The sequence below is a fragment of the Kribbella sp. NPDC026596 genome, from assembly GCF_040638415.1.
Lineage (GTDB): Bacteria > Actinomycetota > Actinomycetes > Propionibacteriales > Kribbellaceae > Kribbella.
In genome coordinates, this window is the sequence record NZ_JBEZYF010000011.1 from 112492 (window position 1) to 169776 (window position 57285).

At 68.2% G+C, this 57285-nt stretch carries 51 protein-coding genes (2 of these 51 cut by a window edge); 28 read left to right on the forward strand and 23 right to left on the reverse strand.

Annotation, left to right across the window (positions count from 1 at the left end):
- The 6 genes from AB0E63_RS11925 to pseB all read right to left on the reverse strand — a co-directional run.
- On the reverse strand, positions 1-253 hold the start of the coding sequence (locus tag AB0E63_RS11925) for a class I SAM-dependent methyltransferase (protein WP_360364478.1). It extends 563 nt beyond the left edge of the window; the window shows 253 of its 816 coding nt (coding positions 1-253); its start codon is at positions 251-253; its stop codon lies beyond the left edge, outside the window.
- A 50-nt stretch (positions 254-303) separates the two neighbouring features.
- The gene (locus AB0E63_RS11930) at positions 304-1041 is read right to left on the reverse strand and encodes a glycosyltransferase family protein (RefSeq protein ID WP_360364480.1); all 738 of its coding nucleotides are present in this window, start codon (positions 1039-1041) and stop codon (positions 304-306) included.
- Positions 1029-1844 (reverse strand): hypothetical protein, encoded by an 816-nt coding sequence (locus AB0E63_RS11935; RefSeq protein ID WP_360364482.1) that lies wholly within the window; start codon positions 1842-1844, stop codon positions 1029-1031. The genes AB0E63_RS11930 and AB0E63_RS11935 overlap by 13 nt, the downstream gene beginning before the upstream one ends.
- Positions 1844-3229: a hypothetical protein gene (locus AB0E63_RS11940; protein WP_360364484.1), complete on the reverse strand. Its 1386-nt coding sequence runs from the start codon at positions 3227-3229 to the stop codon at positions 1844-1846. The genes AB0E63_RS11935 and AB0E63_RS11940 overlap by 1 nt, the downstream gene beginning before the upstream one ends.
- 10 nt (positions 3230-3239) lie before the next feature.
- On the reverse strand, positions 3240-4364 hold the full coding sequence (gene pseC / locus AB0E63_RS11945) for a UDP-4-amino-4,6-dideoxy-N-acetyl-beta-L-altrosamine transaminase (protein ID WP_360364486.1): 1125 nt from the start codon (positions 4362-4364) through the stop codon (positions 3240-3242).
- Positions 4365-4527: 163 nt separating this feature from the next.
- Positions 4528-5511, reverse strand: coding sequence for a UDP-N-acetylglucosamine 4,6-dehydratase (inverting) (pseB, locus tag AB0E63_RS11950; protein ID WP_360364488.1), 984 nt, complete (start codon positions 5509-5511; stop codon positions 4528-4530).
- A 177-nt stretch (positions 5512-5688) separates the two neighbouring features.
- On the opposite strand from pseB, the gene AB0E63_RS11955 reads away from it, so the two are divergent.
- The gene (locus AB0E63_RS11955) at positions 5689-6711 is read left to right on the forward strand and encodes a spore coat protein (protein WP_360364489.1); all 1023 of its coding nucleotides are present in this window, start codon (positions 5689-5691) and stop codon (positions 6709-6711) included.
- Here AB0E63_RS11955 and AB0E63_RS11960 read toward each other — a convergent pair.
- Positions 6704-8869, reverse strand: coding sequence for a hypothetical protein (locus tag AB0E63_RS11960; RefSeq protein ID WP_360364491.1), 2166 nt, complete (start codon positions 8867-8869; stop codon positions 6704-6706). The genes AB0E63_RS11955 and AB0E63_RS11960 overlap by 8 nt on opposite strands.
- A 129-nt stretch (positions 8870-8998) precedes the next feature.
- Between AB0E63_RS11960 and AB0E63_RS11965 the strand changes: the two genes are divergently transcribed.
- Genes AB0E63_RS11965 through AB0E63_RS11990 form a run of 6 tightly spaced genes read left to right on the forward strand, consistent with a single transcriptional unit; the run spans position 8999 to position 17772 of the window.
- Positions 8999-9982: a glycosyltransferase family 2 protein gene (locus tag AB0E63_RS11965; RefSeq protein ID WP_360364493.1), complete on the forward strand. Its 984-nt coding sequence runs from the start codon at positions 8999-9001 to the stop codon at positions 9980-9982.
- 12 nt (positions 9983-9994) lie between these two features.
- Positions 9995-10747 (forward strand): N-acetyltransferase, encoded by a 753-nt coding sequence (locus AB0E63_RS11970; protein ID WP_360364495.1) that lies wholly within the window; start codon positions 9995-9997, stop codon positions 10745-10747.
- 57 nt (positions 10748-10804) lie between these two features.
- The gene (locus AB0E63_RS11975; protein WP_360364497.1) at positions 10805-13087 is read left to right on the forward strand and encodes a glycosyltransferase; all 2283 of its coding nucleotides are present in this window, start codon (positions 10805-10807) and stop codon (positions 13085-13087) included.
- Positions 13087-13911, forward strand: a complete 825-nt coding sequence (locus AB0E63_RS11980; RefSeq protein ID WP_360364499.1) for a hypothetical protein — start codon at positions 13087-13089, stop codon at positions 13909-13911. The genes AB0E63_RS11975 and AB0E63_RS11980 overlap by 1 nt, the downstream gene beginning before the upstream one ends.
- Positions 13904-15622, forward strand: a complete 1719-nt coding sequence (locus AB0E63_RS11985; protein WP_360364501.1) for a hypothetical protein — start codon at positions 13904-13906, stop codon at positions 15620-15622. The genes AB0E63_RS11980 and AB0E63_RS11985 overlap by 8 nt, the downstream gene beginning before the upstream one ends.
- On the forward strand, positions 15622-17772 hold the full coding sequence (locus tag AB0E63_RS11990) for a glycosyltransferase (RefSeq protein WP_360364502.1): 2151 nt from the start codon (positions 15622-15624) through the stop codon (positions 17770-17772). Before AB0E63_RS11985 ends, AB0E63_RS11990 begins: the two co-directional genes overlap by 1 nt.
- 193 nt (positions 17773-17965) lie before the next feature.
- Here AB0E63_RS11990 and pseI read toward each other — a convergent pair whose 3' ends face one another.
- Together pseI and AB0E63_RS12000 are read right to left on the reverse strand one after the other, a co-directional pair.
- Positions 17966-19015 (reverse strand): pseudaminic acid synthase, encoded by a 1050-nt coding sequence (pseI, locus tag AB0E63_RS11995; protein ID WP_360364504.1) that lies wholly within the window; start codon positions 19013-19015, stop codon positions 17966-17968.
- Entirely contained in the window at positions 19015-19521 is a 507-nt protein-coding gene (locus tag AB0E63_RS12000) for a GNAT family N-acetyltransferase (RefSeq protein WP_360364506.1), read from the reverse strand. Before AB0E63_RS12000 ends, pseI begins: the two co-directional genes overlap by 1 nt.
- A gap of 84 nt (positions 19522-19605) precedes the next feature.
- Between AB0E63_RS12000 and AB0E63_RS12005 the strand changes: the two genes are divergently transcribed.
- Positions 19606-21183 carry a family 10 glycosylhydrolase gene (locus AB0E63_RS12005; RefSeq protein ID WP_360364507.1) on the forward strand — a complete coding sequence of 526 codons (1578 nt, stop codon included), beginning with the start codon at positions 19606-19608 and terminating at the stop codon, positions 21181-21183.
- Between the two features lie 3 nt (positions 21184-21186).
- On the opposite strand, the gene AB0E63_RS12010 is transcribed toward AB0E63_RS12005, so the two are convergent.
- A complete protein-coding gene (locus AB0E63_RS12010; protein ID WP_360364580.1) occupies positions 21187-23589 on the reverse strand; it encodes a hypothetical protein in 2403 nt (800 codons plus the stop codon).
- Positions 23590-24081: 492 nt separating this feature from the next.
- Between AB0E63_RS12010 and AB0E63_RS12015 the strand changes: the two genes are divergently transcribed.
- Genes AB0E63_RS12015 through AB0E63_RS12030 form a run of 4 tightly spaced genes read left to right on the forward strand, consistent with a single transcriptional unit; the run spans position 24082 to position 26528 of the window.
- Positions 24082-24258 carry a hypothetical protein gene (locus AB0E63_RS12015; protein ID WP_360364509.1) on the forward strand — a complete coding sequence of 59 codons (177 nt, stop codon included), beginning with the start codon at positions 24082-24084 and terminating at the stop codon, positions 24256-24258.
- Between the two features lie 41 nt (positions 24259-24299).
- On the forward strand, positions 24300-24551 hold the full coding sequence (locus AB0E63_RS12020) for an acyl carrier protein (RefSeq protein ID WP_360364511.1): 252 nt from the start codon (positions 24300-24302) through the stop codon (positions 24549-24551).
- Positions 24548-25789, forward strand: a complete 1242-nt coding sequence (locus AB0E63_RS12025; RefSeq protein ID WP_360364512.1) for an AMP-binding protein — start codon at positions 24548-24550, stop codon at positions 25787-25789. The genes AB0E63_RS12020 and AB0E63_RS12025 overlap by 4 nt, the downstream gene beginning before the upstream one ends.
- Positions 25782-26528 (forward strand): SDR family NAD(P)-dependent oxidoreductase, encoded by a 747-nt coding sequence (locus AB0E63_RS12030; RefSeq protein ID WP_360364514.1) that lies wholly within the window; start codon positions 25782-25784, stop codon positions 26526-26528. The genes AB0E63_RS12025 and AB0E63_RS12030 overlap by 8 nt, the downstream gene beginning before the upstream one ends.
- Here AB0E63_RS12030 and AB0E63_RS12035 read toward each other — a convergent pair.
- Both AB0E63_RS12035 and AB0E63_RS12040 read right to left on the reverse strand, forming a co-directional pair.
- Positions 26525-27919 carry an FAD-binding oxidoreductase gene (locus AB0E63_RS12035; protein ID WP_360364516.1) on the reverse strand — a complete coding sequence of 465 codons (1395 nt, stop codon included), beginning with the start codon at positions 27917-27919 and terminating at the stop codon, positions 26525-26527. The two genes, AB0E63_RS12030 and AB0E63_RS12035, sit on opposite strands and share 4 nt — an antisense overlap.
- A 66-nt stretch (positions 27920-27985) precedes the next feature.
- The gene (locus AB0E63_RS12040; RefSeq protein WP_360364581.1) at positions 27986-28087 is read right to left on the reverse strand and encodes a BBE domain-containing protein; all 102 of its coding nucleotides are present in this window, start codon (positions 28085-28087) and stop codon (positions 27986-27988) included.
- Positions 28088-28187: 100 nt separating this feature from the next.
- Between AB0E63_RS12040 and AB0E63_RS12045 the strand changes: the two genes are divergently transcribed.
- Complete coding sequence (locus tag AB0E63_RS12045; RefSeq protein ID WP_360364518.1) at positions 28188-29393, forward strand: DUF2786 domain-containing protein; 1206 nt, start codon at positions 28188-28190, stop codon at positions 29391-29393.
- A complete protein-coding gene (locus AB0E63_RS12050) occupies positions 29390-29923 on the forward strand; it encodes a dTDP-4-dehydrorhamnose 3,5-epimerase family protein (protein WP_360364519.1) in 534 nt (177 codons plus the stop codon). The genes AB0E63_RS12045 and AB0E63_RS12050 overlap by 4 nt, the downstream gene beginning before the upstream one ends.
- On the opposite strand, the gene AB0E63_RS12055 is transcribed toward AB0E63_RS12050, so the two are convergent.
- Entirely contained in the window at positions 29904-30482 is a 579-nt protein-coding gene (locus AB0E63_RS12055; RefSeq protein ID WP_360364521.1) for a helix-turn-helix domain-containing protein, read from the reverse strand. The genes AB0E63_RS12050 and AB0E63_RS12055 overlap by 20 nt on opposite strands.
- 145 nt (positions 30483-30627) lie before the next feature.
- On the opposite strand from AB0E63_RS12055, the gene AB0E63_RS12060 reads away from it, so the two are divergent.
- Positions 30628-32115 carry an MFS transporter gene (locus tag AB0E63_RS12060; protein WP_360364523.1) on the forward strand — a complete coding sequence of 496 codons (1488 nt, stop codon included), beginning with the start codon at positions 30628-30630 and terminating at the stop codon, positions 32113-32115.
- On the opposite strand, the gene AB0E63_RS12065 is transcribed toward AB0E63_RS12060, so the two are convergent.
- The 4 genes from AB0E63_RS12065 to AB0E63_RS12080 all read right to left on the reverse strand — a co-directional run bounded on the left by AB0E63_RS12065 (position 32116) and on the right by AB0E63_RS12080 (position 38204).
- Entirely contained in the window at positions 32116-33084 is a 969-nt protein-coding gene (locus AB0E63_RS12065) for a GNAT family N-acetyltransferase (protein ID WP_360364525.1), read from the reverse strand.
- 40 nt (positions 33085-33124) lie between these two features.
- Positions 33125-34156: an alpha/beta hydrolase-fold protein gene (locus AB0E63_RS12070; protein WP_360364527.1), complete on the reverse strand. Its 1032-nt coding sequence runs from the start codon at positions 34154-34156 to the stop codon at positions 33125-33127.
- Between the two features lie 12 nt (positions 34157-34168).
- Positions 34169-35863 carry an arginine--tRNA ligase gene (argS, locus tag AB0E63_RS12075; protein WP_360364529.1) on the reverse strand — a complete coding sequence of 565 codons (1695 nt, stop codon included), beginning with the start codon at positions 35861-35863 and terminating at the stop codon, positions 34169-34171.
- 118 nt (positions 35864-35981) lie between these two features.
- Entirely contained in the window at positions 35982-38204 is a 2223-nt protein-coding gene (locus tag AB0E63_RS12080) for a CDP-glycerol glycerophosphotransferase family protein (protein ID WP_360364531.1), read from the reverse strand.
- Between the two features lie 24 nt (positions 38205-38228).
- On the opposite strand from AB0E63_RS12080, the gene AB0E63_RS12085 reads away from it, so the two are divergent.
- A complete protein-coding gene (locus AB0E63_RS12085) occupies positions 38229-39008 on the forward strand; it encodes a cell filamentation protein Fic (RefSeq protein ID WP_360364533.1) in 780 nt (259 codons plus the stop codon).
- A 305-nt stretch (positions 39009-39313) separates the two neighbouring features.
- Here AB0E63_RS12085 and AB0E63_RS12090 read toward each other — a convergent pair whose 3' ends face one another.
- Positions 39314-40126 carry an HAD-IB family hydrolase gene (locus AB0E63_RS12090; RefSeq protein WP_360364535.1) on the reverse strand — a complete coding sequence of 271 codons (813 nt, stop codon included), beginning with the start codon at positions 40124-40126 and terminating at the stop codon, positions 39314-39316.
- Between the two features lie 425 nt (positions 40127-40551).
- On the opposite strand from AB0E63_RS12090, the gene AB0E63_RS12095 reads away from it, so the two are divergent.
- On the forward strand, positions 40552-42234 hold the full coding sequence (locus tag AB0E63_RS12095; RefSeq protein WP_360364537.1) for a glycoside hydrolase family 18 protein: 1683 nt from the start codon (positions 40552-40554) through the stop codon (positions 42232-42234).
- Position 42235: 1 nt separating this feature from the next.
- Positions 42236-43156 carry a helix-turn-helix domain-containing protein gene (locus AB0E63_RS12100; RefSeq protein WP_360364539.1) on the forward strand — a complete coding sequence of 307 codons (921 nt, stop codon included), beginning with the start codon at positions 42236-42238 and terminating at the stop codon, positions 43154-43156.
- Here AB0E63_RS12100 and AB0E63_RS12105 read toward each other — a convergent pair.
- Positions 43153-43602: a YbaK/EbsC family protein gene (locus tag AB0E63_RS12105; RefSeq protein WP_360364541.1), complete on the reverse strand. Its 450-nt coding sequence runs from the start codon at positions 43600-43602 to the stop codon at positions 43153-43155. The two genes, AB0E63_RS12100 and AB0E63_RS12105, sit on opposite strands and share 4 nt — an antisense overlap.
- 4 nt (positions 43603-43606) lie before the next feature.
- Positions 43607-44815, reverse strand: a complete 1209-nt coding sequence (locus tag AB0E63_RS12110) for an MFS transporter (protein ID WP_360364543.1) — start codon at positions 44813-44815, stop codon at positions 43607-43609.
- Positions 44816-44886: 71 nt separating this feature from the next.
- Here AB0E63_RS12110 and AB0E63_RS12115 point away from each other — a divergent pair, with 71 nt between their 5' ends.
- Both AB0E63_RS12115 and AB0E63_RS12120 read left to right on the forward strand, forming a co-directional pair.
- The gene (locus AB0E63_RS12115) at positions 44887-45774 is read left to right on the forward strand and encodes a LysR family transcriptional regulator (RefSeq protein WP_360364545.1); all 888 of its coding nucleotides are present in this window, start codon (positions 44887-44889) and stop codon (positions 45772-45774) included.
- 88 nt (positions 45775-45862) lie between these two features.
- Positions 45863-46621 (forward strand): hypothetical protein, encoded by a 759-nt coding sequence (locus AB0E63_RS12120; protein ID WP_360364547.1) that lies wholly within the window; start codon positions 45863-45865, stop codon positions 46619-46621.
- A gap of 49 nt (positions 46622-46670) precedes the next feature.
- On the opposite strand, the gene AB0E63_RS12125 is transcribed toward AB0E63_RS12120, so the two are convergent.
- On the reverse strand, positions 46671-48212 hold the full coding sequence (locus tag AB0E63_RS12125) for a cellulose binding domain-containing protein (protein ID WP_360364549.1): 1542 nt from the start codon (positions 48210-48212) through the stop codon (positions 46671-46673).
- 28 nt (positions 48213-48240) lie between these two features.
- Positions 48241-49959: a glycosyl hydrolase family 18 protein gene (locus tag AB0E63_RS12130; protein WP_360364551.1), complete on the reverse strand. Its 1719-nt coding sequence runs from the start codon at positions 49957-49959 to the stop codon at positions 48241-48243.
- Positions 49960-50164: 205 nt separating this feature from the next.
- Between AB0E63_RS12130 and ssd the strand changes: the two genes are divergently transcribed.
- The 8 genes from ssd (at position 50165) to AB0E63_RS12170 (ending at position 57011) form a co-directional block, all read left to right on the forward strand.
- On the forward strand, positions 50165-51244 hold the full coding sequence (gene ssd, locus AB0E63_RS12135) for a septum site-determining protein Ssd (RefSeq protein WP_360364552.1): 1080 nt from the start codon (positions 50165-50167) through the stop codon (positions 51242-51244).
- 152 nt (positions 51245-51396) lie between these two features.
- Positions 51397-52605, forward strand: a complete 1209-nt coding sequence (locus AB0E63_RS12140) for a TadA family conjugal transfer-associated ATPase (RefSeq protein WP_360364554.1) — start codon at positions 51397-51399, stop codon at positions 52603-52605.
- Positions 52602-53486 carry a type II secretion system F family protein gene (locus tag AB0E63_RS12145; protein WP_360364556.1) on the forward strand — a complete coding sequence of 295 codons (885 nt, stop codon included), beginning with the start codon at positions 52602-52604 and terminating at the stop codon, positions 53484-53486. Before AB0E63_RS12140 ends, AB0E63_RS12145 begins: the two co-directional genes overlap by 4 nt.
- Before the next feature lie 119 nt (positions 53487-53605).
- Positions 53606-54322 (forward strand): type II secretion system F family protein, encoded by a 717-nt coding sequence (locus AB0E63_RS12150; protein ID WP_360364558.1) that lies wholly within the window; start codon positions 53606-53608, stop codon positions 54320-54322.
- A 106-nt stretch (positions 54323-54428) separates the two neighbouring features.
- Entirely contained in the window at positions 54429-54650 is a 222-nt protein-coding gene (locus AB0E63_RS12155; protein ID WP_360364560.1) for a DUF4244 domain-containing protein, read from the forward strand.
- Between the two features lie 244 nt (positions 54651-54894).
- Positions 54895-55458, forward strand: a complete 564-nt coding sequence (locus AB0E63_RS12160) for a TadE family type IV pilus minor pilin (protein ID WP_360364562.1) — start codon at positions 54895-54897, stop codon at positions 55456-55458.
- On the forward strand, positions 55455-56111 hold the full coding sequence (locus tag AB0E63_RS12165; protein WP_360364564.1) for a pilus assembly protein TadG-related protein: 657 nt from the start codon (positions 55455-55457) through the stop codon (positions 56109-56111). The genes AB0E63_RS12160 and AB0E63_RS12165 overlap by 4 nt, the downstream gene beginning before the upstream one ends.
- A 279-nt stretch (positions 56112-56390) precedes the next feature.
- Positions 56391-57011, forward strand: a complete 621-nt coding sequence (locus AB0E63_RS12170; RefSeq protein ID WP_360364566.1) for a response regulator transcription factor — start codon at positions 56391-56393, stop codon at positions 57009-57011.
- A 204-nt stretch (positions 57012-57215) separates the two neighbouring features.
- On the opposite strand, the gene AB0E63_RS12175 is transcribed toward AB0E63_RS12170, so the two are convergent.
- Positions 57216-57285, reverse strand: the 3' portion of a protein-coding gene (locus AB0E63_RS12175) for a hypothetical protein (protein WP_360364568.1). The gene runs 344 nt beyond the window's last position; 70 of the gene's 414 nt are visible here — the last part of the coding sequence; the start codon falls outside the window, past its right edge — the gene reads right to left on this strand; the stop codon is at positions 57216-57218.

Sequence of the window (57285 nt, forward strand, 5' to 3'; positions counted from 1 at the left end):
GGCAGACCTCGAGCATCTCCTGGGACGGGTCGACCGCGACCACGTCGTGCCCGAGCTCAGCGGCGACGGCGGAGAGTTTGCCGGTGCCGGCCCCCAGATCGAGGACCTGCAGCCCCCGCCCCGGGCCCAGGATCCAGGTCAACGCCTCGGCGGGAAACGTCGGCCGGCCGGCGTCGTACGCGGCCGCGACGGCGCCGAACGCCTTCGCGCGGGCCGCGTCCGGTACGTCGGATCCTGGATCATCGGTGGTCATCACCGTAAATCATGCCGTAGCCGCACCCTGCCGCGCTGAAAGGTCGCGTCCTAATCGCCGAGCTTCTTCTGTTCGATGTGCGCGTTGAGCGTGGCCAGGTGCGGATGTGTGTCCAGAATCGCAACCAGTTCGGCGCAGTTCAGGTCGGCCGCGCCGAAGTCCTCGATGAGGGCATCGAGCAACTTCCAGTCGTCCGGGGTGTCCAGCGTCAGCCGGTACTGCGCACCGCCGCCCGACCAACCCAGGTTCAGCAACCGCATGTCGCCGGACCGGTTCTGGTGCAGGTAGGGCGTGACGTGCTCGCGATCGGACCGCAGGGTCGCCTTGGCCTCGGCATCGTACAGCCGGGCCGCGGAGAAGATCTCGTAGTCCATGCCGCGCGGATAGGTCCGCTCGAGGCAGTTCGACAGGTAGAGATCGAGGTCGTTCTCGGCCCGCCAGCGATCGACGCCGGTAGCAACGACTTCGGGATCGATCAGCGGGCAGTCCGACGTCACCCGGACGATCCCGTCCAGTTCGTGCTCACGGGCGGCGCCGGCGAAGCGGCTCAGGACGTCGTCCTCACTGCCGCGGAAGACCGGGATCCCGGACTGCCCGGCCACCTCCATCACGATGTCGTCGTTGAAGTTCGTGGTGGTCGCGACGATCACCGGGAGACCGGTGCCGTTCAGTCGATCGAGGTGGTGCTCGAGATAGGTCCGGCCGCGGACGCTCAGCAGGACCTTGGCCGGCAGCCGGGTACTGGTCACCCTGACCTGCGTGACAATGCCGATCTTCAGGTGGTCCATTTGAATATCTCCCGGATCTCGGCCGGACCGGCGACATGGTCGACGCCCAGCTCGGTGTCGGTGAACTCACGGGCGATCGCCGGCGGGACGAACGGCTGGTCCAGCTCCGGCCAGAGTCGCTTGATCCGCGCCTGCCCGCCGAACGACGGATGCTCGTGCTCGAGCACCATCGGATCACCGTAGACCCCCGGTTGCAGGCCGATCGAACCGCCGTACAGGACGGCGGAACTGAGCCGGTTGGAGGCGACCCGCGTGTGTTTGCGGAGCTCGCGCAACTGTTTGACCAGGAACTTCGCGTCGGTGCGGCGCCAGTGCAGTCCCCGGTAGCCGTGGGTGATGACGCGGAATCCCGCGTCCTGGTAGAGATTGCGGATCTCGGGTTTGTCGTACTCGTTCCAGTACAGGCAGACGGTCACCGGACCGGTCTCGTGCTCGTTGATCGAGGCAACGAGGCGGCCGTGGTCTCCGAGCACGTGCTGGCCTTCCCAGCCGTGGAACGGGTAGAAGATGGTGCCCTTGGCCCCTTTCGCGGGAGTGGCGAGCTCGGGGTGCACCTTCAGCAGGTAGAGCCAGACCGAACCGATCACCTCGTAGTTGCGCATCCCCATCGAGTGGCCGCGCCGGCGGACGCTGTCGGACCAGACGAACTTCGGCATCCCGGGCGCGAAGTTCGTGCCGTGAGCGAAGCCGTCCAGGATGTTCCAGCCGTGCTGGAGGTAGCCCCAGATCCGCGGTGGCTTCGCGAGTCCGGCGTACGACGCCATGATGTTCGCGTGGCCGTAGAAGTGGTTCGCGTGGTGCATCAGCGACGAACCTTCCGGAGCAGGCGCTTCGCGCGGCGGCGGATCACTCGGGCCGGATTCAGTACCGCGTGACCGACGCGATAGGGCAGCGATCGCCGGATCCCGCTGACCGTGCCTTCGAACAGGATCGCGCGTGCGCTCGCGTGTGCGAGCTCGTCCGCGAGGCGCGCTACGGTCGCGAGTTGCTCGGCGCTTCCCAGCGGACGGATCACCTCGGCCGGCGTCGAATCGTCTTCTGGCACAGTGATTCCGGCCATCGACGCGAGCCGCGCGGTCAAGACGTGCGGGTCGCCACCCGCGGGCCATGGTTGCCGCGAGCCACTTTCCAGCACGCGCCGCGCAAACCGCTGGAGATGCCCGACAACATCAAGCTCCTGCCGTTCCCCGAACACCCGGTACGACGCCCCGTCCAGGATCACGTTGTCCGGCGACCCGCCGCCTCCGGTCCCCAGCCAAGTAACGTAGCCGGGAATGATCCGCCGCAAAGTCGCCTGGTCGTCGACTCGCAAGGCGGCGAGGAGGTACTCCTCAAGCAACACGCCGGACCCGGCGGGAACGACTCCGTCCGGGAGGATGCTAGGGGCAGTTCCGCCGGCGAAGTACCAGGCGGGTGCGAGCTCCTTTGCCAGGCCTGCGTCAGCTGCGTCCAACAGGAGGCGGTAGGGGTCCATCAGGACCGGGCCTGCGTTGCGTGCGGCAACAGCTCGGGCCGCGGCGACTGCTGCCAAGCCGTCCACTGAGGTGAGCGCGAGTTCTGCCTCGATCAGGGACGGGAAGACTGCGTAGGTTTGCGAGACCTCGACTCCGGCATCCCTCAAAGCGGCTTGAAGTGGCTTGAGGCCGGCAGGGGCGGTGTCGGCGACGGAGCGGGACCAGTCTTCGTCGCGGGGGAGGGCCGCGGTGATCGCGGGCCGGATCAGGCGTTCGAGGCCGAAGGAGTTCGTCGCACCTAGGAGGAGCCGGCCGGGGGGAGCGAGCCGGGCTTGCAGGCGGGTGAGGGCTTCGGTCCAGGTCAGCGACGGGGTGTCCGGGCCGACGAGCCGCTCGAGCCCGTCCAGCGCCACGATCACGTCGTACGTCTCGTCCTCGACGAAGCGGTCGAGGGCTCCGCAGAAGACCTGGCCTTTGGTGTCGGCGAGGAGTTCGGCGATCTCCTCCGCGTCCGGGGCCGAGCGCAGCAGCAGATCCACCGACGTCACCTGCGAGGCGACCGCGGTGATCAGGTCGACGGCGTGTGGCCCGGCGATCAGGACGGAGTCCGCGGGCTGGAGGGTGGCGGCCAGGAGTGCTGCGGCGGCGGGTCCGGCGGCCGCGGGGCGGGCGTCGACCGGGTGCAGATCCGACCAGTTGAGCATCTCTCCGCCGATCAAGTTCGACCGGGTCACATCAGTCACGTTAGCCAACCAGTTTGAGAAGCGTGTCGATCACCCGGTCGACGTCACTGTCGGTCAGGTCCGGGAAGAGGGGGAGGGAGAGCTCCTGGGCGTAGAAACGCTCGGCGTTCGGGCACTGCCCGCGCTGGTACCCCTGGCGCGCGAACACCGGGTGCCAGTACACCGGGATGTAGTTCACCTGTACGCCGATGCCCGCGGCCCGCATGCCCTCGAAGATCTCGCGCCGGCGGTCGCCGAGGATCCGGATCGGGTAGAGGTGCCAGGCCGGATCCACGCCCGCCCGCTGCACCGGCGTACGGAGATCGTCTAGGTCAGCGAACGCCGAGTTGTAACGCGCGGTGATCTCGGCCCGGCGGCGCTTGAAGTCCGCGAGTCGAGCCAGCTGCGACAGTCCGAGAGCCGCTCCGAGGTCGGTGAGCCGGTAGTTCACGCCGTACTCGTGCACCTCTTGATGCCACGGGCCTTCATCGGTGATCTCGAAGCGGTCCGGATCGCGGACGAGACCGATGAAGTGGAACTCGTGCGCGCGCCGGCCGATCGCCGGGTCCTTGCAGACCACCGCGCCGCCTTCGCCGGTGGTGAGGTTCTTGGTCGGGAAGAACGACATCGTGGTCACGTCGGCGAGGTCCCCGACCGGGCGACCGTCGGCGAAGCCGCCGATCGAGTGGGCCGCGTCGGCGAGCGTCCGTGCACCGACCCGATCCGCCAGCGGCTGCAGGGCGGCGTAGTCCGCGGCCTGACCGGCGTAGTCGACGGCCGCGATCACCTTCGTACGCTCGGTCAGTGCAGCCTCGACGGCTGATGGAGCGATCAAGGCGGTGTCCTCGTCGACATCCGCGAAGACCACCTTCGCTCCCAGGATCGCCGCGCAGGACGCCGTGGCGACAAAGGTCATCGGGGTGGTGACGACCTCGTCACCCGGTCCCACGCCGAGTGCGGCGTACGCGATGTGCAGGGCCGCGGTACCCGACGTGCAGCTGACCGCGCGATGTCCACCGGACAGCTCGGACACGGCGTTCTCGAACGCGGTGACGGCAGGTCCGGTGGTGAGCCAATCGCCCCGCAGCACGGCGGTGACCGCTTCGATATCCGCGTCAGAAATCGACTGACGCCCGTACGGCAGCATCAATGCCTCAGCAAGGGACGTTCGGCACGTCCAGCGGTGGTCCAGACGCCCGCTGGCCGCGTTGTCGTCGTCGCACGATGCTTCGCATCGCTCTCCTCCTCCGCCTTGCCAGCGAACGACTGGACCACCGCTGGCCGCACCAACGTCCCTTGCTGAGGCATCCCTAAACGTCGCTCTCCAGGATCTTGCGGATTTCCTCGATCGAGTACCACAGGTCGTTGGTGTCCGACGCGTAGTGGAATCCGTCCACGACGGGGATGCCGTCCGACGGCGGGAGGTAGCCCCAGGTGGCCAGGTCGGGCTGGAGCACGAACCGGTTGCCGACCGCGAGCGCGCGGCGGCCTTCCTCCGGGCTGATCATCTCCTCGTGCAGCTTCTCGCCCGGGCGCAGGCCCACGTCGTGCATCTTCGCGCCGGGCGCGATCGCCTCGGCCAGGTCGGTCACCTGCATCGACGGGATCCGCGGCACGTACAGCTCGCCGCCGGTCATCAGCTCGAACGAGTCGACCACGAACTCGACTGCCTGCGGCAGCGTGATCAGGAACCGGGTGCAGCGCAGATCGGTGATCGGCAGCGACTGGCCGGCCGCGTGCAGCGCACGGAACTTCGGGATGATCGAGCCCCGGCTGCCCATCACGTTGCCGTACCGGACCACCGCGAACCGGGTGTCGTACGCCGCCGCGTAGTGGTTGCCGTTGATGAACAGCTTGTCCGCGGTCAGCTTGGTCGCGCCGTACAGGTTGATCGGGCTGGAGGCCTTGTCGGTCGACAGGGCGACGACGCGCTTGACGCCGGAGTCGATCGCGGCCTCGATGACGTTCTGCGAGCCGATCACGTTGGTCTGGACGAACTCCCACGGGTTGTACTCGCCGCTGTCCACCTGCTTCAGCGCGGCAGCGTGGACGACGTAGTCGACCCGGTGCATGGCCCGCAGCAGTCGTGACCGATCCCGGACGTCACCGAGGAAGAACCGCAGTCGCGGGTCGTCGCCGAACAGCTGGCGGACCTCCCACTGCTTGAGTTCGTCGCGGCTGAAGACGATGAGCCGGCGTGGGTTCAGCTGGTCCAGCGCATGCCGGACGAACGCCCGGCCGAAGGATCCGGTGCCTCCGGTGACGAGGATGTCGGAGCCGGTGAGGATGGACACTCGAGCAGGACCCTTCTGACGGACAGTTCCGAACACCGTACGCGCAGTGCAGACTCGAACAATAGCTGCCCGCTCCGAAGCCGCTTCAATCCCGCAGCCCGGTCAGATGTGATCAAACGTACGCTCGAAGTCGTTCTGGAAGCGGGAAATCGCAGGTGCAGCCGCTACGGTCGGGGCGTGAAACGCGTCGGGGTGCGGTGTGATGTGGGACCGGGGCGGGGCATCGGGCACGTGATGCGGTGCCTGGCGCTGGCGGAGGAGGTACGGCGACGCGGGATCGAGCTCGTGTTCGTCTGCGACGCGCACACCGTGCCGTGGGCCGCCGAGCAGATCGCGGCCCGGGGGATCGAGGTGGAGCCGGCGGTGTGGACGGCCGCCGAGCACGTCGAGCTGCTCAAGCGCCTCCAGTTGGACGCGGTGGTCTTCGACTCCTATGACCTGGATGCGTCGGTCTACTCGGCTGTACGTGCGACCGGGATCCCCACGCTGGCCATCGTCGATGGTGACTTTCGCGGCGCCGAGGCGGACGTGCTGGTCGATCAGAACCTCGCCGCCGAGCTCGACCACCCCGAGCTGCCACCCGACTCGACCAGGCTGGCCGGTCTCGAGCACGTGATGATTCGCGACGAGATCCTCGCCCTCCGCCCGTCCGAACCACCCGCGCCGCGGCAGGTCGCCGTACCCAAGGTGTTCGCGTTCTTCGGGGGAACGGATGCGTTCGGCGCCGGTCCTCATGTGATGCGAGCTCTCGCGGCCACCGGCGTACCGTTCGACGCCACCGTGGTCGCGCCGACGGTCGACTTGGCTGCGCGTATTGCCGCGGTCAACCTGCAGGCGGGGCAACGAGTCGATGTGATCGGGCCGACGGATCAGCTTGCGGCGGCCGTGCGCGAGGCCGATCTGACCATCAGCGCCTCGGGTACGTCGACCTGGGAGCTGCTGTGCCTCGGAGCCACGGCCGGACTCGTCTGTGTGGTCGACAACCAGGTGATGGGCTACGAGCGAGCCATAGCGACTGGTACGGCGGCCGGAGTCGGTGTGCTGTCCGACCTGAAGACGGATCCGGCTGCGGCGGCGGCAGCGCTGAAACGCCTGCTGACCGACCCGACTGAGCGCGCTCGCCTGGCAGCGGCTGGCTGGAAGCTTGTCGATGGCAACGGTCGCGTCCGGGTCGCAGATGCCCTGACGGCCCTTATCTGAGCTCGTAGACAGTGGCGTCCAGCGTGGCGTGCCGGAGCCGGACGTAGTTGCGGAGTGCCGGTGACACCTCGCCCGCGCGATGGTCGGCGTACAGCCAGCGCACTCCGGCCTTGCGGAGGCGCTCGATCGATGTCGGCGTCGGGGCCTTGAAGGCGGCGTCGTTGGCGGCGAGCTCCTCGCGGTTCCAGTACGGGATCAGGCTGGGGTTCCCGCCCGTGGTGACGGCGATCCGGTTGGCCTGGTTGGAGTACGACCAGCCTTCGATCAGCACCGGCCGTTCGGACAGGGCGGCGAGCCAGAAGTGCCGGCTGTCGCAGATGCCGTCGCGCTGGATGATGCAGTGCGCGTTGGTGGCGACCAGATCGCCCGGTGTGCTGTTCCGGCGCAGCCACTGCGCCGCACCGGCCTCGGCCGCGGTCGCACCGCCGCGGAAGGGATGAGCGAAGACCAGATTGGACGCCTTGTCCGACACGAACGCCTGCAGCGGAAGCAGCATGGCTCCGATCATGCTCGCTGCCACCGCACCGACGAGCAGAGCGACAAAGACATTGCCGGGTCGCCGGAACGCCTTCCACGCAAGGGCAACGACGACAGCAACCGCTACAAGCGCCGCAGCCGTCCACAGCCACGGGCCCTTGATCCCCTTGAGGTCTGCCGACTCGGATCGCGCGACGGCCAGTCCCACCAGCGCGAGCAATCCGGCCGCACCCACGAGCACCACAGCCCGCCGGTCCGCGAGCCGCCCGGCCAGGTTCGCCAGCCCATCCGACGCGAGTACGGCGACCGCTGGGAAGGCAGTCCGCAGGAAGTACAACTGGCTGACGCCGGACTGCGTCGTCAGCATCGCCCCTAGCAGCCCCGCCACGGCGAAGCCGAGCAGAAACACAGTGCCGGGGTCCCGCCACTTCCGTCCGATGAAGAACAGCCCCGAGGCGGCCAGGCCCCAGCTCAGCAAGGTCGTTGCTGCCGACAACAACTGCGCGTGCGGGTTGTCGATCACGATCGGGTACGGCTCGAGCTGGATGAACGTCTGGAACGGTTTGATCTCCGTCCCCCACGTGCTGCCGCCGAAGATCGTGATCAGCCCGCCCACGAACACCACGAACGACAGCGCCCCACCGATCGTCGCCGGTCGCGTGGGCTTCCGGGCCACCGTCAGCTGCAGGAACGCGAACGCGAACCCGACGCCCAGCAACGGCAGGATCGTCGACTTCGCCCCGGCCGCGACCAGCGCGAGCAAGATCAGCAACACCCAGCGACTGCGGGGTGCGCTCGCCCGCAGCAGATCGACCGCCACGATGCAGAGCGCCAGTGCGATCAGTACGCCGAGGTTCTGCGTCGGACTCAGGTACGCCGCGACCGCAGTGGAGATCCCGCCGAGCCCCTGGTCGGGTAGTGGCTGCACCGCCCCGCCGAGCCCAGCGACCAGGACTGCGAGCGGCCCGGCCCAGGTCGCGCCCGACTCCGAGGTCCGGGCGAAGCGCGTGGTCAGTGCGAAGACCAGTCCGCAGCCGGCGAGGAACAACGGCAGCCAGCTCAGCGAGTGGATCAGGTCGGTCAGGTCGATCCGCGTCCCCCACGCCGTCGCGGCTGTCGCCTGGTGGAAGAACGTGTGGTACTTCATCGGCACGCCACCGAGCCACAGTGTCGAGATCGGTACGTCGTACTTCGCGCTGGCGGCCAGTGCCTGCTGGAAGGCCAGGTCAGGGTACGAGCGCAGCGGGTCGGTGTACGCCGGCAGGAACTGCCCCGGACCGCGCCGGTAGACGACCAGTACGACGACTGCCGTCGCCGCAGCGAGCAGCCAGGCCTGCAGTGGTCGCAGCGGCTGGTCCACCCGCCGCCAGACCCGCGCCCGGACATCACTGTCCACGAAGGTGATCAACAGCACCACCGGCGCCCACACCCACGACCACGCCTGCAATCCGATCGACGCACTAGCCAGATACACGACGATCTGGGCGGCCGTACCCACCGCGAGCCCGGCGGCGAGGTCCTCGACCAGATTGCGTCCGTAGCTGCCGATTAGTCGCCACAGGGCGAAGCCAGGCAGTGCGATCGCGAGCCCGGTGAACAGCACGAACCGGGCGAGCTCGAAGAAGGTCGAGTGCAGGGCTAGCAGCACGATCGCGAGGATCACGACCGCCAGCCCGGCCATGAGACCGGAAAGGGAAGGCCCCGCTGTCCGCGGCCCCCGCCGCCTCGCCTTCGCGCGCATGTCGTAACAGTAATGTGAAATCTGTTAGGTCACGAATGCGGAGTGTCACCACTAGTAAGGTCCCGATCTATGCATGCCGATCACCCGGCGCTCTCCGTCGTCGTACCGATGTACGACGAAGAGGAGGTGCTGCCGATGTTCTTCGCACGGATGCGCCCGCTGCTGGACGGACTCGGGATCTCTTACGAGGTCATCGTGGTGGACGACGGCAGCCGGGACGGGACCGCGACGCTGCTGCTCGAGGCCGCCGAGGACTGGGCGCAGCTGCGCGTCATCCGGCTGCTGCGGAACAGAGGTCACCAGGCCGCCCAGTCGGCCGGCTTCCGCCGCGCCCGGGGTGAGTACCTGGTCACGATCGACGCCGACCTGCAGGACCCGCCCGAGGTCATCGCCGAGTTCCTGACCGCGGCGCGCGACCAGGACGTCGACGTCGTGCACGGCGTTCGCTCGGACCGCTCGAGCGATACCTGGCTGAAGCGGACGACCGCGCGGATGTACTACCGGCTGATGTGCCGGCTGGTCGGCAAGGAGATCCCGTTCGACGCCGGCGACTTCCGGCTGGTGTCGCGCCGGGTGGTCGACGCGGTGAACGCGCTGCCCGAGGACGGTCGCGTCTTCCGGCTGGTGATCCCGTGGCTCGGCTTCCCGAGCGCGGAAGTGAGGTACGTCCGCGCCGAGCGGGCCGCCGGGACGACGAAGTACAACTTCACCAAGATGCTCCGGCTGGCCTTCGACAGCGTGACCGCGTTCTCGGCGGCCCCGCTGCGGCTGGCGACGTGGCTGGGGCTGCTCGGTGGGATGTTGTCGGGAGTGTTCGTGATCGGAGCATTGGTCATCAAGTTGGCCGGTCGCAGCATCCCGGGCTGGACGTCGACCGTGCTCGCGGTGAGTGTGATCGGCGCGATCCAGCTGCTCTGCCTCGGCCTGCTCGGTGAGTACGTCGCCCGGCTGTTCCAATCCAGTCAGCGGCGACCTCAGTTCCTCGTCGGCTACGACAGCCTCGAGGACCACGGACACCACACCTTCGCCGAAACGGTCGAGAAGAACGACTAAGCTCATCGCCCTATGAGTTGGTACGACGCGCTCGAGGCCGGTGAGTTGACCGTGCGGCCGTCCGTGGACGCTGCGAAGCGGTTCGGCGTCTCGATCGACCGGATGAGCGTGTCCGCCTCCGCCGGTACGCCGCTGTCCGAGGTGCTGACCGCCGTCGAGCGGTCGACGGCCGACGTGGTAGTGCTGCGGTACCCGGCCCGCGAGACCACCTGGTTCGCCGCGCTGGCGAGCGGGCCGCGGCAGGCGCTGCTGGCCGACACCGTCGTCTACTGGTCGCTCCCGACCGGCAAGGGCCGCCGGCCGGCGCCACTGGCCGGGTTCACCGCTCAGGTCGAGCCCGAGGCGGATGACGTCCTGGTGGACGACCTGGTTGCGGACGTGTTCGGCGACTCGGGGAACCACTACTGCGCCAATCCGGTGTTCGACCGCGCTGTCGCGCTGGCCGGCCGGCAGGACTGGGCCCGACGCCGGATCGCCGCCGCCGGTGCGGTCGTCCTGCGCGGCCCCGATCGGCGGGTGCTCGCGCTGGCCGCGATCGACCAGCAGCGCTCGTGGACCGAGATCCAGCTGGCCGGCGTCGTACCGGCCGAACAGGGCCGCGGCCGGTACGGTCACCTGCTCGCGGCGGTCGAGGACGCCTGCACCACCCGGCGCCTGGTCGTGTCGACCCAGGCCCATCACACCGGCATCCAGCGGGTCTGGGCCCGGTACGGATTCGAGCCCGTGCATAACCTTCTGACGCTCCACCTCGTTGCCGCTACGTAGAAAGTGCTTTGGGGGGCACCCCTAGCTACCTAGCTGCAGCGAGGGGAGTTTGCCGGAGTGACGCCGCGGCTCAGTGTGGTCGTGCCCTTCTACAACGTCGGCGAGTACCTCGGGCCTTGTCTCGAGTCGATCGCCCGGCAGGCCTGGGGCGACTTCGAGGCGATCCTGGTCGACGACGGTTCGCCCGACGACAGCGCCGTCATCGCCAAGGACTTCTGTGCCCGCGACTCCCGCTTCCGGCTCGTCCAGCAGGCGAACGCCGGTCCCGGGCCGGCCCGGGACACGGGGATCCGCGAGGCGACCGGCGAGTACCTGGCGTTCGTCGACGGCGACGACCTGGTCTCGCGGTACGGATTCGCCGCGCTGGTCCGGACCCTGGACCGGACCGGATCGGACTTCGCCGGCGGCAACGCGCGGCGGTTCAACAACAGCTTCGGGGTCCGGCCGTCGTGGCTGCACCGGCAGCCGTTCGCCCGCGTCCGGCACGCCACCCACGTGTCGGAGTTTCCCGACCTCATGCTGGACCGGATGCTCTGGAACAAGGTTTACCGGCTGTCCTTCTGGACCGAGTACGGCTACAGCTTCCCGCCGATCCGCTACGAGGACTATCCCGTCGCACTGAAGGCGCACCTGGACGCGGTGACCGTGGACACGATCACGCAGGCCGTCTACTACTGGCGCGAGCGGGAGTCGGGTGAGTCGATCACCCAGCAGAAGTTCGAGCTCGGCAACATCCGCGACCGGGTCGTCTCGGCCGGAATGGTGCTGGACCTGGTCGAGGACGCCGTACCGGTCGTCCGCCGGCGGGTGCACGCGCACCTGGCCCAGATCGACGTACTCACCCTGATGTCCGCGTTCGGTTCGGTGCCCGCTGAGGAGGAGCAGCACCTCGTCGAGTTGTCCGGTGAGCTGCTCGATCGGCTCGACGACGAGGTCCTGGCGGCCACCCACCGGTACGACCGGATTCAGCATGCCGCGCTCCGGGCCGGTGACGTCGAGCTGCTCCGCCGGCTGGCGCACTTCCGCAACGACGGCGGTCTCCGCGGCGGTGCACGGGCGGTTCCGCGGCCGCGGCGGACGCGGCAGCTCGACTACAACTACCCCGGCCTGCGGGAGGACGTCGTACCGCAGGAGCTGTACCGGGTCTCGGAGCGGAGCCTCACTCTGGCGACGAATGTGCGCGAGGTGGCCTGGGTCGGCGACTCGCTGTCGGTCAAGGGCACGGCCGAGATCCGCCACCTGGCGACCGAGCGCTCCTCGAGCCTGCAGATCTCCCTGGTCATCGCGGACACCCCGCACCCGCTCGAAGTACGCCGGTACGACGCGCTGGACCTGCACGGGGACACGACGATGGTCGGGTTCGAGGTGGTGCTGGATCGCGAGCTGCTCGGTCGATGCACGGGCGCTCCGGCGCACTTCGACGTACAGATGAAGTCCGGGCGCCGGGATCGCCGGGGCACGCTCGGCGGGCAGGGGCCGGGGAGTCCCGGCTGGCCGCCCGGTGCGTGGATCGACGAGACGAACTGGATTCAGCCGGGTCCGGGCAAGAACGGATGCTTCTCCGTCCGCCGGCTGACGGATCCGTGCCGGTTGACCTCGGTAGAGCGGACACCGGATGCGCTGGTGTTGCACGGCCGGTCGTCGTTCGACGAGCCGTCGTTGTTCGTCAGCCGGCCGGTGCTCGGCGGCGAGGAAGAGATTCCGCTGGAGCTCGACGGTCGTGACTTCACCGCGCGGTTGCCGATCGCGGACCTCCTGGCGCAGGCGAATCCCGACGACCCCTTCGGCCAGCGGACGACGCGATCGTTCCGGCTCCGCGATCCCGAAGGACAGCAGCGGGTGCTGCTGTGGACCGCCGGTGACTCCGCGGTCTCCCGGACCGAGGCCGGCCGGGTGGTGACGCTGACGCGATCCACCGGTGGGTACGTGAACCTGCACGAGTCCCCGATCCGGACGACGGCCACCACTGCTGTTGCTACAGGCAGCATGTTGGTGGTCAGCGGGGCCGACGGAGGTGAGGTCTCGTTCAGCTGGCGGCGGTACCTGGCCGACTCCGACGATCACCTGGACGTGGTCTGCCGTCGTACGTCGTCCGCCGACGGCTGGTGTGCAGCCGCCGAGGTGGACGCGCTGATCCCCGCGGCTGCGGTGCGGGTCTCGGCGGACCCGTTGGCGTCGCTGGCGGACTGGATCCTGTTCGCGACCAAGGCCGACGGGTCGTCGCACGCCGTGCAGTGCGAGCCCTTCCTGTGCAGCCGGTTGCCGTTGACGATCTCGCGGGGTGCACACGTTCTCGCCGTACGACCGCATGCCGGCACGCTGCACGTGGAGGTCCGCTGATGCATCACCACAACCACTACTACGGCCAGACGCACATCCTGTCGCGGTACGCCGGTCTGGACTTCGACCACCCGCCACGGCTGCGCGGCTATCTGCAGCACGGCTGGAACATCGGCTGCGGGTGGAACCCGGTGCACGAGTTCTACGACGGCGCCTGGCGGTTCACCTGGAGCGACGCGCCGCGGCGCCGCGGGCATTCGCTGGGCCGGCGGAACTACCACAGCATCGGCGCGCCGTTCCTCTATCTGCTCGAGCTCGAGCAGCAAGAAGAGGAGCCGGTCGAGCGCGAGGGCACGCTGTGGTTCCTCTTCCACGGGTGGGAGGGCGGCAAGATCCACGGCGACCACCAGCGGCTGATCGACGAGATCCGCGAGACCGAGCCCGGCCCGGTCACCTTCAGCCTCTACTACACCGAGTACGACCGTCCCGAGGTCCGCGGGTACTACGAGGACGCCGGCTTCCGCGTGGTGTCGTTCGGGCGCCGCGGGTTCTCCTACGAGGGAACGGATCGGCGCTTCCTGTTCAAGCAGCTGGCCGAGCTGCGGCGGCACAAGCGGGTCGCCGCCAACCGGTTGTCGACGGCAATCTTCTACGGCGTCGCGGCCGGCTGCGAACCCGCGGTCTACGGCGACCCGATGGAGATGGACGGCGAGAACCCCTTGTTCGGCGGGCAGAGCCGGATCGAGCGGCTGTGGCCGGAGATGCTCGGCAAGTCCATCGACCTGGAGACCGCACGGGCGACGACCGACCTGGAACTCGGCAAGCCCTGGATGATGCCGCCCGCGGAGCTGCGAATGCTGTTCGATTGGAGAGAGCGTGTCTGACCTGCAGGTGGTTCTCGGTGAGATGCAACCGTGGACGGATCGCACCGACCACCACCCGGCCCTGGCCGCGTTGCTGGCCGACGTCCTTCCCGGCAACCGCCGTACCCTGATCGTCGGGCCGCACTCCCGTGCGCTGATCTCGGCCGTCTCCGAGCGGACCTCCGACGCGACCGTCCTGCTCCGCTCGGTGTCGGACGCCGAGGAGCTGGCCGCGGAGTTCGGCGACCGTCTCCAGGTCGTCGCCGGTGCTCTGGACGGACTGAGGTCCGAACCGTTCGAGGTGGTCCTCGCCGCTGACGGTCTCGACCGGGTCCTGGGCTACGACAGTGAGAGCCTGAGCTGGTCCGAGCGCCTGGCGGCGGTGTCGGCGCTCGCGACCCCGGATGCGGTCGTCGTCCTGGGCCTTGAGAACGAGTTCTCCCTGCTGAACTTGCTCGACCGTCGTCCGCCCCACGAGCGCCACGGCGACGACGACTGGCGTCCGCTGCACGACGACCCGACGCGACCGGTGTCCGCCGATCAGTTCATCTCCGCTCTGCCGTGGACTGCGCAGGTGTACGCCGACTTCGGCTCGCGGACGTTCGTAGCCGCCGAGGTCGCCGCGGCCGCGCGCCCGGGGGAGCTGCCCACCCGCCTGGCCACGGACGCCCTGGAAGCAGTCGACGTCCCGCTGCTCTCGCCGATCGCCGACGGCGTCGACTCCGCCGCCCGCGCCGGCCTTCTGGCCGCCATCCCCACCGGCTGGCTCGCCATCACCGGCACCCACGCCGAACACGACCTGTACGTCGAAACCGGCCCGGCGATCTTGACCGCCAACCAAGGCACGTCCGGCTGGCAGACAACGATCGGTACGCCCACCACCGGCCCCGCGCCGACCACCGGCGCCGCCGACGCTCCGGTGGCCGGGAACGATCTCCCTTCCCCGACCACGCTGGATTTTGATGCCGGCGTTGTGCCGGCGGTGGTGCCTGGTGGCGTGTCGGTCGAGTCGGTCCTGCTTCGGCTTGCTGCCGCCGAGGACGTTCCCGGCTTCCGCAAGCTGGCCGCTCGCCTCGGCGAGTGGGCCACCGAGTCGCGGGTAGTGCTTCGGTGGGACGACGTCGTGGTCGACGGAGATACCTTTGCCTACGGGGTTTCGCCGTGGGCAACCGCGGAGCGCACGGACCGAGCGGACCTGCTCGCAGCCGCGTGGTATCGGTTCCACGATCGGATGATCGGCCAGCACCGGCGGCATCCGTGGCCGCCGTGGATGCTCGGCGACGACCTGGTCTCCACCTGGCTGGGCATGTCCGGGGTCGAGCTGCCGGAGCCGGTCCAGGCGACCTCACCCGACACCCCGCCCGCGTCCGAGGAACACGTTGCTCGCGGCAAGGAGTTGGCCGCCGCGCTGGCCGGCGTGCTGCAGCTGCCTGACAGTGTCGACGTACGCACCGAGCTCGCGGACGCTCAGCGGGCGCGGCAGGAGTTGTTCGAGCTGAAGGGGCATGTCTACGGCCTCGAGCGCACGCTCGGGTTCCGCAACAAGGCGATGAAGACGCGGGAGAACCGGATCCGCGAGCTTCGCATCCAGCTGCAGAAGGTGACCGCGGCCCACGATCGCATCCGCGGATCACGCACGTACGCGCTGTCTCGCGTGGTCTTCCATGCCGCTCAGGTCCGCAAGCCGCGGGTCGTCGCCCGCAAGCTGTCGCGCCGGCTGCGTAGGCGCTGATGCCGCCGCGGCTGAGCGTGGTGGTGCCGTTCTACAACGTCGGCGAGTACCTCGGTCCCTGTCTGGACTCGATCGCGCGGCAGACCTGGGCCGACTTCGAGGCGATTCTGGTCGACGACGGCTCGATGGACGACAGCGCGGTCATCGCCAAGGACTTCTGTACGCGCGACTCCCGCTTCCGGATGGTCCAGCAGGAGAACGCCGGGCTCGGGCCGGCGCGCAACACCGGCACCGATCACGCCACGGGCGAGTACATCGCATTCGTCGACAGCGACGATCTGGTCACGCGGCACGGGTTCGGGATGCTGGTCCGGACGCTCGACCGGACCGGGTCCGACTTCGCCGGTGGTAACGCCCGGCGATTCAACAACAGTTATGGCGTCCGGCCGTCGTACCTGCAACGGCAGTGCTTCACCCAGGACCGGTTCGCCACGCACGTGTCGGAGACGCCGGAGCTCGTGCTGGACCGGATGGTCTGGAACAAGGTCTACCGGCGGTCGTTCTGGGACGAGTATGCGTACCGCTTCCCGGCGATCCGGTACGAGGACTACCCGGTCACGCTCAAGGCGCACCTCGACGCGGTCACGGTCGACACCCTCGCCGCACCGGTCTACTACTGGCGCGAGCGGGAGTCGGGTGACTCGATCACCCAGCAGAAGTTCCAGCTCGGGAACCTCCGCGACCGGGTCCTGTCGGCCGGGATGGTGCTGGACCTGGTCGACGACGCCCTGCCCTCGGTTCGCCGTGGGGTGCACGAGCATTTCCGCCAGATCGACCTGCACGCGGTGCTGACAGCCTTCGGCACGGTTCCCGCGGAAGAGGAGCAACACCTCGTCGAGCTCGCGCACGAACTCGGTGACCGACTGGACGCAGCGGTGCTCGAGGAGGCATCTCGCTTCGACCGGATGCAGTACGCGGCGCTCGCCGGCGGTGATGTCGAGTTGCTCCGGAGGCTGGCGCTCGACGGTGCCGAGGCGCAGGAACACTTCCAGGTTTCGGCCGCGGATCTCACGCTGGCGACGAGCGTTCGTGAAGTGACGTGGGTCGATGGCGGCCTGTCGGTGAAGGGGACCGCTGAGATCCGGCATCTGCAGGCGAGTGCTGCGAGCGTTCGGATCTCGCTGGTGATCGCAGGGAGGTCCTATCCGTTGAAGGTACGGCGGTCTGCCGCGACGGACCTGCGTGGCGACGAGTCGCTGGTCGGGTTCGAAGTACTGCTGGATCGCGAGCTGCTCGGCCGGTGCACGGCCGGTCCGGCGCATTTCGACATACGGATGCGGTCAGGGCGCGTACGGCGGCGGGACAGGTTGCGCGGGCAGCGGGCAGGCAGCCCGGGATGGCCGCCGGGAGCGTGGATCGACGAGAGCAACTGGATTCAGCCGGGGCCGGGCAAGGACGGCTGCTTCGCGCTTCGGCGGCTGACCGATCCGTGTCGCTTGACCTCAGTCGAGCAGACTCCCGACGCATTGGTGTTGCACGGGCGGTCGTCGCTCGACGATCCGGCGTTGTTTGTCACCCGGCCGGTGGCCGGCGGCGAGGAAGAGGTTCCGCTCGAGCTCGACGGCCGCGACTTCACCGCGAGGCTGCCGATCCGGCCGATCCTCGAGGAGACGAATCCGGACGACCCGTTCAGTCAGCGGACGACGCGGGCGTTCCGGGTGCGCGATCCCGAGGGTCGTGAGCAGGTGCTGTTGTGGACGGCCGGTGATCGGCTGGTCTCGCATGCCGAAGATGGCCGCGTGGTGATGCTGACGCGGTCGACCGGTGGGTACGTGAACCTGCACGAGTCGCCGATCCGGATGACGGCTACCGCCGCTATTGCTGCGGGCAACAAGTTGGTGGTGCGCGGGCCTGATTGGGGTGAGGTCTCGTTCAGCTGGCGGCGGTATCTAGCCGGCTCCGACGACCACGTGGATGTGGTGTGCCGGCGTACCGTCTCGGACGACGGCTGGGCGGCGGTGGTGGACTTGGACGAGCTGATTCAGCCGTCGGAGGACTGGATTCTGTTTGCGACGGTGCCCGACGGGTCGTCGCATGCGGTGCAGTGTGAGCCTTTTCTGTCCAGCCGGTTGCCGTTGACGGTCCCGCGTGGTGAGCACGTCCTCGCCGTACGACCACTGGCGGGGACGCTGCACGTCGACGTGAGGTGAGCGAGGCGACCGGTGCGATCGTGAGTGGTTGTCCTTCGCGTGAGGTGTGAGGCTGCGGTTTGGGCAGCTTGGATCTTCGGAAACTATTCTGCGCCAGGTGACCGGAATGTTCCGGAAAGCGCAGGTTAGGGCCGTCGCGGCCGGCGGCTCTGCTCAGATCGCGTCTGCTGCCAATCGCCTCGCCGGGTACGCCTTACAGGAGATCCCAGGTGAGGGGGGTGCCGGCTTTGGTGTCGGTGCGGAAGGGGCGGCCTTCTACTTGGGGGTAGAGGTCGGGGGCGAGGCCGCCGGCGGGGCGGATGGAGCGGACGTTGTCGGGGGTGATGGGGTCGCCGGCGCGGACGTCCTGGGTGACGTAGAGGGAGCGGCGGAAGCGGAGGACGTTCTGCTCGGCTTGTTTGGGACCGATGATGGGCTGACCGAGAGCCAGTTGGGCGACGCGGGTGTTCTCGACGAGGGACTCCAGCTCCCACGGCTCGAGGGAGAACGCGGAGTCGACGCCGCCGTCGTTGCGTTTGAGGGTGACGTGCTTCTCGATCACGGTCGCGCCCAACGCCACCGCCGCAATGGCGGCGCCGATGCCCATGGTGTGGTCGGACAGACCGACCTGTACGCCGAGTGCGTCACGAAGGACCGGGATGGCCCGGAGGTTGGACTGCTCGGGCGGCGCCGGATAACTCGCGGTGCAGGAGAGCACGATGATCTGCTCGTTGCCGGTCGAACGCGCCGCGCGGACGGCGGCGTCGATGTCGGTCAGCGTCGCCGAGCCGGTCGAGATGATGATCGGCTTCCCGGTCTCCGCCATCCCGCGGACGAGCGGGAGGTCGCCGATCTCGTTCGACGCTACCTTGTATGCCGGGACGTTCAGCTTCTCCAGGAAGTCGATCGCGGTCTGGTCGAACGCCGACGAGAACGCCACCAGCCCGAGTGAGGTCGCCAGCTCGAAGATCGGCTCATGCCAGGCCCACGGTGTGTGCGCCTCCGCGTAGAGGTCATACAGCCGCGCCTCACTCCAGAGCTCGTGCTCCACCGGCAGCCGGAACGCCGGCAGGTCGAGGTCGAGGGTCATCGTGTCCGCCGTGTACGTCTGCAGCTTCAACGCCTGCGCACCGGACTCGGCCACCGCCCGGACGATGTCCTTCGCCCGTTCGAGATCGCCGTTGTGGTTGCCCGACATCTCCGCGATGACGAACGGCTGGTGATCCGGCCCGACGGGCACGCCGCCGATCTCGATGGTGCTCATCAATTCCCCTGAGTTCTACGGTCCTGCTTGCGCAGGCTGATCGGAATCACGGTGAGCTCGCGGCCGTCGGCGTACCGTCGCTCGGGCGTTCCCTCGGTGAAGCGGAACCGCCGGTTCATCTGCCGGACCACGGTGTTGTGCTCGAGCACCTCGCCGGTGAGTACGTCGAGACCGAGGTCGCCGAACGCGTACGCCGTCGCCTCGCGCATCACCTCGATCCACGCGGGCAGCGTCTCACCACGCTCAGCCAGCCCGTCCGCGTCGAGGAAGAATCCCCACGAGCCGGTCGATCCTTCGAGGTCGAAGAAGTTCACGACTCCGGCGGTCACATCGTCCCGCTCGTAGATCAGGACCCGGCGGGTGGGATCGACCGAGGCCTTCGCCCACCACGCAGCGTGCTCGTCCGCGCCGATCTCGTGCGACGTGACGCTGACCTCGCGATTGGCCTGTTGATTACGCAGTCGCCGGATCGTGTCGACATCGGCTTCGGTGGCGGCGCGCAACATGTTCCTAACCTAGCGTCTTCTCTTCAAGCGCCTGGTTGTGTAAACATCTTTCGACTTCACCTTGAACGACGGTCGGAGAGTGACATGAGAGTCTGGCGAGCTATGGGCATCCTCGGCGTGACGGCAGGGCTGTTACTGAGCGGTCTGCCCGGTACGGCAACGGCCGCGCAAGCGCCCGCGGATCAGCAGAGCTGTGCCCCGAGTCCGACGACACCGCTCCGGCAGTTCCGTGCGACCTGGGTGTCGTCGGTGGTGAACATCGACTGGCCGTCCAAGACCGGTCTGAGCGCGGCGCAGCAGCAGGCCGAGCTGATCTCGTGGTTCGACGACGCGGTCCGGCAGCACCACAACGCCGTCATCCTGCAGGTCCGCCCGACCGCCGACGCCTTCTGGCCGTCCAAGGTCGAGCCCTGGTCGCGGTACCTGACCGGCACCCAGGGCGGCGACCCCGGCTACGACCCGCTCGCCTTCGCCGTCGCCGAGGCGCACAAGCGCAACCTCGAGCTGCACGCCTGGTTCAACCCGTACCGGCTCTCGATGGGCACCGACATCAACGCCCTCGTCCCCACCCACCCGGCCCGGCAGCACCCGGACTGGGTCGTCACGTACGGCGGGAAGCTGTACTACAACCCCGGGATCCCGGCGGCCCGCAAGCTGGTCGAGGACGCGATCATGGACGCGGTCTCGCGCTACGACCTCGACGGCGTGCACTTCGACGACTACTTCTACCCGTACCCGGTGGCCGGACAGGTCTTCGACGACGCCGCGACGTACGCCCAGTACGGCGCCGGCTTCCCGACGCTGGCCGACTGGCGGCGGAACAACATCGATCTGCTGATCCAGGAGATCCAGTCACGGATCAAGGCGATCAAGCCGTGGGTGAAGTTCGGCATCTCGCCGTTCGCAGTGTGGCGGAACAAGGCCACCGACCCGGAGGGCTCCGACACCACGGCCGGCGTCCAGACGTACGACGACCTGGCCGCGGACACCCGCAAGTGGGTCCGCGAGGACTGGATCGACTACATCGTCCCGCAGGTCTACTGGGCCGGCGGGTTCGCGCCGGCCGACTACAACAAGATCGTCCCGTGGTGGGCCGACCAGGTGCGCGGTACGCACGTGCACCTCTACATCGGCGAGGCGACGTACAAGGTCGGTACGTCGACGCAGTCGCCGGACTGGGCGGATCCGCAGGAGCTCAGCGACCACCTGGCGTTCGACAGCACGATCCCCGAGGTCAAGGGCAACATCTACTTCTCGGCCAAGGACGTCCGAGCGGACCGCCTCGGTGCGACCACACTGCTGAACAACAACTGGTACACGCGGCCGGCGCTGATCCCCGCGATGCCGTCGCTGGACTCCCGCCCGCCGCTGCCCGCCCACGCCGTCCAGGCGACGCGGACCGCTGACGGTGTCCAGGTGAAGTGGCGTCGTACGTCCGGCGACACGACGTCGTACGCCGTCTATCGTCGCGAGCTGCTGGGTGGCGACCACTGCCCGGACAACGACGCCCGGAACCTCATCGCGACGGTCCGCTCGACCGGCGCCGCGCAGTCCTACCTGGACACCACGGCGACGCCTGGCAAGGCCTACCTCTACACGGTCGCCGCTCTGGATCGTCTGGCGAACCAGAGCGTGTCGATCCCGGCAGTGTCCCTGCGCTGACGGTCAGGGACTTGGGACTCCCGGCGTAGTGGTGAGCTGCGTCGGGAGGGGGCCGGTGGGGAAGGTCGGCGGAGGCAGGCTTCCCGTCGGCAGGCTGCCGGTCGGGAAGGGCTGGCTCGGCAGCGTCTGGCCAGGTGTCAGGGTCTGGACCGGTACTCCAGGGGTCTGCGTCGGGAAGCTCGGAGTCTGCGTCGGTGAACCGGTCGGGAACGAGGGAGACGGCGTCGGCGACTGTGTGCCGGTCTGAGACGGCGTCTGGGACGGGAACGGGTTCTCCGGCGGCGGCGGATAGAGCTGGTAGACGCGGACGGTGCCGTACTGGAACCGCAGTTCGGTCAGCCGGTCCAGGTTCTTCGGCGGCGCACTGACGCGTTCGTCGAGCAGCAGCCACTGCACGTCGTACTTGGTCCGTAGCGTCTCGAGCACCTCGCGAGTGGGGCTGGCGAAGGCCTCGTCGTTCAGACGGAGCATCTCCTCGTCCCAGTAGCTGCTCTGGACACCGTCGGGGTAGGTGTCGTCGACACGGGTCTGGTAGGCCCAGCCCTCCACGAGTACGCGGCGTTCGGCGTACCCGGCGATCCAGTATGAGCCGGTGAGGCAGTGCGACGCGCGAGCCTGGTGGCAATGCAGGTTGGTGGCGATCTTGTCGTCGGATCCGGAGTTCCGCCGGATGAACCGTGCGGCCTCGATGCCACCTGGTGCGATCGACTCGTACTCCGTCAACGGCGGTGTGGCGAACTTCCGCAACGACACCACCGTCGACGACGCCGTCATCCCCAGGAGGACCGCCACGGCGATGAGGGCCCAGGTACGCCGGGAGCCGCGCAGGACGAGCCCGAACACCCCGATGCCGAGGGCTGCGATCGCCAAAGCGACCGCGAGGCTCTGTCCGAAGCAACTGGCCGACGTACACGAGTCGTCCGACCGGTACCGACCCCAATAGATCGCAGCAACCCCGATGAGCAAGGCCACCGCGGCAATCCAGTACTGCCGACGCTGCAGTGAGCCGAGACCCCAGGTGGCGATCAGTACGCCGTAGATGAAGCCGGTGCGGACGAAGAACAGTTGGGTCTCGCCCTCGTCGTACAGCAGCGACGCACCCACGATCGCCGCGACGAAGCCGAAGACCAGGAACACCGGCATCGGATCGCGCGGGATCCGTCGCTTGATCAGCAGGGCGCCGACCAGAGGCATGACCCAGCCGACCACCACCACTGCGGCGATCACCGCCACTGCGGAGCCACCGCCCATCTGGTCCGCCAGACCTTCGAAGGTCGCCGCCGGGTCGAAGATCACACTGGATCGGGCGCCACGCAGGACGACGAAGAAGGCCACCGCGTACGCCGCCGCGACACCAACACCGAGCACCAGCGCGCGCAGGTTCAGCCGTCCGGCCCGAACAGTCAGGTAGATCCACGCACTGGCCAGCCCGGTGGCGTAGACCGGCAGTGTGGTGGCCTTCGTCAAAGCCAAGGCCGCAATGAGCACTCCGGCGGTCACGAAGAGCCGGAACAACTGTCCGCGCGTCTGACCGGGCTTGCGACGCAGCAGCAACGCAGTGACCGCGATGAGTGGCAGCAACAGCACAGTCGAGAAGGCTTGCGGCGGATTGGTCAGCTGACCGAGTGAGAACGGTCCGTCCGCGAACACCCGGTTCGACACCGCCCACGGCCACGCCACCAGGTCGCCCGCAGCCACAGTGAGCCCGGCAGCGATCGGAGCGGCAACGGCCCGACCGGTGAGCACCATGCCGACTGCCGCAGCGCCCAACACGGTCAGCAGGATCCAGGCGAACGGCACCATCCGGTACGTCAGTACGTCGAGCGGAATGCTGGTGATCCAGTGTGTCGACGCAATGTGGTCGTACGCCGCCCAGTGGCTGGTCATCCACTTGCCATCGGCGTATGGGACCCGCGGTGGGAAGTGATGCGTCAGTTCGCCGGCCACTGCGAGGTTGTGCGGGGCGTCCGAGTTCGGCCTGAGTGCACTGGGTCCGGTCAGCGGGATGAGTTGCGATCCGACCCGTACGAACCACGCGGCCGCGACACCGACCGCCACCATCACACCGGCCGTCGCCCACCACGGCGTCGGCCGCTCGGACAGCCTCCGTCGTGGCAGAGTCCGCCATACCCCGAACGCCAGCGCCGGCATCAGCAACGCCGCCAACGGCATCGCGAACAGCATCCCGATCGGATAGAGGAGCGCCTCGACGGCCAGGCCGAAGGCCGTACCCAGAACCACGTCCGCCGTGAACCAGCCCGAGCCGCCGGTGAGCCGGCGCCAGAAGATCGTGCCCGGTACGGCGACGACGATCACGAGGTACCCGAGATACGCGCCGGTCATCCAGGGCGGCTGCTCCTGCAACGCGACGAACCAGGCCAGGGGCAGCACCGGCAGGCTCACCATCGCCGCCACGCGCGTCCCACGCCCCAAAGCCACGCGTTTCCCCCGGCCGGCTCTGATCATCGATGTGATGGCGTGGAAACCCCGTAGTTCACGGCGGGGAGGAGCGCCATCTCCCTCCTTCAGGTTTGTCGGTTGGGCTGGGTAGTGTCTTCGTCAGTTGCGATAGCCAAGCAACTAACACTTGTAGGACCAGCAACAACCGCGGCCGGGCGGGCCGTGGCAGCGCGGGGAGCCCTCTTGCGCAGTCAGGCATGGCTGTGAACCGCGAACCTCAACCCGTGAGGGTTGGAATCCTCTGCCTTCGGGCGGTGGAGGACGTCAACGGCAAAGTGTATGAGCCCGGAGAGTCGGGTCTGACGGGGGCGTCTGGGGAGTCCGTGCAGCAGAGCAGGTGCGGACTCACCAGAAACCCCGCCAGGAATCCGTTTGCCGGTAGGTATCTCTCACGTACACTCAGTAATCTCCTAGAACCCGCAGCGCTCGGGAGGTTCGATGGTCGTCCTCCACATCGCGGGACTGCCGGTCGAGGAGGTCCTGCTCGCCGCCGTCGCCGCCGCGAGTCCCTTGATCGCCCTGGTCGGCTGGGAGATCAGTGCGCGAATCAAACGCCTGAAAGCCCGGGTACGCCGTCAGTCGCCAGTGGGAGCACCGCCGCCGGAACCCCCCTGAGCCCGGCCCGCGGAAAATCGGGGACGCTAGGCTTTGGGCTTATGAGTTCGGTGGACCGGGGTCGGGTCAGGGAATTGATGGGTGAGGTGATGACGGCGCAGGGACGGACATTGCCGGCTGATGACGCGGCGGATCTGAGGCAGATCGGGTTCCGATCGCTGGACTTCTCCGAGCTGGCCCTCCGGGTGGAGGACGAGCTGGAGGACGAGCTGAACTTCGATGCCCCCGGGCTGCGCCGGATCGCCACTGTCGGCGACGTGCTGGATTTCATCGAGCAGCTCCAGTCGGCGTGAGCACGCGGCGCCGGAGCACCGCCCTGATCGGTGACGACAACACAGTGGTCGTCGCCGGCAAGAGCCTGACCTGGCGGACCCTGCACAAGCTCCCGCAGATTCCTTCGCCCGCGGCCGTCCTGGTCGACAACGGCGCCGACGCGCTCGCCGCCCTCCGCCACCACGCGGTGCACGGCACCGAGCTCCTGGTCTCCACCGCGACCCGCGTCGACGAGCGGATGCGCGAAGAACTGGGCGAGTCCGGATTCGCGGTCGTTCTGCCCGATGGGGAAGTGACCCCGGCCAAACTCAAGCGCGTCGAGGAGTCGGGCCGCGCCTGGTTGCTCACGTCCGGTTCGACCGGCCGCCCGAAGCGGATCGGCCACACCCTCGAGTCGCTGACCACCGTGACCGGCGACCAGCCCGCGCGTACGTGGCTGCTGCCGTACTCGCCGGGCACCTACGCGTGGTGGCAGGTCGTCACCCTCTCGCTGACCCATGCCGATCAGGGTCTGGTCGTGATCGAGCCCAGCGAGCTCGACGACTGGCCGGCGATCGCCGCCGAGCACGGCGTCACTGCCGCCTCCGGTACGCCGACCTTCTGGCGGCAGGCGATCTACCGTGACGCCGACGGGCTGAGCGACGTACCGCTGGAGCAGATCACGCTCGGCGGTGAGCCCGTCGACCAGGCGATCCTCGATCAGCTCCGGGAGATCTTCCCGAAGACCCGGATCTCCTGGATCTACGCGTCCTCCGAGGTCGGCGCGTCGATCGTGGTCCACGACGGCAAGGCCGGGTTCCCGAAAACCTGGCTCGACCGCAAGCCCGACCTGGACCGCCCGATCCTCTCGATCGACGGCGACGAACTGGTCATCCGCTCACCGCATCACGGGGCCGGTCTGGTCGGTGCGGTCCATACCGGAGACCGGGTCGAGTACGACGGGGACCGGGTGATGATCACCGGGCGGCTGGACACCGACGAGATCAACGTCGGCGGATCGAAGGTGTCCGCCGGTGTCGTCCGCAGCGTGCTGATGGGTCACCCGGGTGTCTCGTGGGCACGGGTGTTCGCGCGCAAGGCTCCTCTGGTCGGCCGGATGGTCGCCGCCGAGGTGGTGCCGAACCGGGCGCTCGGTCCGATCAGCAACGCCGACCTGGTCCAGTGGTGCTCGAGCCGCCTGCCCGATTACGGCGTACCGCGGCGCATCACGTTCCTCGACGCGATCCCGCAGAAGGAAACCCTGAAGAGTGATGTCTGAAGTCAGCGTGGTCCCGCCCGCGTCGGTCGTACTGGTGTCGGGAGGATCCCGCGGCCTCGGCCTGGCGATCGTTACCGACCTGCTCGCAGCCGGCCTGAAGGTCGCCGCCTTCGCCCGGACCGTGACTCCTGAGCTGACCGCGCTCGGTGAGAAGTACCCGGACCACCTGTACTACGGCTCGGTCGACATCAACGACTCCGCGGCCGGGCAGGACTTCGTCAAGGCCGTGGAGACAGCACTCGGACCGATCGACGCCCTGGTCAACAATGCGGCGATCGGCCAGGACTCGCTGCACGTGCACACCTCGGCCGAGCGTCTCGACGACATCATCCGGACCAACCTGACCTCGCCGCTGATCCTGACCCGGTTCGTGCTCCGTCGCATGCTCGCGAAGGGCCTGAAGGGCCGGATCGTCAACGTCACCTCGATCTGCGCACAGCGCGGCTACCCGGGGCTGGTCGCCTACTCCGCCACCAAGGGCGGCATGGACGCGGCCACCCGTTCACTCGCCCGTGAACTCGGTGGCCGCGTCCTCGCCAACGCGGTCGCGCCGGGCTTCTTCGCCTCGGACATGTCCGCGGTCCTCGGCCAGACCCAACTCGACCAGATCGTCCGCCGCACCCCGACCGGTCACCTGACCGAACCCGACGACGTCGTCCCGGTCGTCCGGATGCTGCTCCTCGACAACACCAACATCAACGGCCAGGTCCTGGTCGTGGACGGCGCCGCGTCGATCTAGGCCGGCTTGATGTTCGCGTTCCGGTGGAACAGATTCTCCGGGTCGTACTTCGCCTTGATCGCCGCCAGTCGCTCGTACTTCGGCCCGTACGACGCCCGCACCCGATCGTCGGCGCCCGCGTCGCTGATCGCGTTGACGTAGCTCCCGATGCCCCGGCTGACCGGAACCATCGCGTCCCAGAACGATCGGACCCAAACCCGTTCCTGCTCCAGCAGTTCGGGCGTCGGGCAGATCGCGATGACGAAGCCCGCGTAGCCGGGCGCCCGGCTGCCGCTGAACGCGGTGGCGTCGTCAGGCACCTTCGAATAGGCGCCGTCGAGCCGGTAGACCAGCATCGCCGAACCCGGTGACTGCTTGAGCGGTACGTGCTCGGTGATCACTTGGATCGCCTCGTCGGTGAAGTCGTCGAGGTAGAAACCCTTGTCGTAGGCGTGGAATCCCCACGCGTTCGCCTCGTCCAGCATCTGCTGCAGGGCTAGGTACGGCATCGGGCTCGCGAACTCGAACAGCGGCGGCAAGGCAGAGCGGATCTCGTCCATCACCCGCGCGTGAACCTCGGCCGTACCGAAGCCGGTGACGATCAGTGCGTATCCGGGCCGGAAGTGGTACTCGGCCGGTACGAACGGAGCCGGCGGCGCATTCACCGCTCCGACCAAGATGTTCAGCTCGTCCGGAAGTCTCGCGATGACCTCACGGGCCGTCCGCAGCACGTCGGTGCCCTGGTCGAGGCCCCAGAACGCCAGCCCGAAGTCGATCATCGGATCGACGTCGTGCAGGCGGAACTCGAACTCCGTCACGACGCCGAAGTTGCCGCCGCCACCGCGAACCGCCCAGAACAGATCCGGGTTCTCGTCGTCGGAGGCGTGGCGGATCTGTCCGTCCGCGGTGACGATCTCGACCGAGACGAGATTGTCGATGCTGAGCCCGTACTTGCGGGTCAGCCACCCCATGCCACCACCGAGCGTCAGTCCTCCGACTCCGGTGTGACTGATCATGCCGGCGGGCGTCGCGAGGCCGTACTCCTGAGCCGCCGCGTCGAGTTGCCCGAGTTCGGCGCCACCGCCGACCCGGGCCTGCTTCGCGCCCGGATCGACCGTGACCTCGTTCAGCGGGCTGAGATCGATCATCAGCCCGTCGTCGACCGAAGCCGAACCGCCCGGATTGTGCGCACCACCACGGACCGCGATCTCGAGCCCGTGGTCGCGCGCGAACCGAACCGCGCGGCTCACGTCCGCTGCGCTCTGGCAGCGGGCGATCACCGCCGGCCGTCGGTCGATCGCCGCATTCCAGAGCCGCCGGGCGTCGTCGTACCCGGCATCGTCCGGACCGAGCACCGGTCCGCTCATCGCCGTGCGGAGTTCACCGATGCCGCTGTCGGCAAGTTGAGTCATGAGACTGCCTCCCCCTGAGATGTCCCCTTTCGGCAGGATCGTCCCAGAGCGGGCTTAAGGCAACCTTCAGACGGCCGTGCTGATGTTCTGATTGCGGTGGAAGACGTTGTCCGGGTCGTACTTCGCCTCGTGTGCGGTCGCAGCGCGTCCCAGAACGATCGCACCCAGACACGTTCCGCATCCCGCAGTTCACGCACCGGGCAGACCGCGACCATGAACATCGCGTACCGATCGGTGCGGCTCGCGCGTGTCTGTCAGACTTGTCCGAGTGAGTGACGAGGAGATCCTGCGATTGTTACCGGTCGCGGCGACGATCGTTGCGGGGCGCGACGACCGGGCCGACGGTCAGCTGGCTCGCCTCGGTGCGTACGACGAACGCGATCAAGCGCAGGTGGATCGTTGCCTGCAGGTGTTTCTGGCCGGCCTGCTCCGCATCACCTGGGAACGCGGCTGGGCGCCGGCCGACGTGGTCCAGCACGGCCGGCGCGAGCTGGACCCCCGCGTTGAGCCGCTCCTCTTGGCCGCGATCTCCGCGGAGCACCAGCGCTACAAGGCCGCCACCATCGACCCCCGCTGGCTCGATCAACTGACCGACGTCGGTGTCCCGCAGCCGTTCACCGAGTTGACGCTCACCGCCTGGGCGGCCGCAGCGCGTGTCGGTCGGTATCTCACGCTGCACCACGCCCTCTCCCTGGCCGGCTTCCTCCAGTCCTTGCCGGTCCTGGCCCGGCTCTATCCACTGCCGGGGACGACGGTGCTCGGTGAGCACCACGTCGTACCGGTGAACGGGAAGATGCTGGCGCGCATCCGGCGTTTGCTCGCGAAGGCGGAGGCGACCGAGTTCCCGGACGAGGCGGAAGCCCTGTCCGGCAAGGCGCAGGAGCTGATGGCCAAGTTCTCCCTCGACAGCGCCCTGGTGGACGCTGAGGTGGAGATCCCGGACGACTCCGCCGGCCGCCGGCTCTGGGTCGATACGCCGTACGTGTCCGCGAAGGCGCAGCTCGTCGGCGCCGTGGCGTCGGCCAACCGCTGCCGTACGGTCGTGATCGACAACCTGGCCGTCGTCACCATCGTGGGTGCCGAGCTGGATCTCCAGCTCACGGAGATCCTCAGCACCTCCCTCCTGGTCCAGGCGAACCGCGCGATGCTTGCTGCAGGCAAACACATTGGCCACCGCGGCGAGTCCCGAACCCGCTCGTTCCGGCAGTCGTTCCTGATGGCTTACGCCCAACGGATCGGCGAGCGGCTGGAGGCGTCCACGGCCGCGACGCAGGCCGCCGTACCCGAGCCCGATGCGGGACGGCTGCTGCCGGTGCTGGCCAAGCGGGAGGAGCAGGTGGACGCCTTGTTCACCAAGCTGTTCCCGAACACGACGACGCGGCGGACACGCATCACGAACGGCGCCGGGTGGAACGCGGGCCTGACCGCGGCTGACCAGGCGCAGCTCGACGCCCGCCGGCAGGTCCGCCGGTGAAGGTTCACCAGACCGGGATTCCCGGGGTGCTGCGGATCGAGCTGGAGGTTCAGCCCAATGACGACGGATGGTTCAAGGAGAGTTTCCACGCGGGCAAGCTCGCGGCCGCCGGGATGCCGCGCTTCGACGTCGTCCAGCACAACGTCCTGTCGCTGGCCGAGGCCGGGATCATTCGGGGGATCCACGCCGAGCCGTGGGACAAGTACCTGTCGCCGTCAGCCGGGCGGGTGTTCGTCGCGCTCGTCGATCTGCGCGACATCGAGACGTTCGGCCAGGTCGCGACGTTCGAGCTCGGCCCGTCGCAGGCGCTGTATGTCCCCCGTGGCGTCGGGAACTCGTTCTGCACGCTCGTGCCGCACACGACGTACAACTTCCTGGTGAACGAGCACTGGTCGCCGGAGCGGATCACTGTGGACCTCTTGGATCCCGAGCTGGGAATCGATTGGCCGTTCCCGCGTGAGCAGCTCAGCTACACCGAGCGCGATGCCGCCAACCCGTCGCTGGCCGACGTCAGGAAGCAGCGGGCCTGAGTCCGCACAAGACGATGTCGAGCAGGCGATGCGCCTGCTCAGGCTCCATGTCGCGGCCCATGTTGATGCCGCCGACCAGCCGCATGATGTCCATCAGCTCGAGCTCGGGCCGGACCTCGCCGGCCGCCTTCGCCTTGTCCAGCAGCAGCTGGCCGGCTTCCTGCACGTTGACCTTGCAGGACTGGAAGAACTGCGAGTCCTTGCCTAGGGCAACCGTGAGCTCGCTGGCCAGGCTCTTCTTGGACAGCCCGTACCCGACGAAGCTGCGCAGCCAGGCGGCCAGCGCCTCGAACGGCTCCAGCTCCCGGTCGAAGTCGTACGCGCGATCGCACACGGACTGGATCTCGTCCACGTAGACCGCCTCGAGCAGCGCGGTCCGGCTCGGGAACCGGCGGTAGAGCGTACCGATGCCGACGCCGGCCCGGCGGGCGATCTCCTCCAGCGAGGTGTCCGTGCCGTGCTCGGAGAACGCCTCCCGGGCGGCCGTCACCAGCAGGTCGTAGTTCCGCGCCGCGTCGGCCCGGGTCGGCCGCAGGGACGGCAACGGTGTGGGCGCCATCCGGCCTCCTCACTGTCCGTGGCGGGCGTGCCGCTGAAAGTCCGCACACAATATCGCTTGCAAAGCGGAGGGTGCCTCCGTATTGTATCCGGAGGAGCGCTCCGCTTTCCCTCCCAACTGTAGCCCCTCCGGGGTAAGGAGCAATATGTCGGCAACAGCCGCGGCGCCGGCCGGCGCCGCCTCAGGCACGCCAGCCCGGCGGGCCGGGGTAGTCCTCGCAGTCATCCTGGTCACCCAGTTGATGGTGATCCTCGACGGCACCGTGGTGAACATCGCGATGCCTCATATCCAGCAAGCCCTGCACTTCAGCCCGTCCAGCCTGTCCTGGGTGCAGAACGCCTACGCGCTCGCGTTCGGCGGTCTGCTCCTGCTCGGCGCCCGCGCCGGCGACCTGCTCGGTCGGCGCCGGGTGTTCATCACCGGTATCAGCATCTTCACCCTCGCCTCGCTGCTCGGCGGACTCGCGCCGAACGCCGAGCTGCTGCTCGCCGCCCGTGTCCTGCAAGGCATCGGCGGTGCGATCGCCGCACCGGCGGCGCTCACCCTGCTCATGCTCACCTACCGCGAAGGTCCCGAGCGGATGAAGGCACTCGGCTACTACAGCCTGGTGTCGTCCGGTGGAGGCAGCGTCGGCCTGGTGCTCGGGGGCATGCTGACGGATTGGGTGTCCTGGCGTTGGGGTCTGTTCATCAACGTCCCGATCGGTATCGCGCTGGTGATCACGGCCAGCCGGGTGCTGACCGAGACCGCGCCGGAGACCGGCCGGTTCGACGTGGCCGGCGCGCTCACCTCGACGCTCGGCATCACTTCGCTCGTCTACGGCTTCATCCGGGTCGCCGACGCCGGCTGGACGTCGACCGAGGTGCTGGTCGCGTTCGCGGCCGGTGTGGTCCTGCTGGTCTCGTTCGTGCTGATCGAGCGCCGGGTCAGCCACCCGATCGTGCCGCTGCGCCTGTTCCGGTCCGCTGACCGGTCGGCGGCGTACGTGACGATGTTGCTGGTGGTCGGGACGATGTTCGGGATGTTCTTCTTCCTCACGCAGTACCTGCAGGGTGTGCTCGAGCTCAGCCCGCTGGCCGCCGGTCTGGCCTTCCTGCCGCTGACCGGTCTGCTGTTCACCGCGTCGAGAGTCGTACCGAAGCTGGTCGCCCGGATCGACGGCGCGAAGCTGATGCTGACCGGATCGACCCTGGTCGCGCTGGGCACCGTCTGGCTGACCCAGTTGGACGCGCACAGCACGTATCTGGCCGATGTGGTCGGACCGCTGCTGCTGTTCGGAGCGGGTGCCGGGATGATCTTCATCCCGCTCGTCGGCCGAGCCATCTCCGGTGTCGCGCCGGAGGACTCGGGCGCCGCGTCCGGCATGCTGAACGTCGTCCAGCAGGTCGGTGGCGCACTCGGCCTGGGCATCCTGGTCACCATCTTCGGTACGGCGAGCCGCAACTCGAGCTCGACGATCCCGCGGGAGGTCCTGGTCGACGGGGTGCACGCGGCGTTCATCGGATCCCTCGTGTACGCCGTACTGAGCCTGACGATGATCGTGATCAGCGTCCGCCCGTGGAACTGGTTCCGCACCCGTCCGGAGCCGATCGAAACGTCCGCCGAGCCGGTGGTGGTCGATTCACACGTCTGATCAGAGCGGCAAGCGGTAGGTGACCCACTTGCCGTGAACCGAGTAGCCGAGGCTTTCGTACAGGCCGAGTGCGCCAGTGGGGTTGTCGGCGTCGACGCCGAGGCCCGACCGCTGGTAGCCGGCCTGTACCGCCTCGGCGAGCACCTTCGCCAACGCGGCCCGGGCCAGCCCGCGACCCCGGTACGCCCGGCGGGTCCCGACCTGGCCGATGTACAGCTCCCGGATCCCGGTCACCTCGGTGTCGGCGTCCCATTCGTAGCCGAGCACATACGCCGCGATCGTCTCGCCGTCCAGGACGACGTACGACGATCCGCCGCGGAACGACCGCGCTCCGGTGTTCCAGACCTTCCAGCTCTCCGCATCGCGCGGGGTCGAGCCCCAGTGGTCGCGGAACACCTCGTTGTGCGTCAGCCGGAGCGCCTCGTCGATCGACGGATCGAAGGCCTCGAGCCGGAAGCCGTCCGCGAGGGCCACCTCGGGGACCGGCTGATCCAGCGGGCGCTTCATGTCGAAGAAGTACCGCGTCTCCTCGAAGCCGAAGTTCCGCAGCAGCCGGTCCGCGCCGGCGTTCGTGCTGATGGTGCCGCTGGTGACCTCGCCGGCCGCGTCGGGGTGCTTGGCCGTGTGCACCTCACCGGCCCGCCGGATCAGCCACCGCATCAGCGTCGTACCGAGGCCGCGCCGGCGCCACTCCGGGTGGACCGTGCCTTCGGTCCGGACCCGGTCCACGTCCACCACGGTCACGGTCGCCTGCACCTTCCCGTAGGCGACCATCCGCCCGTCGGCCCACAGACCGATTGTGTCGTGGGCCGCGTCCAGATGCGGGTCGTCCAGCTCCTCGATCAGATCGTCGGCGCCGTAGTTCTCGCCTTCCTGGTCGACCTTCTCCCGGGCAGCCAGCAGTTCCGCCCACGCCTCGGCGTCCGCCTTGTCGATCGGACGCGCCTCGATCCCCTCCGGCCAGCTCATGGCTCGAAGGTACGACGTGCGATCGGCCGCAGCACCCCAATTACTGCGTGAGTTGCTCGCAGAGCCAGCGGACTGCCATCGGATAGCGGTACTCGATGCCGCCGTGCGTGCCCTCGAAGAGTTCGAAGTGCACCCGCTCGTCCGCCAGACCTGCCTCTTTGGCGGCCCGATGGAACGCGGTGGCGCCCAGATCGAGGTAGTACTCGTCCTGCCGGCCCGCGTCGATCCAAACGGCGCGCAGTGAGCGGAGTGCATCGGCGTACTGCGGTTCGCGGACCATCTCGACCGGGTCGCGGGACAGCCAGCGCTCCCAGATCTCCGGAATGACCGCGCCCAGATCGTCGAAGGGCAGCAGCACGGTGCCGTCCGGCTCGGCGGAGTACGCCGAGGCGTAGCCGTACATCTCGAGCAGGTGCAGGTCCTCGTTCGTGGTCCGGCCCGTCCGGCCGGCCAGGTCCTCGAAGTACTTCTCGTAGCTGCCGTCGAACTTGTCCCGCAGTGTCCGGGCGCGCACCGGGAACTCCGGCCGGTAGCAGAGGTCGAAGGCCGCGTCACCGGCGTGCGTCGCGAGTGCGCCGAACACATCCGGCCGCAGCAGCGGCGTCACCATGGCCGTGTAGCCGCCGCTGGACTTACCGGTGACGGCTCGGTGATCGCGATCGGCGATGGTCCGGTACGTCGCGTCGACCCAGGGGACGATCTCCTCACACAGGTAAGAGTGGTACTGCCCGGTGCCCGGAGAGTCGAGGCACTGGCTGCCGCCGTACTTGGTCCACGAGTCGACGAACACCACGATCCCCGGCGGCACGTCGTCGGCGGCGAACATCGCGTCCAGCAACTCGGGGTAGGGCTGCCGGAACGGCACCCGGTTGGACCACATCCCGACGTGGCCGGTGTACCCCATCGTCACGTAGATCGTCGGATAGCGGTGGTCCGAGTCGTCGTACCCCGGCGGCAGGTAGACCAGCACCGGCCGCTCATGCGGATCACCCAGCGGGTTCCCGCGGAGCAACTCGCTCTCGTACGTCTTCCGCTCGAGCCGGCCGGCGAGATCTGCGGACCACGGCAACATGGGCATCCTCCGTCACATGGCGTCTGGGGCCTCGATACCGAGCAGGCCGAGTCCATCCTGCAACACCGCCCGGGTCGCTGTGCAGAGGGCTATCCGGCTCGACTTCGTCTGACCCTCGCTGGTCAGGACCGGGCACTGTTCGTAAAAGGTGGACAGTGCGGAGGCGACTTCGTACAGGTGAGTGCAGAGCCGGTGGGGCTGGAGGGTCTCGGCGACCTGCGCGACCGTGGCGGCGAAACCGGTCAGTAAGAGGGCCAGCCGCTCTTCGGCCGGGTCCTTGAGCTCGGTGACCTCGCCGCCGTCCGAGCCCGCCTTGGCGAGCAGCCGGGTCAGCCGGGCGTGAGCGTACTGCAGGTACGGCCCGGTGTTGCCGGTCATCGCGACCATCCGGTCCAGGTCGAACACGTAGTCGTTGCCCCGGTCGCTGGACAGGTCGGCGTACTTGACCGCTCCGAGGCCGACCGCCCGCGCCGTCGCCTCCCGGTCGATGCCTTCCCGGTCTTCGAGCAACTCGCCGGCCCGCGCGACAGCTTCGTTCAGCAGCACGGTCAGCTTGACCGTGCCGCCGGCCCTGGTTTTGAAGGGCTTTCCGTTCGGTCCGAGGACGGTGCCGAAGGACACGTGCTCGGCCGGAGTTGCCAATGGCAACCAACCTGCCGTCCGTGCGAGCGTGAAGATCTGGTCGAAGTGCAGCGCCTGCCGGTGATCCACGACGTACACGATCCGGTTCGCGTGCAGGGTGTTCACCCGGTGCCGGATGGCGGCGAGATCGGTCGCGCTGTAGCCGAAGCCGCCGTCGGACTTCCGCACGATCACCGGCAGCGGTGATCCGTCCCGGCCCACGAACCCGGGCAGGAAGGCGCACATCGCCCCCTCCGACTCAGTCAGCAGGCCGGCTGCCTGCAGTTCGTCGACGACAGTGGGCAGATCGTTGTTGTACGCACTCTCGCCGACCACGTCGTCCCGTGTCAGCGCCGATCCGAGCAACGCGTACACCTGCTCGAAATCGTCCAGCGACACGTCGACCATCCGCTGCCAGATCGCCCGTGTCTCCGGATCGCCGGACTGGAGCAGCACGACCCGTGCCCGGGACAGGTCGGCGAAGGTGCCGTCGGCATCGAAGTGCTGCCGGCTCCGTTCGTAGAGCAGCTGCAATCCCTGCAGATCAAGGGTTTCCGCGTCCAAGCCCTCGGCGAGCAGCTGCTCGATCATCATCCCGTACTGCGTGCCCCAGTCGCCGACGTGGTTCTGCCGGATGACGTCGTACCCGACGTACCGCAGGACGTTGCAGAGCGCGTCGCCGATCACCGTGGACCGCAGGTGGCCGACGTGCATCTGCTTGGCCACGTTCGGCTGCGAGTAGTCGACGACGACCCGCTCACCCCTGGTCTGGAAGGTCTGTGGCTGGTTGACCGCGGCTGCGAGCGTCGACGGCAGAAGTGTCAGGTTGATGAAACCGGGTCCCGCGATGGCCGGCTTTTCGCAGAGATCGCCGATCCGCAGCTCGGCTACGAGGCGTTCGGCGACTGCGCGCGGCGACAGGCCCAACGCGTTGCCGAGCCGGAGCGCGAGGTTGCTCTGGTAGTGGCCGAACTCGGGTTTCGTCGCCGACCGCAGTTCCGGATCGAGGTCGGCGTACGCCGGACCGAAGGCGGCCGCGGTGGCGGTGGACAATCTGGTGGCCAGGACAGGCAGAACAGCGGACATGATGAAGTCCTTCAGGGGAGACGCGACTGGAACAGGCTGAGGTGTTCAGACAGTGCGTCGTCGTCGCAGGCTGGACCGCAGGCGCAGGGCGCTCCGGGACTCCAGGCTGATCGACATGTCAGCCATTATGCATGAAGTACGGCGAGGGTGCGGGTCGCCGGTCTCCCAGCGGCACAATCGCCGGTACGTCGGTCTCGCCGCGGAACACTCGCCGTACCACTCGCTCGGCCGCGCGGCCGTCGTCGTACTCGCAGAACTTCTCCCGGTAGAGCTGCCGGTGCTTGGCCGCCTCCGGTGCCGCGAACGCGCCGGTCCGCAAGGCGGTGTGCAGCTCCTCGGCCGACCGCGCGATCAGCCCGGGCGGGAACTCGGTGACGTCGAAGTAGGTCCCACGCCGGCCGTCGTAGAAGCCCTTGTCGTCGACAAGCAGCACAATCGGGCGGTCCAGGTTCGCATAGTCGAAGGTGATCGACGAATAGTCCGAGATGAGCACGTCCGCCGCCAGCATCAGGTCCTCGACGCGCGGATGCTCCGACACGTCGATCACCGCGCCGGAATGCGCTTCCGGTGCCTTCGACAACGAGTAGTGCGTCCGCACCAGCACCCTGGCGTGCGCACCGGCCGCCGTCGCCAGTTCGTCCAGGTCGAGGTGGATCCCGTCCCCGCCGAGGTCGACCAGGCCGCTCGGGGTCCGGACCGAGTCGACGCCGTCGCGGAACGTCGGTGCGTACAGCACGACCAGGTGCGAGTCGTCGAACCCGAGTGAGGCCCGGATCGCCCGGACGTCGTCGACCGTCGCCGTGAGCAGCCGGTCGTTCCGCGGGTAGCCGTACTCGAGCTCCTCGAAGTACGCCGGGTAGGTCCGCTCCCAGATCTCCGAGGAGTACCGGTTCGAGGACAGGTTGAAGTCCCACCGGTCGGTCTGGCGCATCAGCTCGTCCAGGTCCAGGTCCTTCGCGGCCGCCGGGAAGTGCCGCAGATCGGTCCCCATCGTCTTGAGCGGCGTACCGTGCTGGGTCTGTAGGTGGATCTGGCCCTCGCGCTTGTCGAGCTCCTTCGGCCAGTTCATGTTGCTGATGAAGTACGTCGCCCGGTCCAGCAGCTTCTGGTACGCCGGTGAGTCCGCGACGACGTACTCGACTCCCTCCGGGATCGCGCTCAGGTGGTCGGCGTCGACGACCCAGACTCCGCGCAGATTCGGCGCCAGCTGGGCCGCCTTCTCGTAGATGGCCCGTGGATTGCAGGCGAACTGCTTGCCCCAGTAGGCCGTGTACGCCGCCAGGTTCGGGTCGAGCTTGCCGCGCCGCAGCAGCTTGCCGACGGTCTTGCGCGGACTCTGGACCTGCAGGACTCTCGCGCTGAGCTTGAGGGTCGAGTACGTCGCATAGTCGTCGTGGATGAGCAGCCAGCGCTTGAACCCGCGTCCGGTCCGGTCCGTCGTGTACCCGTCGGGCTTCCAGCGCTTGGCGAACGCATGCGCCGCGTGGAAGAACTCGGCCCGGTCATCCGGATCGAGTCGCTCCGGCTTCGCGAGTACGGCGAGGATGTGGTCCAGTGAACGGTCGAACGCGAACCGGCGCCAGCCGGTCAGGTCCGGATCGGACTGGATGAACGCGTGCACCCGGTCGTACTGGTCGAAGATGTCCCACTGCCTGCGGCCGGCGGTGGCGTGGATGTTGCCGCCGGTCCGGTGCTGGCGGTAGTGCACGACCACGCGGTCCAGCGTGGCGATCCGCTCGGCGGTCAGCATGGTCGAGTAGGTCCACGGTGCATCCTCGTAGAACCCCGCGGTGAAGCCGAACCCGTGGCGGTCGAGGAAGCCACGGCGGTAAGCCTTGTTCCAGACCACCTCGAGGAAGGTGAGGAAGATCGGCCGCTCCGCCGCGGTGAACACCCCGGCGCCCTCCCGGGCGAACGCGTCGTGCCGCCGGTTGCCGACCACTCGGCCGTCCCAGAAGGTCCGCTCGTAGTCGAACAGCACGAGGTCCGGCTGGCCGGTGTCCTCGATCCGGCGCGCGATCGCCTCCAGTGAGCCGGGCAGGTACAGGTCATCGGCGTCCAGGAACAGGACGTACTCGCCGCGGCACTCCTTCAGCCCGGCGTTCCGGGTCAGACCGAGGCCGACGTTCTCGTCCAGGTGCAGTGCCCGCACCCGCGGGTCGGCTGCGGCGTACTCGTCGAGGATCCGGCCGACGCCGTCCCAGTCGGCGTCGTCCACCCCGATCACCTCGAAGTCGGTGAACGACTGGCTCAGCACCGAGTCCAGGCAGGGTCGCAGCCACGCCCGGGAGGCATGGCAGGGGATCACGATGCTGAACTTGGGGACGGTGCCGAGCGCCATGCCACGTCATCCTAGGGTGCAGTCATGAGTAGAGATGTGTTCGAGCCACTGGCCGGTCTGGAAGGGGTCGGATCGGCGGCCCGGGCGGCCCGGGACGCGGTCGATGTCCTGCTCCGGGACCGCGGGCTGCGCAGGGTGGGTTCGGACGTCACCGCCGAGGCCCTGCTGCTCGGCGCCCACGCCTCCGCCGTCCTGGCCGGGAGCCCGGCGACGCTGGACGAGGTACGGCGGGGTGTTGCCGACGGACTGGCCTCCGGCGCGGTCCGGATGACCGGTGAGCTAATGGGTCTCGCACCGCGGGTGGACACCAACCCGGTGCAGGTATGGACCAGACTGCACCAGTTGGCCGCCGTCGACCTGGGTCCGGACGAGGAACTGGGCCATCTGCGGACCAGCCGGGAGCCGGTGCCGGACGACATCCCCGGTCTGCCGCCGGCGCCGTCGGCGGAGGAGATGTGGGAGCGGCTGAGCGCTCTCGCCCAGAACCTGACCCGCCCGACCGCGGCGCCCGGCCTGGTCGTCGCGGCCGTCGTGCACGCGGAACTCGCCATCCTGCGCCCCTTCCCGACCGCGAACGGACTGGTTGCCCGCGCCGCCGAACGCTGCCTGTTGGTTGCCCGAGGCATCGACCCGGTCGCGGTCACCGTGCCCGAGGTCGGTCACTGTGAGTTGGCGAGCTCCTATGCGCCGGCGCTCGGCGACTACGCAGCGCGAGGTTTGACCGGAGTCCGTGACTGGCTGCTGCGGTCGTGTGAGGTCGTGTCACTGGGTGCCGAACGCTCGCCGCTCGCCGTCTCCGACTGAGCTTTGTGCGGACGTGCGAACGGCGCTCTCAACTGAGAACGCCGTCGCTGGCACGCCATCCGGGTTACCATGCGTGCACCGGTTTGCCGCCACAGGACTGGCCTGGGTCGCGCTGCCCGTTTGGGATGGGCTGGTCGCCGCGTGGGTGCCTGGCTGCCGTGCAATCTCTACCGGATCCGAAGATCCTTGTGCTTCCTTTGTACTCCTGAAAACCCTTCCTGGGAAGGGGATGCGCGGCCTTCATGGAGTTGAGAACAATGAAGCAACCTTCAGCTTTCCAGGCTACTTGCGAGTGTCGTCAGAGGTCAGTGCGCGGCCGGCCGGGTGCGCCGGCGGGTGGCCAGGAAGAAGGCCCAGGCGGCCAGTCCGGCGACCGCGACGGTAGCCACCACGGGACGTCGTACCTGCCGGAGACGGGACCGTTCGGTCAGGCCGACCGGCTCGCTGAAATCGAGCACCGGCCAGTCCCGGGCGATCGCCAGCCGGCGCAGCGTTTTGTCCGGATTGACCGCGTACGGATGGCCGACAGCGGCCAGCATCGGCTCGTCGGTGACGGAATCCGAGTAGGCGTAGGAGGTTTCGAGGTCGTAGCCCTCGGCCGCGGCCAGCGCGCGGATCGCGGCCGCCTTCTGCGGACCGTACGCGTAGTCGGCGATCTCGCCGGTGTACTTGCCGTCGGCAACGATCATCCGGGTGGCGATCACCTTGTCGGCGCCCAGCATCGCCCCGATCGGCTCGACCACCTCGGCGCCCGACGAGGACACGATCACCACGTCCCGGCCGGCCGCGTGGTGCTGCTCGATCAGCTCCACCGCCTCGTCGTGGATCATCGGCGTGACGATGTGGTCGAGGGTGTCGGCGACGATCGCCTGGACCGTCCGGACGTCCCACCCGGTGCACATCGCGGAGATGTACTCGCGCATCCGCTCCATCTGGTCGTGGTCGGCGCCGCCGAGCAGGTAGACGAACTGGGCGTAGGCGCTGCGGAGCACGGTCCGGCGGTTGATCAGCCCGCCGGCGTAGAACGGCCGCGAGAAGGCGAGCGTGCTGGAGCGGGCGATAATGGTCTTGTCCAGATCGAAGAAGGCGGCCGATCGGGCGGTCCCAGGGTGCTCCATGAGGTCGAGCATAGGCAGCCGGAAGAAACGCCGAGGGACCCGGGCTTTTGCGTGGGCCGGTATCCCGTTAGACTGGTGAGCAGTGTGACAGTGACACTGGCTGGGAGCGCCTGATCGGCGGTTCTGACGCCTGGATCAAACGGGTCCGGTTCGCAACCGAACTGAGATGTGTGAGATCCGTTTTCGGGGGGTACATACCCCCTGACAGTGGCAGACTGTCGCCTCCTGAACGGCCCCCGGCTCCTCCCCCCGAGCCCGTGGCCGAAGACGGCCCCCGGTCACCCCCCCGCCGGGGGCCGTCGCCTTTCCTCCTCCAGGTCCCCTCTGTAAAGACCTGTACATTTCTCAGCTTTTTCGAGCGTGAGAGCGTGCTCACTTTATGCAGGGTCTTGACAATGTAATTGAGTGGTCACACTTTGTAAGTCATGAAACCGCCTGCGTACCGCCCCCAGGCAGCGGTCATCACCAGCCTGCTCGTCGTTCTCATCGGTCTCCTGCTGACCCCCGGAGCCGCATCCGCCGCCACCAACCTCGTCACCAACGCCGGCTTCGAGAGCGGCTCGCTGTCCGGATGGTCCTGTCCGGCCGGCGCCGTCATAACGTCGGCCCCGCACTCCGGGACCTACGCGCTCCAAGCCAGTCCCAGCTCGGGCGACATCGCCCGCTGCTCTCAGTCGATACCGGTGCAGCCCAATACGGCGTACACGCTGTCGGCTTGGGTCAAAGGGTCGAACGTCTACCTGGGCGTCGACGGTGGAGCCAGCACCTGGACTACCAGTGGTACGTGGAGCCAGCTGACCGTTCCCTTCACCACGAGTGCCTCGGCCACGTCGGTCACCATCTATCTGCATGGCTGGTACGCACTCCCGCCGTACCAGGTGGATGACGTCGTACTGGATGGACCGGGTGGGACCGCGGACACCACTCCGCCGTCGACTCCGGGCGGTCTGGCTGTCGGTAGTCCGACGTCGAGCTCGCTGCAGCTCAACTGGTCCGCCGCCTCCGACGCGAACGGGATCGACCACTACGACGTCGTACGGGGTACCGGGGCGGCGCAGAGCATCGGCAACGTGACCAACTGGACCGCCACCGGCCTCAGCCCGAGTACGACGTACTCCTTCAAGGTGCGGACGTGTGACCCGAGCGGCAACTGCTCGCCGTACGGCGCGACCGTGTCGGGCACCACCTCGAGCGGACCGACGAACCCGCCGGCCGGACCGCTGCCGAAGCACGTGGTCACGGGCTACTGGCAGAACTTCAACAACGGCGCGACGGTGCAGCGCATCTCCGACGTGCAGGCGGCGTACGACCTGATCGCGGTCGCCTTCGCCGACGCCGATCCGTCGCGGCCCGGTGGCATCACCTTCAACCTCGACAGCGCCGGACTGGGCGGTTACACCGTTGCCCAGTTCAAGGCCGACATCGCGGCGAAGCAGGCGGCCGGGAAGAAGGTCATCCTGTCGGTGGGCGGCCAGAACGGCACCATCTCCGTCGCCGACCCGACCGCCGCGGCCAACTTCGCGAGCAGTGCGCTCTCGGTGCTGCGCGAGTACGGCTTCGACGGGATCGACATCGACCTGGAGAACGGCGTCAACGCGCAATACTTGGGTCAGGCGCTGCACAGTCTGCAGAGCCAGTTGGGCAGCGGGCTGATCGTCGCCATGGCGCCGCAGACGATCGACATGCAGAGCACCTCGTTCGAGTACTTCAAGCTCGCGCTGGCGATCAAGGACATCCTGACCGTGGTGAACGTGCAGTACTACAACTCCGGCTCGATGAACGGCTGCGACGGACAGGTCTACTCGCAAGGCACGGTCGACTTCATCACCGCCCAGGCCTGCATCATGCTCCAGAACGGACTGCGGCCCGACCAGGTCGGTCTCGGCGTACCCGCATCGTCGCGGGCGGCCGGGAGCGGTTATGTCTCGCCGGCGATCGTCAACAACGCGCTGGACTGCCTGACCAAGGGCACGAACTGCGGCAACTTCAAGCCGAGCACCACGTGGCCGACACTGCGCGGTGCGATGACCTGGTCGACCAACTGGGACGCGCTGAACGGCAGCCAGTTCGCCAACCAGGTCGGCGCGCACGTTCACGCGTTGCCCTGACATGCACAGTTATCGACCGGCTCCGGTGCTGGAGGCGCTCGGTGTCTGCTCGGAGGACGAGCAGCTCTACCGGGCGCTTTTGGCCCGCCCGGAGTCCACGACGACTGATCTGGCCCACGACACCGCCTGGCCGGCCACCCGCGTCGGCCGGCACCTACGCTCCTTGCTGTCCCTCGGCCTGGCGTTCCGCACACCAGGCCGTCCGGCTCGCTACCTCCCTGCCGTGCCGGAGGCCGCCGTCGAGCTCCTCGCGCTGCGGAAGCAGGCAGCCATCGTGGAGGCTCGGCTGGGCGCGTCGGTCCTCACCTCGGAGTTCCACCGGGACGACGCCGGGTTGCTGACCGTCATTCGTGGCAGTGAGGCCGTGACCCAACGCTTCTTCCAGGCGCAGCTGACTGCCCAGGAGGAGGTGCTGCTCCTCGATCGGCCTCCGTATGTCGTGCTGCCGATCGAGCCACGACGGGCGCATGGAGTGTCCTATCGAACCGTCTACGACATGAGGTCGCTCTCCGAGCCGGCCGACGTGGCCGCGGCGCGGTCCGTCGGTTGCCGGATGCTGCGTGATGTCCCGCTCAAGTTGGTCCTGGTCGACCGGCGTACGGCGTTGCTGCCGACGAGTCCGGACGTGCTTGTCGAGCTCGGGCCTTCGAGTCTGCTGAACGCGCTGGTGCGCCTGTTCGAACTTCTGTGGCAACAGGCGACCCCGCTGACGCCATCCGCCACCGAAGGTCCGTTGACCTCCGAGGATCGCCAGCTACTCTCGCTGGCGGCGGCAGGCCTGACAGACCAAGCAATAGCCCGCCGCTTAGGCGTAGCCCAACGCACAGTCGAACGCCGTATGCAACGCATCCTCAAAGCTCTGGATGCCACGACCCGCTTCCAGGCCGGCCTTCGCGCAGGTCAGCGAGGGCTCTTGGTTTAGTCCGTGACGTCGGCCACCGTGGCGCCGAGGGCCTTGACCAGGTCGTCGGCGTTCACGGTGATGCCGACGCCGTGGTCGCCGCCGCCGATCGAGATCGTGCCGGTGATCCGGTCGTCGGCGATCACCGGCCAGGCGTGCGTGCTGCCGAGCGGAGTGATCGTGCCGCGGACGTAGCCGGTCACGTCGAACGCGGTGTCCTTGTCCGGCATCGAGACGCGGTTGACGCCCAGCAGCGCGCGCAGCCTCGGCCAGGCGATCTCCCGGTCGCCGGGCACCAGCACGAACCGGTAGTCGTCGTCGGCCAGCCGCACCACGATCGTCTTGATCAGCCTGGCCGGCTCGATCCCTCGCGCGGCAGCGGCCTCCTCGAGCGAGTTCACCCGGCCGTGCCGCGTCACCTCGTAGCTGAGCCCCAACTGATCGGCTGCATCTGTTGCTCTGGTCACCTGGCTAGTTTGGCACCTTGCTGGGAACGCTCTTGAGCAGTACGGCGAGCACCAGCGTGACGAGGAACAACGCTCCGGCCTCCAATGCGACTCCACTCCAGCCCGCGTGACTCCACGCCGTACCTGCCAGGCCTCCGAAGACGGAGGAGCCCAGGTAGAAGGAAAAGAGGTACAAGCTGGATGCCTGGCCCGTACTGCCGCCACTGGCGTGGGCTCGGACAGGCACCCAGCCGCTGGCCACGCCATGGATCGCGAAGAAGCCCGCGGTCATCAGTGCGAGCCCGAGCACGATGAGCGGCAGCGGTGCGGCCAGCGTGATCGCCACGCCGGCCAAAGTGATCAGGCAGCCGACCGGCACGACGGCGCGGCGACCGTAGCGATCCGCCAGCGCCCCGGCCGTTGCTGAGCCGACGGATCCGAGGAGATAGACACAGAAGACCAGCCCGGCGGCGCCGGCACTCAGGTGGTACGGCGCTCCGGACAGCCGGAAGACCGCACCGTTGTAGACGGCGACGAACGCGCCCACAGCGGTGGCGGCAATGCCGTAGAGCGTGAGCAATGCGGGATCCCGCAGTACCAGAAGCTGTAGAGGCTTCGCCGAGCTCGGGCGAAAGTTGCGCGACGCCGGCAGCAGTAGCCACACCACGGTGGCGCACAGGATGCCGACGACCGCGATCCCGCCGGACGCGAACCTCCACCCGCCGACATCCGCGAGCCCTCCGGCGATGAGACGGCCCGCCATTCCGCCGACCGCCGTACCCGCGATGTAAAGGCCACTGGCTCGCGCGTGACTGTCGGCGTGGACCTCCTCCCGCAGATAGGCCATCGCGACCGCGGGAAGCCCGGCCATGGCGATGCCCTGCAGTCCGCGCAGAGCGAGCAGCGTGTGCCAGGTCGGAGCGAACGCGCTGAGCAGGGCGAAGGCGGACGTGGCCGCGACCGACCACCGCATCAGAGTGGTGCGGCCGATGACCTCGGAAACCGGACCGGCGATCAGAAGCGCGATGCCGAGCCCGAGTGTGGCGAACGACACCGTGAAGGCGCTCTGGCTGGGGGAGACGTGGAAGGCGTCGACCAGCTCGGGGAGCAGCGGCTGAGTGCTGTAAAGCAGTGCGAACGTCGCCAGGCCGGCCGCGAAGAGAGCGATGGAGAGCTTGCGGTACTCCGGATCGCCGGGCAGGTACCCGGGCTCGAGGGCGACGGACTTGTGCATGTCTTCGACAGTGGCACGGCTTGTGCGATACGTAAAATGTCGATCTCAGTAGTAATCGATACACTTATCGCATGCACGTCGAGGACCTGCGGTGGTTCGCCGTACTCGCGGAGACCGAGCACCTGACCGAGACGGCGGCTGTCCTCGGGACGAGCCAGCCGAATCTGTCCCGCTCGCTGCGGCGGGTGGAGGCTGCCTTCGGGGTCCCGCTGTTCGAGCGTGAGCACCGTGGCGTGCGGCTGAATCCGTACGGGCGGCTCGTGCTGGAGGCGGCCCGGGCCGGGACGGCGGCGGTCGACGCCGCGCGGCAGCGGATCGACGCGCTGCTCGACCCCGAGTCGGGGACGGTCCGGCTCGCGTTCCTGCACTCGGTGGCGACCAGTCTGATGCCGGACCTGCTGAAGGCGTTCCGCGCGGTGGCGCCGAGTATCGACTTCGCGCTCCGGCAGGAGCCGGCGCACGACATCGTCCAGGACCTCGAGACAGGTGAGGCCGAGATCGCCATCGTCGCGCCGCGGCCCGACCCGGAGCGCTTCGGCTGGCACCTGCTTGAGCGGCAGCGGCTCTGTCTGCACGTCCCGCAGGGGCACGCGTTGGCTTCCCGGCATCGGGTGGAGCTGGAGGCAGTCGCCGACGAGGCCTTCGTCGGGCTGCAACCGGGCTTCGGCTTCCGGCGGGTGACCGACGAACTCTGCCGCGCGGCGGGCTTCACACCGCGGCTGGCCTTCGAGGCAACCGACCTGGCGACGATCGACAGCATGGTCGGTGCCGGACTCGGGGTGGCGGTCCTGCCGTCGGGCGCGGTTCGGGGGACCGACAGCGGCGCGGTGTCCATTCCTCTGGCCGGTGTCCAGGCCCGCCGTGAGATCGGCATGGCGTGGCGGCTGCGGACGCAGTTGACGCCGGCGGCCGAACGGTTCCGGACGTTCGTCCGGTCCCGGCCGGTAACGTCCACCTGACGTCGGGGGCAGTGACTTCCGTAGCGTTCGTCCAATTTTCTTGGTGTCGACTTGCAGTGAGAGGGCTTTCCCCCGCACTCTTTCCTCCGTGAGGAAGCGTCTGAGTTCGTTCCGGCCGAGCCGTCGGATGCTGTTCGCGGCCGGTACGGCCGCGGCGGCGTCGACGGTCGCGTCGGCGACAGCTGCGTCGGCCGAGTCGGTGGCCGGGATGTCCTCGCTGGGCAACTACGGCTCGGGCGTCCTCGGCGCCTGGGAGCGGCAGGCCCGCGCGATCTCGAACGAGTCCCAGGTCCGCAAGACCCGCGAGACCGACGGCGTCTTCATGTTCGGCGACAGCATCGGGGTCCAGGACGGGCTGGCGCTGGCCACGCAGCTGTCCAAGCTCGGCATCAGCGTCGCCGTGCACAACTGGGCCGGCCGCCCGGTCACCCCGGCGGTCGACGCTCTGGACACCTGGGCGCAGGACCACGGCCTGCCGCACCGGATCCTCATGTCGGTCGGCTCCAACGACATCTTCACGCCGCCCGCGGTCGCCGCTCAGGTCGACCGAACCATGCAGATCGTCGGCGACGAGCGGACTGTCTACTGGGTCAACGTGCAGGCGGCGCGGACGGCGCACGGCCCCGCGGTGCAGGTCTGCGACCAGCGCAACAGTGCCTGGATCAACCTGCAGCTCGCGGAAGCACAGCGCCGGTACGACAACCTCCGCATCGTGCACTGGGCCGAGCACCTGGCCGCCAAGCCGAATCGGCTGGGCATGTACCTGCGGGATGGACTGCACCCCTCGGTTCCGCTCGGGCAGAACGCCCGCAACGGGCTCATCATCGACGCGATCAAGGCCGGCTGACGCGGCACGGCGCCGTACGGGGAGGTTCCCGCACGGCGCCGTACTTTGTTCAGAAGCCCGCGGTGATCCGGGTGAACTCCCAGTCGGGCTGCGCGATGCCGCTGCAGTTGGAGACCACACCGCCGCCGGCACAGCCGCGGTCACGGTTCACCGACCAGAACGCCAGCCGGCCCAGGCCGTTGGACTTGGCCCAGTTCGTGATGTTCTGCCAGGTCGCCGTGGTGGTCATCTCCTGCTGGTCGGACAGGCCGTTCATGCCGGAGACGCCCTGGTGGGCGTAGGCCTGCGAGGTCGTCCAGCCGAAGACGGACTTCAGCTTGTTGTTCAGGCCGGTGGAGGCGCCGACCGTGTCGTTGTAGATGTTGCCGCTGCCGAAGTCGAACGGCATCAGCGTGAAGATGTCGATGTTCGCGCCGAGTGCCGCGGACCGCTCGATCAGCCGGTTGCCGTAGTAGTTCGGGCCGGTGGTCGAGGTGCCGAAGGTGAGGATCGTCTGGATCCCGGGGTTGTTCTGCTTGACGATCTTCAGCGCGTTCAGGATCCGGTCCTGGACCGCCTCGTTCTCGAACTCGTCGGAGTTCTCGATGTCGATGTCGATTGCCTTCAGGTTGTAGGCGTTGATGACCTGCTGGTACGCGCCGGCCAGGGCCTCCGGCGTACCGCAGTTCGGGCCGAGCTTGTTACCGCTCCAGCCACCGATCGACGGCACGATGTCGCCGCCGGCCGCGCGGATCTGGGCGATCGCGTTCGCGTCGGCACTGCCTTGCAGCGGTCGGCTGCCGTCCCAAGCCGGGTTGCAGCCGCCGGACGACAGGATGAACGCCATGGTGAACCACTTGATCCCGGTCGCGTTCATGACGGTCTGCGGGTTCGGCGGGTCACCCCAGCCCATGTAGAGATACGGTGCTGCCTTCGCGCTCCCCGTGTTCCCGCCACCGGTGGTGGTCTTGACCGAGATGCTGCCGCTCTTCGGGCCCTCGCCGGCGCTGTTGGACGCACTGACCTGGTAGCTGTACGTCGTGTTCGCGCTGAGACCAGAGTCCGTGTAAGACGTACCGGTCGGGCTGCCGACCTTGGTGCCGTCGCGGTAGACGCTATAGCTGGTTGCGCCCGATGCGGCCGACCACGTGAGGCTTACCGAGCTCGAGGACGCCGTACCCGAGAGGCCTGTCGGTGCGCCCGGGACGGTGCCGCCACCACCGCCTGAGCAGGAGCCGCCGTTCAGTCGGCAGGCTGCGAGCCCAGGGAAGTTACCCGGGCTCCCGTTGAAGCCGAAGCTGACCGAGGCGCCCGGTGCGAGCGGTCCGGCCCAACTGGGCGGGGTGAACGTGTGGGTCTGGCCGCTACTGGTGTGGGTGGCGTCCCATGTGCTGCTGACGGTGTAGCCGGACGGGAAGTCCAGTGCGACCGACCAGGTGCTCAGCGAAGTGGTGGTGCCGTTGGTGACGGTCACCTTGCCTTCGAAGCCACTACCCCAGTCGGACACTTTGGTGAAGGCTGCGGTGACTCCTGCGGCATTGGCCGCCTGTGCGGTCAGCAGTGCGATGACCACCGCGGTAATGGCTGCTATCGCCAGAGAGATGCGTTTCATGATGCTCCGATCAGTGGGCGGTACGTGATCAGACCCGGCCCCAGAGTGCGGGGACGTTCGGTGGTTCCCAGCCGGTCAGGGAGGTGTGCCCCTGGATGCACTTGTAGGTGACGCCGTTGTAGGACACGAGTGCACCGGTCGCGTACGCCGTGTTCGGCGCCCACGGGGTGGCCGTGGGAGGCGTCGTCGGCGGTGTGGTGGGAGGCGTGGTCGGGGGAGTGGTGGGCGGGGTGGTCGGGGGTGTCGTCGGCGGCGTGGTAGGCGGCGTGGTGGGCGGGGTGGTCGGTGGGCCGCTGCAACCCGGGGTGTCGGCGTTGACCGAGTTGACGACGGCGTTGAAGAGCGTGACGTTCGGATCCAGCGCCTCGAGTGAATACATCATTGCGCCGGCCAGTCCGTTGCAGTGCTGGTAGTCGGCCTTGGCCTTGATCGACTGGGCGTTGTCACCGGACCAGAACGTGCCGTTGCTGTAGAACCACGAGGACTTGGTGGCGTCGTCGAAGTACGACATCGACGGGTTGTCCACGAAGCCGGTGAGCTCCTTGTAGAACGAGACGCCGGGCACGTTGCCACTCAGACCGTGTCCATCGGCCGGTCCGGTCGCGGTCTGGTATTTGCCGTTGGCCGTGGCCGGGACTCCCTTCCATCCCCTGTAATAGAAGGGATAACCGATGGTCAGCTTGCTCGCCGGGAACCCACCGGGGATGCCGTACGCCGAATCACCGGTCGTCCACGCCTTCACGGCAGCGTCGACGGAGTACTTGCCCTGGCCCGGTGGGATCGGGTTGCTCGGGTCGTTGGGCGCTGTGTACAGCGGGTCCTGGAAGTTGGTCGGCCCGGTGGCCTCCCAGCCGCCATGCATGTCGTACGTCATGACGTTGTTGTAGTCGAGGTACTGCCCGATCTTGTTCGTCTCGATCGTGGAGATCTTGTCCTGGCCGGCCGGTGTCGCCGCGGTCAGGTAGTAGCGCTTGCCGGTCTGGTTGCCGTAGGCATCGAGCTGCGCGCGTAGCTCGGCCAGCAGCAGGGTGAAGTTCTGCTTGTCGGCGGCGCTGTAGTGGTTGCCGACGTGACCGTTCGGCGAGCCCGGGTACTCCCAGTCGATGTCGATCCCGTCGAAGATGCCGGCCGCACTGCCCGGACCGCCGAAGCCGTCGACCACCGGCAGGTCGCCCTTGAGGAACATGTTCACGCAGGAGCTGACGAGGGCCTTCCGCTTGGCGTCGCTCGAGGCGGCGTCGGAGAAGTACTTCGAGTAGGTCCAGCCGCCGATCGAGATCAGGATCTTCAGGTTGGGGTACTTCGCCTTGAGTTTCTTGAGCTGGTTGAAGTTGCCCTGGATCGGCTGGTTCCAGACGTCACCGACCCCGTCGACGCTGATGTCCGCGCCGTACGACTTTCCGTAGTCGGCGAACGCGTCGCCGGCGCCGTCACCGGCGTTCGGGTTGTTCTCGTCCTGGGACGCGGCCTTGTTGGCCATGAAGCAGGTGTGGTCGGTCGGGTGGATGTTCGCGAACGCATAGTTCAGGAAGTCCAGCTTCCCGGCGGCACCGGTGGTGATCAGGTTCTTCGGATAGAAGGCGTTGGCGTAGATCCCCCACTGGGTGAAGTACGCCGTCTTGACGCCGCCGCTGGTCGCAGCCGCGGCGGTGCTTGCTTCTGGGGTGGCCAGCGAGACGCCGGCGGCGGCGATCAGGGCGGTGGCGGCGACGGACGCCGTGGCGGCGAGCATGCGTAATCGACTCATGGGCGGGTCCTCCGGAGCTGGGACGGAAGCGGTCCGGTGAAATTTAGTTAAAGACGCTTCGAAAGGAACCGTAACCGTTCCCGGCGGGTTGGTCGCCGCCTCGCCGTGGCGGGTTCCCGCTGCTGACGGAAAGCCGACAACCCCTTTGTCCACAGGGTTTCGGTGGTGTCCGCGGAACGGGTCCGATGACGGCATGTTCTAGGGCATGGACAACACTTCACCTCCCACCTCGGTGCTCTTGGCAACTACCAACGAGATCCTGCTCGACGACCTGCTCCGGCTGGCGGCGGCAGCCTCGATCACGCCGGTGGTCGAGCCGGACCTGGTCGGCGTCCGCCGTCGCTGGCACTCGTGTTCGCTGGTCGTGGTCGGCCGGGATCTGGCCGAGCCGCTGGCCCGTGCGCAGCCCGCCGCCCGACCGGGTGTCGTCGTGGTGGGTTCCGTCCTGGACGGTGATGACCTCTACCGCTGTGCCTTCGACGTCGGCGCGGATGCGGTGCTGCGCTTGCCTGACGACGAGTCTGTGCTCGCCGGGAAACTGGCGGACGCGGTCGACGGTGCTGTCCGAACGGCTCTCACGCTCGCCTTCGTCGGCGGATGCGGGGGAGCTGGGGCGACCACACTTGCGTCGGCCGTCGCAGTCTTCGGCAATCGACGCGGCTTCCGCACGATGCTGATCGACGGTGATCCGCTGGGTGGCGGGATCGAGTTGGCCCTCGGTATCGAGCGTGATCCGGGCGACCGCTGGCCCAAGCTCCTCAACGCGTCTGGCCGGGTGAGCGCCGCCGCTCTGCGCTCCGCCCTACCTTCGGTCGACGGCCTCGCGGTCCTGTCCTGGGATCAATCCGACGTGACCGTCCTGCCACCCGACACGATGAGCTCGGTGATCGGCGCAGCCCAACGCAGCAGCGATCTCGTCGTGGTCGATCTCCCTCGCCGGGCGGATCCGGCGGTCGAGGAGGGCTTCATCCGCGCCGCGGCGACGCTGCTTGTCGTCCCGTGTGACGTCCGCTCGGTTGCCGCAGCCAAACGCTTCGTCGGCCCGCTACGCGCTGTCGCCGGTGACCTCCGGGTCGTCGCCCGAGAATCCCGCCCGCACGGCCTGTCCGCCGCCGACGTCGCCACCCATCTCTCCTTGCCCCTAGCAACAACAGTAGGCCTCGAACGCGACCTCCCCACAGCCATGGACCAAGGCCGCTTCGACCCCCGCCCCCGCGGCCCCCTGGCCAAAGCCGCCACCAACCTCCTAGACCTCTTCACCCTCCGCCAATCAACAGCCGCCTAACCGCCGCCAGCCGTACCCCGCCCGGATCGGAACCACATCGCCGCCGCCTGTCCCACCTCGCTTGGCTAGGACAGCACAACCGCTGCCTGCCTCGCCCGGATCGGACCCCGCACAACCGCTGCCTGTTTCATCTCGCTCGGATCGGAATCCGCATGACCAATCGCCTTGCCTCAGCTTCCTTCGATGGTGCCGCGGTGTCCGCCGAGCTCCTCGACCGCGTCCGCGGCACGCTCGCACTCACCGGCGCCAAACCAACCCCCGCCCACGTCGCCGCCGCGCTCCGCGCCGACGGTACGGTCTGCGGCGACGCGATGGTCCTCGCCGTAGTCACCGCCCTCCGCCGCGAAGCCCTCGGCGCCGGCCCCCTCGACAGCCTCCTCGCCGAACCAGGCATCACCGACATCCTCGTCAACGGCCCCGACGAGGTCTACATAGACCGCGGCGGCGGCCTGGAACGCGTCTTCGTCCGCACCGGCGACGAGTCCGCGATCCGCCGCCTCGCGACCCGCCTGGCCGCCGCCGCAGGCCGTCGCCTCGACGACGCCACGCCGTACGTCGACGTCCGCCTCTCCGACGGCACCCGCTTCCACGCCATCCTCGCCCCCGTCGCGGCTCCCGGCACCTGCCTGTCCCTCCGCGTCCCCGCCCGCCATGTCTTCACCCTCGACGACCTCGTCGCCGCCGGCGCCCTACCCCCATCCGGTACGCCGATCCTCCGCGACCTCCTCGACTCGCACCTCGCCTTCCTCATCAGCGGCGGCACCGGTACAGGCAAAACCACCCTCCTGAACTCCTTGCTCTCCTTGACGGACCCATCCGAGCGCCTGGTCCTGGTAGAGGACGCAGGCGAACTCCGCCCCGACCACCCCCACGTAGTCCGCCTCGAGGCGAGACCACCGAACGTCGAAGGCACCGGCGAGATCTCCCTCCGAGAGCTGGTCCGCCAAGCCCTCCGCATGCGCCCCGACCGCCTCGTCGTCGGCGAAGTCCGCGGCCCCGAAGTAGTAGATCTCCTCACCGCCCTCAACACCGGCCACGAAGGCGGCTGCGGCACCATCCACGCCAACTCAGCCGCCGACGTACCAGCCCGCCTAGAAGCCCTAGGCGCCCTCGCCGGCCTCCCTCGAGAGGCCATCCACAGCCAAATAGCCTCAGCCGTGCACGCCGTAATCCACCTATCCCGAGACCCTCACGGCACCCGCCGAATCACCGAAATCCACACACTCACCCGCCGCCCCGACGGCCAAGTAGCCACCACCCCCGCCGTCACCTTCCACCCCAACGCCACTACAACCCTCCACCCATCCGCCCAAAGCTTCACCACCTCTCATCCGCAGCCAGGCGCGGCGAGTGCAGCATGACCGCCGCCTTCGTCTCCGGCCTGCTGGTATTCCTCACCAGCGCTCTCCTCCTCCCACACCCAGGCCGCGGCCTACACCGCCTAAGCGCGCCGCTCCAGGACCCCGACAACCGACGACCCACCCGTCCGTCGCCAGCCAGTCATCGACCACTCGCAGGCCTCGCCAGCCCCGCCCGCCTCGCCAACCCTGCCCGCCTCGTCCGCCAGGCCGGCCTCGGCCGCGTCATCCCGCTCGCGCCGGTCGCCGCGATCCTCGTCCTGCTCCTCGGAGCACAGTTCCTCGTCTCGACCATCGCCATAGGCGTCGTCCTCGCCCTTATCGCCGGCCAACGCACCCAACACCAACGCCGAATAGCAGCCACAGCACGCCGCACTCAAATCATCGAAGCCCTCGACGTCCTAGCCGCCGACCTCACCGCAGGCCGCCCGCCCGTCGACGCCCTGGAAGGCGCCGCCTCCATCAGCCCCGACCTCCAAGTAGCCCACGCAGCAGCCAAACTCGGCGGCGACGTACCCGGCGCCCTCGAACTGGCCGCAGAATCCCCAGGCGCCACCGGTCTCCGCGCACTATCCGCAGCCTGGCGCGTAGCCGAAGAATCCGGCGCCGCCTTCGCCGCACTCACCGAACGCCTAGCCGACTCCCTCCGAGCCGACGAGACCATCCACCGCCAAACCGAAGCCAGCCTCGCAGGCGCCCGCTCCACCGCCCGCATCCTCGCGGCCCTCCCCATCTTCGGCATAGCCCTCGGCTACTCCCTAGGCGCCAAACCCCTCACCTTCCTCACCGCCACCCCCGCCGGCTGGCTCTGCCTAGCCACAGGCCTAACCCTCACCACCCTCGGCCTCCACTGGACAACCCACCTCTCAAAACCCCCCACCTGACCTCCAACACCGCAGCCCCACCCTCTCCGCGGCCCTGGCCACCACAGCCTTCCGAGGGTCCCCACAGGCCAACGACCTTCTCCGCGCCTGGCCATCAAAGCTTTCCGAGGTCACCACCCATGCCCGCGACTCTCTCCGCAGCAACAGCCCTGGCGATCACCACCTACCTACTAACCCCGCCCCACCCCAACCTCCGCCGCCTCACAACGAATCCCCGCCGTATGCGCCCCCACACCCCACGCCCCCACCGCCTCGCTGCACTCATCACCGCAATCGGCGCACTCCTCCTGATCGGACTCCCGTGGGGCCTCGCACCTGCAGCAATCGCCCTCTACGCAATCCCTCGCGCCCTATCCCGCCTAGAACCAGCCGCCACCAGACAACGCACCACCCAGATCACCCGCGACCTCCCCCTAGCCGTAGACCTCCTCACCGCATGTCTCCGCGCCGGCCGCCCACCCCAACAAGCCCTCAACCTCGTCGCAACCGCCGTCCCCGGCCCCCTGGCCGAGATCTTCAGCAAGATCGCCCACCACCTCGCCCTAGGCGCGGACCCGTCCGAAGCCTGGTCCCACCTACGTTCCGAACCAGCCTGCGCCCCCGTAGCACGAGCCATAGACCGCTCGATCCGCTCAGGCGCACCACTGTCCAAAACCCTCGAACACCTAGCCGACGACACCCGCCAGTCCCACCACCACGCCGCCGACCAACAAGCCCGCGCAGCCGAGTCTCGCTCCGCCCTCCCGCTAGGCCTCTGCTTCCTGCCCGCCTTCATCCTCCTCTCGATCGTCCCCACCATCGCCGACGCCCTGATCCCGTACCTCCTCCACCCCTGACGCCGTCATCCACAGCCCGAAACTCCTTATAAAAAAGGCCATCTCACAACGGCATGTTGTCAATGAGTGATCCGAACAACCGATTGCCACCACGGAGGTAAATCAAATGTCCAAGGCACTAGTAGCCATCCGCAACCATCTCCCCACCCGCTACCCCCGCACCCAACGCGGCGCCGCCACCGCCGAGTACGCCATCAGCGTCGTAGCAGCCTGCGGCTTCGGCGGAATCCTCGTAGCCCTCCTCAAATCCGACGTCATGATGAACGCCCTCAAAGCCCTCATCAACTACGCCCTCCAACTAGCCGGCGTAGAAGGCGTCCAGCTCTAACCCCTCCCCCGGCGGCCGGTCGGCCCACCCCTCACCCGACCGGCCGCCCCACCCCAGCCGCCCACTCGACCGCCCTTCCCGTAGCCCGGACCCACTGGGTCGCCTTCCCGTGGCCCGCACCCACTCAACCGGCCGTCCGCGTCCCGGACCCACTGGGTCGCCCTTCCCGCAGCCCGCGCCCACCCGACCAGCCGCCCGCATCTCGGAGCCCACCCCAGATCGGCCCCCCACACCCGGAGCCACCATGCGCTTCCCCAACACCCTCATCGCCACCACCGCTCCCAACGACGCCAGCCGTACCCCTCCGCACGACGTCGGCCGCACTGCGGAACTCACCCCAACAGACCGAACCGTCCGTACGGCGCATCCGGCCGTACGCAAGTGCGCCGTCCCCACCACCCACACCACCGAGCGCGTTAGCGACGCGTCCGCTGCGCGAGCTCAGCCGTCGGACCGTGGAGCTGTCACCGCTGAGTTGGCGATCACCCTTCCAGTACTGCTCTCGCTACTCCTGCTAGGTATCTGGTCGATCGGCCTGGTCGTCCTCAACATCCAATGCATCGACGCCGCCCGAGACGTAGCCCGCGCAGTAGCCCGAGGCGAACCACCCGACGAAGCCAAAGCAATCGGCCATCGCACCATCCCCACCGGCGATATCACCATCACCCGCGAAGGCCCCGACATCCACGTAACCGTCACCACCGCCCCCGCCCACAAACCCCCACTCCTCTCAGCCCTAGCCCCCGCTCACCTCACCGCCCACGCGACCGTCCAATCCGAACCAACCACCCAGGACGAAACCCCATGACCCACAACGAAAGAGGCAGCGCAACCCTCCACTCCCTCTTCGCCGCCGTCCTCCTCATCACAGCCCTCACCGCCGCGACCCTCTGGTCCGCCATCTCCACAGCCCGCCACAAACTAACCACCGCAGCCGACCTAACAGCCCTAAGCGCCGCCCAATCCCTAAACGCCGAACCCGTCGCTGACCCATCCACCACCAACTCCGGCGCCACGACTCTGAACGCGACCAGTCCCACCGCGGCCGGCTCTGTCACCACCACCGAAGCCACGGCCCCGACTGCGACCGGACCTGCCACCACCACCGGAGCCACGGCCCCGGCTGCGGCCGGATCGACTGGCGCCGCCACCGGCGCTACCGCCCCGAGCGCAACTGGACCGTCTGGCGCCACCACCAGAAGCACGGCGCCGGGCGCGACTGGATCGACTGGCGCCACCACCGGAACCACGGCCTCAAGCGCGACCGGATCGGCCAGGGCCGCCGCCCCTAGCTCTACCGCTCCTTGCGCCGTCGCTGCCCGAATTGCCGCCATCCACAAGGTCCACCTGACCGCCTGCACCCCAACTCCCACCTCCGTAACCATCGAGGTATCCCTCCAACTCCACCTGCTCGTCGTCCACCCAACCCTCACCGCCAGGTCGCGCGCCGGCCCCCTCTGACTCGACTGCGGGAGCGCGCAACCCGACGTACGAAAACCTCCCCGCTACCCGACATGAGGTGCGCCGACCTGACCTCAGGTGCGCGGCCGCGGCGGGTGGTGTTTGGGTGTGTGGGTTCGGCGTGGTTCTGGTGGGGTCGCGATCTGGTCGCAATCTGGTAGAGATGCCGCGTTGATGTGGACGGGGCCTGTGATCGAGCCTCATGATCTGGAACCGAGTCCTGCTCATTCCTCCCGGACGTACTTCCCCGGCGTCCGGACGGTTACCTCGGAGGCCCGTTTGCCCGACCGGATCCGGCTGCTGCTGGTCGATGACCAGATCCTCAGCCGTGGCTTGCTCCGCAGCAGTCTGGAGCGTGAACGCGATCTGGAGATCGTTGCCGAGCTCAACAGAACCGACGACGTGGTGGGTGCCGCGAAACGGCATCGCGCGAACGTCGCTCTGCTCGACGCCGCCGGCCCGGGGAGCGACAGCATCACGGTGACCACCGAGTTGCGTACGTTGATGCCGGAGTGCCGGGTCGTGATGCTGACGACGTACGGGCGTCCGGTACATCTGCGGCGTGGTCTCAATGCGGGTGCGAAGGGGTTCGCCCTGAAGGGGAGTCCGGCGCCGCAGCTGGCGGATGCGGTACGACGGGTGCACCTCGGGCTGCGCGTGGTCGACGCCAACCTCGCGGCCGAGACGCTCCAGTACTCCGAGACGCCGCTCAACGACGACGAGACCGACACGCTGCGGGCGGCTCGTGAAGGTGGTTCCGTCGCGTTGATGGCGCGGAAGCTCGACGTGTCCGAGCGTGTGGTACGCACGCGGCTGTGGTCAGCGATCGGCAAGACGGGTGCTCGAACTCGCTCCGACGCAGTACAGATCGCCGAACACAACGGCTGGCTCCTCGACTGAACCCAGGGCGGGCAGTCGCCAGCTGTCTCAGTTGGCGCGGTGGGCTGTGATCTGGCGTCGCGGTCGCAACGGATCGCTGCTACCTCGTGCCGCAGTTGCCCGGATGGGTTTGCTCTGCTGCGGGTACCGACTGATTGGTCTGCGCCCAAGCAACCATCTGGTTGGTATGCGCTCAGATAGCCAACTGGCTGGCGTGTGTGGTGGCTAGAGCTGGTCGAGTTGGTCTAGGAGCCAGTTGGGGCCGGTGGAGGTGGCGCCGGTGGGGTCTGTGCGT

Excerpts from the sequence above, each read along its gene's own strand:
- AB0E63_RS12010 (WP_360364580.1), bottom strand. The coding sequence starts at position 23,589 with ATGGTGAGCCTGCCGGTGCTGCCCCTGGCCTGGTTCGTCGCGTTGCAG.
- AB0E63_RS12095 (WP_360364537.1), top strand. The coding sequence starts at position 40,552 with ATGAAACCGCCTGCGTACCGCCCCCAGGCAGCGGTCATCACCAGCCTG.
- AB0E63_RS11960 (WP_360364491.1), bottom strand. The coding sequence starts at position 8,869 with ATGGCCGGGCTGGCGGTCGTGATCCTCGCGATCGTGCTGCTAGCCCTG.
- AB0E63_RS11935 (WP_360364482.1), bottom strand. The coding sequence starts at position 1,844 with ATGCACCACGCGAACCACTTCTACGGCCACGCGAACATCATGGCGTCG.
- AB0E63_RS12060 (WP_360364523.1), top strand. The coding sequence starts at position 30,628 with ATGTCGGCAACAGCCGCGGCGCCGGCCGGCGCCGCCTCAGGCACGCCA.
- AB0E63_RS12165 (WP_360364564.1), top strand. The coding sequence starts at position 55,455 with ATGACCCACAACGAAAGAGGCAGCGCAACCCTCCACTCCCTCTTCGCC.
- AB0E63_RS12145 (WP_360364556.1), top strand. The coding sequence starts at position 52,602 with ATGACCGCCGCCTTCGTCTCCGGCCTGCTGGTATTCCTCACCAGCGCT.
- AB0E63_RS12140 (WP_360364554.1), top strand. The coding sequence starts at position 51,397 with ATGACCAATCGCCTTGCCTCAGCTTCCTTCGATGGTGCCGCGGTGTCC.
- AB0E63_RS12015 (WP_360364509.1), top strand. The coding sequence starts at position 24,082 with ATGGTCGTCCTCCACATCGCGGGACTGCCGGTCGAGGAGGTCCTGCTC.
- AB0E63_RS11980 (WP_360364499.1), top strand. The coding sequence starts at position 13,087 with ATGCATCACCACAACCACTACTACGGCCAGACGCACATCCTGTCGCGG.
- AB0E63_RS12065 (WP_360364525.1), bottom strand. The coding sequence starts at position 33,084 with ATGAGCTGGCCGGAGGGGATCGAGGCGCGTCCGATCGACAAGGCGGAC.
- AB0E63_RS12125 (WP_360364549.1), bottom strand. The coding sequence starts at position 48,212 with ATGAAACGCATCTCTCTGGCGATAGCAGCCATTACCGCGGTGGTCATC.
- AB0E63_RS12160 (WP_360364562.1), top strand. The coding sequence starts at position 54,895 with ATGCGCTTCCCCAACACCCTCATCGCCACCACCGCTCCCAACGACGCC.
- AB0E63_RS12090 (WP_360364535.1), bottom strand. The coding sequence starts at position 40,126 with ATGGAGCACCCTGGGACCGCCCGATCGGCCGCCTTCTTCGATCTGGAC.
- AB0E63_RS12115 (WP_360364545.1), top strand. The coding sequence starts at position 44,887 with ATGCACGTCGAGGACCTGCGGTGGTTCGCCGTACTCGCGGAGACCGAG.
- AB0E63_RS12035 (WP_360364516.1), bottom strand. The coding sequence starts at position 27,919 with ATGACTCAACTTGCCGACAGCGGCATCGGTGAACTCCGCACGGCGATG.
- AB0E63_RS12070 (WP_360364527.1), bottom strand. The coding sequence starts at position 34,156 with ATGTTGCCGTGGTCCGCAGATCTCGCCGGCCGGCTCGAGCGGAAGACG.
- ssd (WP_360364552.1), top strand. The coding sequence starts at position 50,165 with ATGGACAACACTTCACCTCCCACCTCGGTGCTCTTGGCAACTACCAAC.
- AB0E63_RS12155 (WP_360364560.1), top strand. The coding sequence starts at position 54,429 with ATGTCCAAGGCACTAGTAGCCATCCGCAACCATCTCCCCACCCGCTAC.
- AB0E63_RS11930 (WP_360364480.1), bottom strand. The coding sequence starts at position 1,041 with ATGGACCACCTGAAGATCGGCATTGTCACGCAGGTCAGGGTGACCAGT.
- AB0E63_RS11965 (WP_360364493.1), top strand. The coding sequence starts at position 8,999 with ATGCATGCCGATCACCCGGCGCTCTCCGTCGTCGTACCGATGTACGAC.
- AB0E63_RS12080 (WP_360364531.1), bottom strand. The coding sequence starts at position 38,204 with ATGGCGCTCGGCACCGTCCCCAAGTTCAGCATCGTGATCCCCTGCCAT.
- pseI (WP_360364504.1), bottom strand. The coding sequence starts at position 19,015 with ATGAGCACCATCGAGATCGGCGGCGTGCCCGTCGGGCCGGATCACCAG.
- argS (WP_360364529.1), bottom strand. The coding sequence starts at position 35,863 with ATGTCCGCTGTTCTGCCTGTCCTGGCCACCAGATTGTCCACCGCCACC.
- AB0E63_RS12150 (WP_360364558.1), top strand. The coding sequence starts at position 53,606 with ATGCCCGCGACTCTCTCCGCAGCAACAGCCCTGGCGATCACCACCTAC.
- AB0E63_RS11970 (WP_360364495.1), top strand. The coding sequence starts at position 9,995 with ATGAGTTGGTACGACGCGCTCGAGGCCGGTGAGTTGACCGTGCGGCCG.
- AB0E63_RS12055 (WP_360364521.1), bottom strand. The coding sequence starts at position 30,482 with ATGGCGCCCACACCGTTGCCGTCCCTGCGGCCGACCCGGGCCGACGCG.
- pseC (WP_360364486.1), bottom strand. The coding sequence starts at position 4,364 with ATGCTGCCGTACGGGCGTCAGTCGATTTCTGACGCGGATATCGAAGCG.
- AB0E63_RS12110 (WP_360364543.1), bottom strand. The coding sequence starts at position 44,815 with ATGCACAAGTCCGTCGCCCTCGAGCCCGGGTACCTGCCCGGCGATCCG.
- AB0E63_RS12030 (WP_360364514.1), top strand. The coding sequence starts at position 25,782 with ATGTCTGAAGTCAGCGTGGTCCCGCCCGCGTCGGTCGTACTGGTGTCG.
- AB0E63_RS12020 (WP_360364511.1), top strand. The coding sequence starts at position 24,300 with ATGAGTTCGGTGGACCGGGGTCGGGTCAGGGAATTGATGGGTGAGGTG.
- AB0E63_RS12130 (WP_360364551.1), bottom strand. The coding sequence starts at position 49,959 with ATGAGTCGATTACGCATGCTCGCCGCCACGGCGTCCGTCGCCGCCACC.
- AB0E63_RS12100 (WP_360364539.1), top strand. The coding sequence starts at position 42,236 with ATGCACAGTTATCGACCGGCTCCGGTGCTGGAGGCGCTCGGTGTCTGC.
- AB0E63_RS11990 (WP_360364502.1), top strand. The coding sequence starts at position 15,622 with ATGCCGCCGCGGCTGAGCGTGGTGGTGCCGTTCTACAACGTCGGCGAG.
- AB0E63_RS12000 (WP_360364506.1), bottom strand. The coding sequence starts at position 19,521 with ATGTTGCGCGCCGCCACCGAAGCCGATGTCGACACGATCCGGCGACTG.
- AB0E63_RS12005 (WP_360364507.1), top strand. The coding sequence starts at position 19,606 with ATGAGAGTCTGGCGAGCTATGGGCATCCTCGGCGTGACGGCAGGGCTG.
- AB0E63_RS12085 (WP_360364533.1), top strand. The coding sequence starts at position 38,229 with ATGAGTAGAGATGTGTTCGAGCCACTGGCCGGTCTGGAAGGGGTCGGA.